At 72.6% G+C, this 57,671-nt stretch carries 43 protein-coding genes, 3 tRNA genes and 1 pseudogene; 29 read left to right on the top strand and 18 right to left on the bottom strand.

Going from position 1 to position 57,671, the window contains the following annotated elements:
* The first annotated feature begins 15 nt into the window (after positions 1 to 15).
* The 4 genes from ECOMGDLI_RS28660 to ECOMGDLI_RS28645 all read left to right on the top strand — a co-directional run bounded on the left by ECOMGDLI_RS28660 (position 16) and on the right by ECOMGDLI_RS28645 (position 3,877).
* Positions 16 to 996 (top strand): ABC transporter substrate-binding protein, encoded by a 981-nt coding sequence (locus ECOMGDLI_RS28660; RefSeq protein ID WP_088320250.1) that lies wholly within the window; start codon positions 16 to 18, stop codon positions 994 to 996.
* Positions 997 to 1,125: 129 nt separating this feature from the next.
* Complete coding sequence (locus ECOMGDLI_RS28655) at positions 1,126 to 2,160, top strand: iron ABC transporter permease (RefSeq protein ID WP_088320249.1); 1,035 nt, start codon at positions 1,126 to 1,128, stop codon at positions 2,158 to 2,160.
* Complete coding sequence (locus ECOMGDLI_RS28650) at positions 2,160 to 3,080, top strand: ABC transporter ATP-binding protein (RefSeq protein WP_088320248.1); 921 nt, start codon at positions 2,160 to 2,162, stop codon at positions 3,078 to 3,080. The genes ECOMGDLI_RS28655 and ECOMGDLI_RS28650 overlap by 1 nt, the downstream gene beginning before the upstream one ends.
* Positions 3,081 to 3,142: 62 nt before the next feature.
* Positions 3,143 to 3,877: an adenosylcobinamide amidohydrolase gene (locus ECOMGDLI_RS28645; RefSeq protein WP_369812804.1), complete on the top strand. Its 735-nt coding sequence runs from the start codon at positions 3,143 to 3,145 to the stop codon at positions 3,875 to 3,877.
* A 48-nt stretch (positions 3,878 to 3,925) separates the two neighbouring features.
* Here ECOMGDLI_RS28645 and ECOMGDLI_RS28640 read toward each other — a convergent pair whose 3' ends face one another.
* The 6 genes and pseudogenes from ECOMGDLI_RS28640 to ECOMGDLI_RS28615 all read right to left on the bottom strand — a co-directional run bounded on the left by ECOMGDLI_RS28640 (position 3,926) and on the right by ECOMGDLI_RS28615 (position 8,657).
* Positions 3,926 to 4,996: a DUF695 domain-containing protein gene (locus ECOMGDLI_RS28640; protein WP_088320247.1), complete on the bottom strand. Its 1,071-nt coding sequence runs from the start codon at positions 4,994 to 4,996 to the stop codon at positions 3,926 to 3,928.
* Between the two features lie 64 nt (positions 4,997 to 5,060).
* A pseudogene (locus tag ECOMGDLI_RS37060) lies at positions 5,061 to 5,604 on the bottom strand (AAA family ATPase).
* A 212-nt stretch (positions 5,605 to 5,816) separates the two neighbouring features.
* Positions 5,817 to 5,890, bottom strand: a tRNA-Leu gene (locus ECOMGDLI_RS28630).
* Position 5,891: 1 nt separating this feature from the next.
* Positions 5,892 to 5,965 (bottom strand) — tRNA-Leu (locus tag ECOMGDLI_RS28625).
* A gap of 425 nt (positions 5,966 to 6,390) precedes the next feature.
* Positions 6,391 to 7,344, bottom strand: a complete 954-nt coding sequence (locus ECOMGDLI_RS28620; RefSeq protein ID WP_143448007.1) for an RNase A-like domain-containing protein — start codon at positions 7,342 to 7,344, stop codon at positions 6,391 to 6,393.
* On the bottom strand, positions 7,341 to 8,657 hold the full coding sequence (locus tag ECOMGDLI_RS28615) for an RNase A-like domain-containing protein (protein WP_088320245.1): 1,317 nt from the start codon (positions 8,655 to 8,657) through the stop codon (positions 7,341 to 7,343). Before ECOMGDLI_RS28615 ends, ECOMGDLI_RS28620 begins: the two co-directional genes overlap by 4 nt.
* 131 nt (positions 8,658 to 8,788) lie before the next feature.
* Between ECOMGDLI_RS28615 and ECOMGDLI_RS34130 the strand changes: the two genes are divergently transcribed.
* The 4 genes from ECOMGDLI_RS34130 to ECOMGDLI_RS28600 all read left to right on the top strand — a co-directional run bounded on the left by ECOMGDLI_RS34130 (position 8,789) and on the right by ECOMGDLI_RS28600 (position 12,309).
* The gene (locus ECOMGDLI_RS34130) at positions 8,789 to 9,427 is read left to right on the top strand and encodes a DUF6318 family protein (protein ID WP_369812803.1); all 639 of its coding nucleotides are present in this window, start codon (positions 8,789 to 8,791) and stop codon (positions 9,425 to 9,427) included.
* 167 nt (positions 9,428 to 9,594) lie between these two features.
* Positions 9,595 to 10,260: a hypothetical protein gene (locus ECOMGDLI_RS28610; protein ID WP_088320244.1), complete on the top strand. Its 666-nt coding sequence runs from the start codon at positions 9,595 to 9,597 to the stop codon at positions 10,258 to 10,260.
* 36 nt (positions 10,261 to 10,296) lie between these two features.
* Positions 10,297 to 10,806 (top strand): methylated-DNA--[protein]-cysteine S-methyltransferase, encoded by a 510-nt coding sequence (locus tag ECOMGDLI_RS28605; protein ID WP_088320243.1) that lies wholly within the window; start codon positions 10,297 to 10,299, stop codon positions 10,804 to 10,806.
* Between the two features lie 174 nt (positions 10,807 to 10,980).
* Positions 10,981 to 12,309: an FAD-dependent oxidoreductase gene (locus tag ECOMGDLI_RS28600; RefSeq protein ID WP_158221194.1), complete on the top strand. Its 1,329-nt coding sequence runs from the start codon at positions 10,981 to 10,983 to the stop codon at positions 12,307 to 12,309.
* On the opposite strand, the gene ECOMGDLI_RS28595 is transcribed toward ECOMGDLI_RS28600, so the two are convergent.
* Together ECOMGDLI_RS28595 and ECOMGDLI_RS28590 are read right to left on the bottom strand one after the other, a co-directional pair.
* Entirely contained in the window at positions 12,293 to 14,836 is a 2,544-nt protein-coding gene (locus tag ECOMGDLI_RS28595) for a hypothetical protein (RefSeq protein ID WP_088320241.1), read from the bottom strand. The genes ECOMGDLI_RS28600 and ECOMGDLI_RS28595 overlap by 17 nt on opposite strands.
* Positions 14,837 to 15,144: 308 nt before the next feature.
* Entirely contained in the window at positions 15,145 to 16,935 is a 1,791-nt protein-coding gene (locus ECOMGDLI_RS28590) for a wax ester/triacylglycerol synthase family O-acyltransferase (RefSeq protein ID WP_088320240.1), read from the bottom strand.
* Positions 16,936 to 17,064: 129 nt separating this feature from the next.
* Between ECOMGDLI_RS28590 and ECOMGDLI_RS28585 the strand changes: the two genes are divergently transcribed.
* Positions 17,065 to 18,027: an alpha/beta fold hydrolase gene (locus ECOMGDLI_RS28585; protein WP_143448005.1), complete on the top strand. Its 963-nt coding sequence runs from the start codon at positions 17,065 to 17,067 to the stop codon at positions 18,025 to 18,027.
* A gap of 10 nt (positions 18,028 to 18,037) precedes the next feature.
* Positions 18,038 to 18,547, top strand: coding sequence for a hypothetical protein (locus ECOMGDLI_RS28580; RefSeq protein ID WP_088320238.1), 510 nt, complete (start codon positions 18,038 to 18,040; stop codon positions 18,545 to 18,547).
* Positions 18,548 to 18,568: 21 nt separating this feature from the next.
* Here ECOMGDLI_RS28580 and ECOMGDLI_RS28575 read toward each other — a convergent pair whose 3' ends face one another.
* The 3 genes from ECOMGDLI_RS28575 to ECOMGDLI_RS28565 all read right to left on the bottom strand — a co-directional run bounded on the left by ECOMGDLI_RS28575 (position 18,569) and on the right by ECOMGDLI_RS28565 (position 23,377).
* Positions 18,569 to 19,996 carry an NAD(P)/FAD-dependent oxidoreductase gene (locus tag ECOMGDLI_RS28575; RefSeq protein WP_088320262.1) on the bottom strand — a complete coding sequence of 476 codons (1,428 nt, stop codon included), beginning with the start codon at positions 19,994 to 19,996 and terminating at the stop codon, positions 18,569 to 18,571.
* Complete coding sequence (locus ECOMGDLI_RS28570) at positions 19,993 to 21,810, bottom strand: DUF3556 domain-containing protein (protein WP_088320237.1); 1,818 nt, start codon at positions 21,808 to 21,810, stop codon at positions 19,993 to 19,995. Before ECOMGDLI_RS28570 ends, ECOMGDLI_RS28575 begins: the two co-directional genes overlap by 4 nt.
* A 94-nt stretch (positions 21,811 to 21,904) precedes the next feature.
* A complete protein-coding gene (locus ECOMGDLI_RS28565) occupies positions 21,905 to 23,377 on the bottom strand; it encodes a class I adenylate-forming enzyme family protein (RefSeq protein WP_088320236.1) in 1,473 nt (490 codons plus the stop codon).
* Positions 23,378 to 23,538: 161 nt separating this feature from the next.
* Here ECOMGDLI_RS28565 and ECOMGDLI_RS28560 point away from each other — a divergent pair, with 161 nt between their 5' ends.
* A complete protein-coding gene (locus ECOMGDLI_RS28560; RefSeq protein WP_088320235.1) occupies positions 23,539 to 24,789 on the top strand; it encodes a CdaR family transcriptional regulator in 1,251 nt (416 codons plus the stop codon).
* A 68-nt stretch (positions 24,790 to 24,857) separates the two neighbouring features.
* On the opposite strand, the gene ECOMGDLI_RS28555 is transcribed toward ECOMGDLI_RS28560, so the two are convergent.
* Both ECOMGDLI_RS28555 and ECOMGDLI_RS28550 read right to left on the bottom strand, forming a co-directional pair.
* Entirely contained in the window at positions 24,858 to 27,611 is a 2,754-nt protein-coding gene (locus ECOMGDLI_RS28555; protein ID WP_088320234.1) for a polynucleotide kinase-phosphatase, read from the bottom strand.
* Positions 27,608 to 29,074 carry a 3' terminal RNA ribose 2'-O-methyltransferase Hen1 gene (locus ECOMGDLI_RS28550; RefSeq protein WP_088320261.1) on the bottom strand — a complete coding sequence of 489 codons (1,467 nt, stop codon included), beginning with the start codon at positions 29,072 to 29,074 and terminating at the stop codon, positions 27,608 to 27,610. Before ECOMGDLI_RS28550 ends, ECOMGDLI_RS28555 begins: the two co-directional genes overlap by 4 nt.
* 266 nt (positions 29,075 to 29,340) lie before the next feature.
* Here ECOMGDLI_RS28550 and cysK point away from each other — a divergent pair, with 266 nt between their 5' ends.
* The 7 genes from cysK to ECOMGDLI_RS28515 all read left to right on the top strand — a co-directional run bounded on the left by cysK (position 29,341) and on the right by ECOMGDLI_RS28515 (position 35,786).
* On the top strand, positions 29,341 to 30,270 hold the full coding sequence (cysK, locus tag ECOMGDLI_RS28545; protein ID WP_088285479.1) for a cysteine synthase A: 930 nt from the start codon (positions 29,341 to 29,343) through the stop codon (positions 30,268 to 30,270).
* Between the two features lie 8 nt (positions 30,271 to 30,278).
* Positions 30,279 to 31,361, top strand: coding sequence for an endonuclease/exonuclease/phosphatase family protein (locus ECOMGDLI_RS28540; RefSeq protein ID WP_143448004.1), 1,083 nt, complete (start codon positions 30,279 to 30,281; stop codon positions 31,359 to 31,361).
* Positions 31,362 to 31,447: 86 nt separating this feature from the next.
* Positions 31,448 to 31,915, top strand: coding sequence for a DUF6328 family protein (locus ECOMGDLI_RS28535; RefSeq protein ID WP_143448003.1), 468 nt, complete (start codon positions 31,448 to 31,450; stop codon positions 31,913 to 31,915).
* 81 nt (positions 31,916 to 31,996) lie between these two features.
* On the top strand, positions 31,997 to 32,194 hold the full coding sequence (locus tag ECOMGDLI_RS28530; RefSeq protein ID WP_369812802.1) for a DUF1918 domain-containing protein: 198 nt from the start codon (positions 31,997 to 31,999) through the stop codon (positions 32,192 to 32,194).
* A 50-nt stretch (positions 32,195 to 32,244) separates the two neighbouring features.
* Positions 32,245 to 34,740, top strand: a complete 2,496-nt coding sequence (locus tag ECOMGDLI_RS35590) for a methyl-accepting chemotaxis protein (protein ID WP_198955270.1) — start codon at positions 32,245 to 32,247, stop codon at positions 34,738 to 34,740.
* 102 nt (positions 34,741 to 34,842) lie between these two features.
* The gene (locus tag ECOMGDLI_RS28520; RefSeq protein WP_088320231.1) at positions 34,843 to 35,610 is read left to right on the top strand and encodes a hypothetical protein; all 768 of its coding nucleotides are present in this window, start codon (positions 34,843 to 34,845) and stop codon (positions 35,608 to 35,610) included.
* Positions 35,611 to 35,693: 83 nt separating this feature from the next.
* Positions 35,694 to 35,786 (top strand) — tRNA-Ser (locus tag ECOMGDLI_RS28515).
* A 188-nt stretch (positions 35,787 to 35,974) separates the two neighbouring features.
* Here ECOMGDLI_RS28515 and ECOMGDLI_RS34125 read toward each other — a convergent pair.
* The 5 genes from ECOMGDLI_RS34125 to ECOMGDLI_RS28490 form a co-directional block, all read right to left on the bottom strand.
* Positions 35,975 to 36,553 carry a hypothetical protein gene (locus ECOMGDLI_RS34125; RefSeq protein WP_143448002.1) on the bottom strand — a complete coding sequence of 193 codons (579 nt, stop codon included), beginning with the start codon at positions 36,551 to 36,553 and terminating at the stop codon, positions 35,975 to 35,977.
* Positions 36,554 to 36,588: 35 nt separating this feature from the next.
* Positions 36,589 to 37,530: a DUF6731 family protein gene (locus tag ECOMGDLI_RS28505; protein ID WP_143448001.1), complete on the bottom strand. Its 942-nt coding sequence runs from the start codon at positions 37,528 to 37,530 to the stop codon at positions 36,589 to 36,591.
* Between the two features lie 188 nt (positions 37,531 to 37,718).
* On the bottom strand, positions 37,719 to 40,808 hold the full coding sequence (locus tag ECOMGDLI_RS28500; protein ID WP_198955269.1) for a type I restriction endonuclease subunit R: 3,090 nt from the start codon (positions 40,806 to 40,808) through the stop codon (positions 37,719 to 37,721).
* Positions 40,809 to 40,819: 11 nt separating this feature from the next.
* Entirely contained in the window at positions 40,820 to 41,911 is a 1,092-nt protein-coding gene (locus ECOMGDLI_RS28495; RefSeq protein ID WP_158221193.1) for a restriction endonuclease subunit S, read from the bottom strand.
* 158 nt (positions 41,912 to 42,069) lie between these two features.
* Positions 42,070 to 43,827, bottom strand: coding sequence for a class I SAM-dependent DNA methyltransferase (locus tag ECOMGDLI_RS28490; protein WP_088320257.1), 1,758 nt, complete (start codon positions 43,825 to 43,827; stop codon positions 42,070 to 42,072).
* A gap of 250 nt (positions 43,828 to 44,077) precedes the next feature.
* On the opposite strand from ECOMGDLI_RS28490, the gene ECOMGDLI_RS28485 reads away from it, so the two are divergent.
* The 11 genes from ECOMGDLI_RS28485 to mobF all read left to right on the top strand — a co-directional run.
* The gene (locus ECOMGDLI_RS28485) at positions 44,078 to 44,953 is read left to right on the top strand and encodes a helix-turn-helix transcriptional regulator (RefSeq protein ID WP_088320227.1); all 876 of its coding nucleotides are present in this window, start codon (positions 44,078 to 44,080) and stop codon (positions 44,951 to 44,953) included.
* Entirely contained in the window at positions 44,950 to 45,153 is a 204-nt protein-coding gene (locus tag ECOMGDLI_RS28480; RefSeq protein WP_088320226.1) for a DUF397 domain-containing protein, read from the top strand. The genes ECOMGDLI_RS28485 and ECOMGDLI_RS28480 overlap by 4 nt, the downstream gene beginning before the upstream one ends.
* 3 nt (positions 45,154 to 45,156) lie before the next feature.
* A complete protein-coding gene (locus ECOMGDLI_RS28475; RefSeq protein ID WP_369812801.1) occupies positions 45,157 to 46,455 on the top strand; it encodes an MFS transporter in 1,299 nt (432 codons plus the stop codon).
* Positions 46,456 to 46,859: 404 nt separating this feature from the next.
* On the top strand, positions 46,860 to 47,228 hold the full coding sequence (locus tag ECOMGDLI_RS28470; RefSeq protein ID WP_088320224.1) for a hypothetical protein: 369 nt from the start codon (positions 46,860 to 46,862) through the stop codon (positions 47,226 to 47,228).
* Between the two features lie 243 nt (positions 47,229 to 47,471).
* The gene (locus ECOMGDLI_RS28465) at positions 47,472 to 49,436 is read left to right on the top strand and encodes a type IV secretory system conjugative DNA transfer family protein (protein WP_088320223.1); all 1,965 of its coding nucleotides are present in this window, start codon (positions 47,472 to 47,474) and stop codon (positions 49,434 to 49,436) included.
* Positions 49,433 to 50,155: a hypothetical protein gene (locus ECOMGDLI_RS28460; RefSeq protein WP_088320222.1), complete on the top strand. Its 723-nt coding sequence runs from the start codon at positions 49,433 to 49,435 to the stop codon at positions 50,153 to 50,155. Before ECOMGDLI_RS28465 ends, ECOMGDLI_RS28460 begins: the two co-directional genes overlap by 4 nt.
* Positions 50,156 to 51,641: 1,486 nt before the next feature.
* Positions 51,642 to 52,094 carry a hypothetical protein gene (locus ECOMGDLI_RS28450; protein WP_088320221.1) on the top strand — a complete coding sequence of 151 codons (453 nt, stop codon included), beginning with the start codon at positions 51,642 to 51,644 and terminating at the stop codon, positions 52,092 to 52,094.
* Between the two features lie 93 nt (positions 52,095 to 52,187).
* Complete coding sequence (locus ECOMGDLI_RS28445; protein ID WP_143448000.1) at positions 52,188 to 53,180, top strand: hypothetical protein; 993 nt, start codon at positions 52,188 to 52,190, stop codon at positions 53,178 to 53,180.
* Positions 53,181 to 53,185: 5 nt separating this feature from the next.
* Complete coding sequence (locus ECOMGDLI_RS28440) at positions 53,186 to 53,605, top strand: hypothetical protein (RefSeq protein WP_143447999.1); 420 nt, start codon at positions 53,186 to 53,188, stop codon at positions 53,603 to 53,605.
* 25 nt (positions 53,606 to 53,630) lie between these two features.
* Entirely contained in the window at positions 53,631 to 55,379 is a 1,749-nt protein-coding gene (locus ECOMGDLI_RS28435) for a hypothetical protein (RefSeq protein WP_088320218.1), read from the top strand.
* Positions 55,380 to 55,949: 570 nt separating this feature from the next.
* Positions 55,950 to 57,671: MobF family relaxase (gene mobF, locus ECOMGDLI_RS28430; protein WP_158221192.1), on the top strand; the 1,722-nt coding region annotated here is incomplete at its 3' end.

Raw genomic sequence — 57,671 nt, 5'->3', positions numbered from 1 at the left:
ATCACCGGAGCACTCATGCATCGCCTCACCACCGCTCGCGGGTCGTCCCGCCGTGCGGTCCTCGCCGCAGCCCTCGGGGCCGGCCTGCTCACCCTCGCCGCGTGCGGCGGGTCCTCCTCGGCGGTCACCGCGGCCTCGTCCGCGGGCACGCCGTCCGCCGCGGCGTCGTCCGCACCCGCGGCCTTCCCGGTCACCGTCACCGGCCAGAACGGTCCGGTGACCCTCGACGAGCAGCCGTCGAAGATCGTGTCGCTGTCCCCGACGGCGACCGAGGTCCTCTTCGCCATCGGCGCGGGCGCCCAGGTCACCGCCGTCGACGACCAGTCGAGCTACCCGACCGACGCCCCGAAGACGAAGCTCTCGGGCTTCCAGCCGAACGCCGAGGCGGTCGCGGGCTACGCGCCCGACCTCGTCATCGCCTCGAACGACGCGAACGGCCTCGTCGCCGCGCTGACCAAGCTCGACGTGCCCGTCCTCGTCCTGCCCGCGGCGGCGACCCTCGACGAGGCCTACGCGCAGTGGGCGACGATCGGGCAGGCCACCGGCCACGGCGACGACGCGGCCAAGGTCGTCAAGGACACCCAGGACCGGATCGCCGCGGCCGTCGCCTCGGTGCCGGCGTCCGTGAAGGGCCAGAAGGTCTACCACGAGCTCGACAACACGTTCTACAGCGCGACGAGCGCGACGTTCATCGGGAGCATCTACACGCTGTTCGGCCTGACGAACATCGCGGACGGCGCCAAGGACGCCTCGGGCGGGTACCCGCAGCTGAGCGCCGAGTACGTCGTGAAGCAGGCCCCGGACCTCATCGTCCTGGCCGACACCAAGTGCTGCCAGCAGTCGGCCGCGTCGCTCGCGAAGCGGCCCGGGTTCGACGGCATCCCCGCGGTGAAGAACGGCCGCGTCGTCGAGGGGGACGACGACATCGCCTCCCGCTGGGGTCCGCGTGTCGCGGACTTCACGACGGCCGTCGCGAGCGAGCTGGCGGGGCAGTGACGAGCGCAGGATGACCGCACGGCAGTGAGCCTTCGGTCGGTCGGCCGTCCAGCAGGGTGGCCGACCGGCCGAGGTACGGAGACGGGGCGGACCGCAGGAGCCGGTCCGCCGGAAGAGCAGGAGCGGGACATGGACGTCGTGCGACGCCAGCGCGCCGCGGCCCTCGTGGTCGCCGGCGCCCTGCTGCTCGTCGCCGTCCTCGTCGCGACGAGCCGCGGCGTGACGCCGCTGCCGACGTCCGGGATCCTGTCCACCCTGCTCGACCGGATCGGGGTCGAGATCGGCACCCCGCTGGGCGAGATCGACGCCCGGGTGCTCCTCGACATCCGGCTGCCCCGGGTGCTCCTCGTGGCGCTCGTCGGCGGCGTCCTCGCACTGGCCGGCGCCTCGTACCAGGGCGTCTTCCGCAACCCGCTCGCCGACCCGTACCTGCTCGGTGCCGCGGCCGGCGCGGGGCTCGGCGCCACCCTCGTCATCGCGTTCGTGCCGCAGGGCTTCGGCCCGCTCGGCACGCTGCCGATCGCCGCGTTCGTCGGTGCGCTCACCGGTGTCGCGCTCGCGTACGGCCTCGGGACGGCGGCCGGTCGCGGCCAGTCGGGCAGCGCCACCCTGCTGCTCGCCGGGGTCGCCGTCAGCTCCTTCCTCACCGCCCTGCAGACGCTCGTGCAGCAGGCCCACACCGACAACCTCCGCCAGGTCTACGGCTGGATCCTCGGCCAGCTCGGGACCGCGGACTGGCCTCAGCTCGTCATGGTCCTGCCGTACATGGCGGTCTCGACGGTCGTCATGCTCGCCTCGGCCCGCGCCCTCGACGTCCTCGCGGTCGGCGACGACGAGGCGACGACGCTCGGAGTCCGGCCGCGCCGGGTGCGGTTCGCGGTGCTCGTCGCGGCCTCGCTCGGGACGGCCGCCGCGGTCGCCGTGAGCGGCCTCATCGGCTTCGTCGGGCTCGTCGTCCCGCACATCGTCCGCCGGCTCGCGGGCGGCTCGTACCGGACGGTGCTGCCCGTCTCGCTGCTCGGCGGTGCGGCGTTCCTCGTGCTCGCGGACCTGTTGGCGCGCACCGTCATCGCACCGGGGGAGCTGCCGATCGGCGTCGTCACGGCGTTCGTCGGAGCACCGTTCTTCGCGGCGCTGCTGCGGGTCGGCGGGGGGTCGTCCTGATGCGGCTGCGGCTGCGCGAGCGGCCCGCGCCGCAGGCGCCGCCGACGGCCTGGGGCGGGGCGCTGCTCGAGGTGCAGGGCGTCGGCGTGACCCTCGGGCGGGCCCGGGTGCTTGACGGCGTCGACCTCACGGTCGAGCCGCGGCGGTGGACCGCGATCGTCGGCCCGAACGGCGCCGGGAAGTCGACCCTGCTGCGCGTCGTCGCCGGGCTGCAGAAGCACGACGGCAGGGTGCTCGTCGACGGTGCCGACGTCGGCCTGCTCGCCCCGCGCGAGCGCGCCGCCCGGATCGGCTACGCGCCGCAGGTGCCCGTGCTGCCCGACGGGGTCGCCGTCCGGGAGTACGTCCTGCTCGGCCGGACGCCGTACCACCCGCTGCTGTCCTCCGCCCGGGACGCCGACCGCGAGATCGCGCAGGACGCGCTCGACCGGCTCGACCTCGGGCCCCTCGCCGACCGCCCGCTGCGCACGCTCTCGGGGGGCGAGCGGCAGCGGGCGGTCCTCGCCCGGGCCCTCGCGCAGCAGCCTCGGCTCCTCCTGCTCGACGAGCCGACCGCGGCCCTCGACCTCGGGCACGCCCAGCAGCTCCTCGAGCTCGTCGACGAGCTGCGCCGGGAGGACGGGCTCACGGTCCTCAGCACGCTGCACGACCTCGCCCTCGCCGGGCAGTACGCCGAGCGGCTCGTCCTTCTCGACGGGGGCCGGGTCGTCACCGCCGGCGCTCCCGGTGAGGTGCTCACGTCGTCCGCGCTGGCCCGGCACTACGGGGCGACGGCCGAGGTCGTCGAGGGGCCCGACGGGCTGCGGGTGCACCCGGTGCGGCCGGCGCGCCCGGCCCGGACGGCTCGGGCCGAGGAGCCGGCTCCGTCGGTGCCGACAGCGGCGCCCGCGGCCGACGACCCGGGGGTGGCGCAGCCGTGACCGTGCCCGACGTCCGCAGCGGTCCCGCTCCCGGCCCTGCTCCCGGCGCCGTCGGTGGCCCGGTGGCCGGTGACCCTGCGGGTGCGGCCGGCGTCCGGCTCGTGGAGCGCGCGGAGGGCGGCCGGCGCTGGCCCGTGCTGCTCTGGGCGCCCGGGCCCGGTTGGCGGATGGTGTCGACCGCCGTCGTCGGTGGCGGCATCGGCCCTCGGGCCTGGTGGCTCAACGCCAAGGTGGCCATGGACTACCACCACCCCGACCCGGCCGCGCACGTCCTGGAGATCGCCGCCGCGGTCGGCGCGGCCGACGGCGCCGCGGGCGTCGGTGAGGCCCCCGGGGTGGGCATGCTCACGGCCGCGGACGTCACGCGCTGGACCTGCGCGCAGGACGAGGGCGTCACGGCGGTCGCGACCGTCGGCCTCGGCCTGCCGGTGTGGGCGGCCGCCGACGACGCGACGGTCCGCCGCGAGACGGGGACGATCAACGTCCTCGTGCGGCTGCCGGTGGCGCTGTCCGACGCCGCGCTCGTCAACGCGGTCGTCACGGCGACCGAGGCGAAGACGCAGGCGCTCGTCGAGGCCGGCGTGCCCGGCAGCGGGACGTCGTCCGACGCGGTCTGCGTCGCCTGCCCGGAACCCGGGCGGACGCCGGGCGCGCGGGTCGAGGAGTACGGCGGGCCGCGCTCGCAGTGGGGCCTGCGCGTCGCCCGCGCCGTGCACCGCGCGGTCGCCCTCGGCACCGCGGACTGGACGTCGCGGCACCCGGACGGCGACCCGCACCGGCGGTGGCCGCGCACCTGACGTGCGTCGTCCTGCCTCCTGCCGCGCCCGCACCGCAGGGGCCTGCGGTCAGACCCGCAGGTGCTGCACGCCCGACCACGCGGGGTCGAGTTCGGCCTGGACCCGCACCCGACCCTGCGACCAGCCGACGACCGCCGCCTCGAGCTGCTCGACGGCGGGCGTCGTCCCGTCGACGTAGAAGTGCAGGAGCCGGGTGCCGCCGCTCGTCTCGTGGGCGACGAGCCGTCCGCTGCCCTCGAGCCGCCCGGCGAGGTGGTCCTCGAACCTGCGCAGCTCCGCGAGGCCGTCCGGCCCGGGCAGCCCCTCGGCGGTCTGGTCGGTGTACGGGACGACGACGCCGACGTGGGTGTCGAAGTGCGGTGCGGTGACGGCCTTGAGCGGCACCTGGGTGCTCGCCACGAGCGGTGTCCCGTCGTGCCGGACGCCGTGGAGGAGCACCCAGGTCGGCCCGCCGTCGGCGTCGGTGTACTGCTCGCGCAGCTGCCGGACGACGCTGCGCAGCCCGGCGAGCGGGACCGGGTCGAGCGGCGGGACGGTCGTCGTCCCGAGCTCCCGGACCCACAGCTCGACCTCGGTCTCGCCGATCGTCGCGTCGAGCATGAGGAACGCCGCCAGCCGGCGGACGTCCTCGTCCAGGTCGGCGAAGTCGGGGTGGAACACGGTCACGTCGACGACCGGTCCCTCCACCCGGGCCGCGACCGTCGCCCGCGCGACGTCGATCCGGGCACCGCCGACGCCGAGGGTGAGCCAGCCGTCCGGCGCCGTGGCCCGCCGGGAGTCGCCGTACTCCCACGTCGCGTCCGGCTCCGGGGCGGCGAGCAGCCAGCGCCGCGCGACCGCCCGCAGCGCCGGGTCGCCCTCGGGGGTCACGACGAGGACGTGCCGACTGCCCCCGTCGGCGGCGTCCGCCCCGGCGGCGAGCTCCCAGCTGAGGGCCGCGTCGATCGCGTGGACGCGCTTGCCCACGGCGTCGGTGATCCGCTCGGGCGCCCCGTCGTCGATCGCCTGGGCGGTCTCGCGGGCGCCGGTCGTGCGCCACCACTGCCAGAAGTCGTCGATCGCGAGGGCCTGCGCCCGGGCGACCGACTCCGGGGACTTGCGCCGCGAGAACAGGCCCATGATCCGGAGACTAACCCTTCGCCCGGAACGGCACGCCGGTGTCCGTCAGGAGACCTGCTGTCCGTCAGGAGACCGCCGGCGGCCAGCGACGCCGGCGCCACGCATCCCACGTCGCGAAACCGGTCGGCGGGTCGTCGACGGGTTCGCTGCAGTCGAGCTCTCCCGGCGTGGGGACGGCGAAAGCTGCGGGCCCACCGAGCGAGCTCCTCGTCGGACATGGGCCAGGTCGTGTGCGGCTCGGTCCGTTGACGACGGTCGAGTCTCGTCCGTTGCTCGGCGGGGGTGAGCGCGAAGTACCGCATGTCCACGACCGCGCCGAGCTCTGCTGCGGCCTGCCGCAGGGCGGACCGCTCGTCCCGGCTCCACAGGCCGAAGTCGATCACGACGTCGTTGCCGAGCCCGAGGACGCGCAGGCCGATCTCGATGAGCCGCCCCTCGATCACGTCAGACGCCGACGGCGGGTTGTCGTGCCCGTAGAGAGCCTTGACCCATTCGTCCTTCGTCAGACGTAGGGCCCTCTGCTCCGTCTCGATACGCCGGGCGGCTGTGGTCTTCCCGGTGCCCGGGAGTCCCACGGTGAGGAAGAGCGTCGGTCGCCGCATCGTCATCCTGTCCGAGCCGTCGTTCCTCGAGGGTGTCAGTGAGCACGTCGTCCGAGGACGAGAAAGCTCCTGCCCGGCACGCCCCAGGGTCGATGCGGGCAGTGGCGCCTGCGTTCGCAGCAGAGATCGATGCAGAGATCGATGCGCAGCTTCCGGGGTGATGACCCCGACGACCACACATCGATCCCTGCATCGATCGAAGCGACGGCAGCGTGCAGTGCCGCGGGCGGGAGTCGAACCCGCACCGGCCAGGCCCTCGACCTGGTGCCTCTACCTGTTGGGCCACCGCGGCGTACCCCCGGATGGAGTCGAACCATCACCGTCCCGGGTCTGAGCCGGGTGCCTCTACCAGTTGGGCCACGGGGGCGTGCAGGACCCGGTCCGTGTGCTGCGGCAGGCTGCCGAGCGCGGTCGTGGCGCTCGACGGTGGGTCCGTGGCCCGTCCGTGAGGATCAGGCGCGAGCCGTCGAGCGCCGGCGAAGCAGCGCGGCGAGCAGTCGACGGGTGCTGGACATGGCACGACCGTACGGAGCGCTGCCCGGCGCCCGCAACGGGTTTGCGGTCGTCACGTTCCTCGCTGCACGCCTTCCCCGCTGCACGCCTTCCCCGCTGCACGCCTTCGCCGCTGCGCGCCTTCGGTGCGGCACGCCTTCGCCGCGGCACGCCTTCCTCTGCGGCACGCCTCTGTTGCGGCACACCTTCCCCTGGCGACCTCGCTCGCCGGTCTCCCTCCTCGCCGGGGACCCGTCCTGCGCGTTCCCGTGGTCTGCACCTCACCGCTCCGGCCGGTCGCTACCTCGGCGCCGACCAGTCGAGCCGCGTCATCCTCCGGTGCAGGCCGGTGACCCACCGCCGCAGCGCGTCGGGCATGACGTACGACCCGAGCGCCTCGACGTCCGCCCTGAGCGTCGCGTCGTCCGACGCGAGCAGCCGGACCAGCTGGTCCGCGGCGCGCTCCCGCACCGCCGCCGGCGTTGAGGTGTTGTAGTTGCGCTCGGCGACCCAGCGGTTGCCGTCCAGCGCGCCGTAGTCCTGCCCCAGGTAGCCGCCGAGGAGCAGCGGCAGGTCGGGGTAGCGCTCGCGAGCGCCCGCCGGCAGGCGCTTCTCCGGGTACGCCGTCGCGACGTAGGGCCTGCGGGTCTCGCGGTCGCGGCGCATGACGACGACGCAGCCGGTGGCCGCGTGCCGCTCGGGTTGCGGGGCCGACCCAGGATCGGCCTGCCGGTACGCCTGGACCTCGTCGCCGGAGAGGTAGTGGCCGACGGGTCGTCCGAGGTCGGCGTAGAGGTGCAGCCGCCACGGACCGGCCGGGTCGTCGGACCACGCCCGCAGCAAGGACTCGTTGGCGCGCAGCACCTCGGTCGCCGCGGCGTTGCCCGTCTCCTCGTCGGTGAAGCGGGACGCCCGCGGCGGCAGGCAGCCGTCACCGTTGATCGTCTGTGGCTTGCGGTGCGGGAAGAACTCCGTCAGATGATCCCCGAGGTAGCGGAGCCACCCGACGGCGGTCCCCCCGGCGGGAAGCGCGACGTGCAGCCCGAGCATGCGGAGCGCTGCCTCTTCGTCACCGGCGGACATCACGTCGACGGCGCGGGTCACTTCGCCCTGCAATGTGTCGAGGGCCTCGTCCGGCCACCAGAACACGACTGACTCGGGGCTGGCGTCAGGGTCGAGGCTGCTCAGCTCGCAGTCGGGCGCGTACCCGCACCCGATGCGGTGGAGCAAGGGGTAGTGATCGGAACTGATCATGATGCTTCTCCCACGACGAAGGCCGTCTCGATATAGGGCCCCTGCGGACCGTTGATGACGCTCAGGGCCAACCTGCGCCCTGCATCCACTTCGAACCCGCCGTCCTGGCGGCGCATGATCTCCCCGATGTCCGAATGGGATGTGTAGGTGATCTGGAGTCGCGAGCCGACAGGCTGGTGCGCCAGGCCGCGGAGGTCGGTTTCGTGGAGGAGCAGCGCCTCGGTGACGACTCGCTCTGCGGTCGCCCTGTCCCTGAAGCGGGACACCCCCTGCGGCTTGCCGCCGCGGCCCTCATCGCCGTCGAGCAATGTTCCGTGGGTCAGCCGGTCCATGAGGTAGTCGTCGTCGACATCGACGTGTCGCCGCAGAGCGTGGCCGTACTCGTAGTGCTCGTGCCGGGCGAGGTCCACACCAGCGAGCATCTCGTCGACGGTCTGCAACTGCGGCTTCGGTGCCTTCGGGTCGGCGATGTTCTTCGCGAACCGCAGCCGGCCGACGTCCTCCCCGAGCCCGAGCCATCGCGGCCCGGGGAGGAACATCGCCGCGAGACCGCCTGCGGCCTCGCCGTAGTGGCCGCTCTCCCAGGCGTCGACGTCGGCGACGTCGGCCAGGGCGCCGAGCGGATCGTCGGCGACGGCGCCCAGGGTGTCGGCCGTCGCCCCGGGGAGCCCGGAGACGTTGTCCCACCAGCGGTCCCGGTCGACGAACGCGAGTCCGGTGAGTGCCCAGGTGGCGGCCGCCGGACCAGCCACGTAGCCGTCCCAGACGGCCTGCAGCGCGCCCTCGACCTGGTCTTGGCCGTCGAGCGGGCGGTCGACGACGACGTCCCGCAGCGCGACCAGCCGCCGGGCCGCGACCTCGACCGCCTGCCAGTAGGTGTCACGGGCGACGTGCCACTGCCGGTAGGTCTCGTCGACCTCCGCCTGCAGCGCCGCGTCGAGGACCGGGTCGTAGGCGAGGGCGGCGGCCGCGTCGACCCGGCGCTGCAGGTCTGTCATCCGCGCGGCGACGCTGCGCATCGCCACCAGGGCCGGCCCGGCCTCCCGGAGCCAGCCGAGGACGACCGTCGCCCCCGCGGACGCGAGCTCGGCGATCTCGTTGCTGCGCCGGGCCATGCGCTCTCGCACGCGCCGGTACCCGTCGGCCGCGTCCCCCGACCAGCAGACCGCCGACGCGGGTGTCCCGGAGAGGGCATCGACCGCCGCCAGGGCCGACCGCGCGACCGACGTCAGCCCGGACGCCGCGTCCCACGCGGCCTCCGGATCGGCCGCGGGCACCACGAGCCCGTCCGCATCGGTCGGCATCTTGATCATGGCGCCGAACCGTAGCCGCACCTGGCGACAGGACGTCGAACGTTGTCCACAGGCCCTGCGTCAGGGCGCTTGTCCACAGGCGGTCGCGACGGTGCTGACTGAAGGGGGGTTGATGCGTCTAGGGTTGCGCCGTGATTGGGAAGATCGTTAGTGACGGTCGTCGAACGCGGGTCGTCGTCGCATCGGGCTGCCTTGCCTTGCTTGTCGCCACCGCGGCTGCTGTCACGGTGTCCTGCGGTGGACCAGGCAGTGAGGCAGTCACGCGCCCAACCACTCCAGGCACTACCCCTGCGCCGGTCGAAACATCACGAGCACCGAGCCCTCAACCAACCCTTGTTACGCCGTCCCCGACGCTGCCGCCCGGCGCCGCGAAAAGGAGCGACGAGGGTGCGTTGGCCTTCCTTGCGTACTTCTTTGACGTCTACAACTACTCGTTCGAAGCGCTGGATGAGGATGCTGTCGTTCAACTCGGCGCCACCGAATGTGCTTTCTGCAAGAGCGCTCGATCAACGGTGATGGAGATCCGAAGCAAGGGCGCACATGTGGAGGGCGGACGGGTTTCGATTGAGAACGCCATCGTTCAGCCTGGCGGCGATCCGGAGCGCGGCATCGTCGTCAACAGCTTGCTAGCGCAAGAGGCCGGCCGCACGGTTGGTGCGGACGGTATCCCGACGTCCACCTCCACCGCTTCCAGTCGGCGTCTCGATGCCCTACTTCGTTGGAAGGAGGGGCGATGGGTGCTGGTTGGCGTCGATACCGCAACTCGCTAGCTGTACTCATTGCCTGCTTGACGCTCTTACCGGCCGCGCCCGCATGGGCTGGAGACTCGTCGGATATCGGCGCAGTCGCGGACGGGAATACCATCGACGTCTCGGGTGAGTTGACCTCCGGAGGTACTGACGACGTCGCTAGTGGCGGATCAGGACAGCCGGTCCGGGTGTACCTCTACGTCCCCGCCTGCGCCGGAAACGACCCGAACGCGAACGCGTCGTCGAACGGTCTGTGCCAGGCAGCCCTCCTCTGGTGCACCGAGACCGCTGACTCGACCGACATCCTCTACTGGCGCTACACCGCCGTCCGGTCGCCCGACGGCTCGCAGACGCCGTGGGTCCAGTCCGGGGCGGTGTGCCTGCGGCCGGGGGACGTGCCGGGTACGGCCGTCCCGGCGTTCACGCTCGCGGACTTCCGGCGGCTGCCGCTGCCCAAGGCCGGGGTGAACGTCCAGCCGGCGACCGGGCGGACCCTTGTCTCGGTGCCGACGAACCTCTACGCGACGAGCAGACCGGCGACGTTCCGGGTCACGCTGCTGGGCACCCCGGTCCTCGTCCGTGCCCGGCCCACCGCATGGACGTGGACCTACGGTGACGGCTCGAGCCGGACGTTCTCCACCCCCGGGGCGCCGTACCCCGACCTCGGCACGGCGCACACCTGGACCGCTCCCGGGCGCCGCACCGTCACGCTGACGACGACCTGGTCCGGCACCTACAGCGTCGCGGGCGGCCCCGCGCTGCCGGTCGACGGGACGGCGTCCGTCGTGTCGCCGTCCGTCGAGATCGTGGTCGTCGAGACCCGCGCCGAGCTCGTCGCCGACCCCCGGGAGTGACTGCCGCCGCGGGGGACGCGGTGCGAGGATGGCCCTATGGCGGCGCGGGCGGTGTGGACCACGATCGCCTCGCCCGTGGGTGAGCTCCTCCTCACCGGCGACGGCAACCACCTCACCGGTGTCTTCTTCGAGAGCCATAAGGACGGCGTCGACGACCGGCCCGGTGCCGCCCGCCTCGGCCAGGAGACCCCGGACGACAAGGTCCTCGCCGAGACCGCCCGGCAGCTCAGCGAGTACTTCGCCCTGGAGCGCACCGTCTTCGACCTGCCGCTCCACCCCGCCGGCACGGAGTTCCAGCGCCGCGTGTGGACCGCCCTGGTCGACGTCCCGTACGGCCGCACCGTCTCCTACGGGTTCATCGCGCAGCGGATCGGCCTGCTGCCCAGCGCGTCCCGCGCCGTCGGGCTCGCCAACGGCGCCAACCCGATCTCGATCGTGGTCCCCTGCCACCGGATCATCGGCGCCGACGGGTCGCTCACGGGGTACGGCGGGGGGCTCGACCGCAAGCGGTTCCTCCTCGACCTCGAGCAGGGCGTCCTGTTCTGACCGGAGGTCTCGCGGCGGCTGCTGGTGACCGGCCGCCGGGTCCGGGACGGGCCGTCACCCTCACTTCTGAGGGCAGAGCAAAGCCTCCGAACGAGTGATCCTTCCCGCGAAGCAACTGCCCCGTCACCCGCACCGCCGCTCGAGGCCGACGCCCCACGCGCCGATCACCTCCACGTGACTGATCGCGCGCAGGCGGACGTCGTCGTCATCGGAGGCGGTCCCACCGGGGTGGCCGCCGCCGCCTCGGCCCGCGCGGCGTCGGGCGGTTCCGCCCGGGTCGTGCTCGTCGACGGCGGTGCCCACGGGCCGCGACCGGTCGCCGGTCGGCCCGTCGCGGCGCTCCTGCGCGAGGCGGCCGCGGCCGGGCTCGGTTGGGACGCCGCGCGCACCGCCGCACGGGCCGCCCTCGCGGACGCCGGGACACCGGGCGCCGCCGTGCTCGACGGCATCCGCGTCGTCCTCGGCCGGGCGAGCCTCGCCGGGCGCGGCACCGTGGAGGTGGAGCGTGCCGGCGCGGATGCCGCGGGCGGTCCGTTGCGGATCGCGACCAAGCGGGTCGTCCTCGCCACCGGCTCCGCGCCGGCCCTCCCCGACGTCACCGGGCTCGTAGACACCCGGTACGTCACCCCGGACACCCTGCTCGACGTCACCGACCTGCCGCCGACCGTCGCCGTCGTCGGCGCCGGACGCCGCGGGGTCGCCCTCGCCCAGGCGCTCGCCCGGTTCGGCGTGACGGTCACGCTCGTCGACGCCGAGGAGCGGGTGCTGCCCCTGCTCGACGCAGACGTCTCGGCGACGATCGAGGCGGCGCTGCGCAAGGACGGCGTCCGCCTGCTCCTCGGGTCGCCGGTCGTCAAGGTCGCGCCGACGCTCGACGACGGCGCGTGGGTCGGGACCGAGGCCGGCAGCGACGTCGCGGCCGAGCTGCTCGTCGTCGCGACCGGACGGCGCCCCGACCTCGCCGGGCTCGACCTGCCGTCGGCCGGGGTCACCGTCGGCAAGGCCGGTGCCGTGACCGTCGACGACCGGCTGCGGACGTCCGAACCGACCGTCCTCGCCGCCGGTCCGGTCGCCGGACGGCGGCCCGACCTCGGGATGGCCCGGCTCGCCGGCGCCAACGCGGTGGCCCGGCTCCGGGCGGCCCGGTGGACCCCCGAGCCGCTCGTCCTGAGCGTCCAGACGCACCCGGCGGTCGCCGTCGTCGGGATCGGCGAGAGCGCGGCGGGCCGCACCGAGGGTGCCCTCGTCCATGAGCTCGTCGGCTCGTCGGGGCTCGTCCGGGTCGTCGTCTCCGGAGGTCGCGAACCGAGGGTGCTCGGGGCGACCGTCGTGACGACCGGCGCCGCCGACGCAGCGGCTGTCGCCGCCCTCCTCATCGCCGGCGGGCTGCCGGCGCAACGCCTCACCGACCTCGCCGAGCCCGGGACCGCGCTCGCCACCCTCGCCGCGGCACTCGCCCGGCCCGGCCGCCGACCGGGGACCGCCGTCAGATCGGCGGGCTGAGCCGCAGGTCCGGGTCGACAGGCGGGGCGCCGAGCTCGGCGTCCCAGTCGAGGACGCCGCCCGCGGACAGCGCGCGCAGGTGGGTGATCGTCGCCGCCGCCTCGGGCCAGGACGGGTCCCGGCTGCCGGCCTCGAACCCCTCCGGGAACCAGCCCGCGAGCGCCTCGGGCACCCGGTAGCCGGCCGCGAGGTCGCTGTAGAGCGGCAGCCGGGCACCGATCGACAGACTCATGCCGCGGTACTCGCGCAGCGCCGTCCGCAGCCGGATCCAGCGGTACCGGTCGGTCTGGCTCTGCCCGGAGACGCCGTCGTCCGAGCCGGTGAAGCGCAGCCGCATCGCCTCGCCGGCGGCGAAACCGCGCAGCGCGAGCGACAGCAGCGTGCGCTGCCGGACGAACGGCACCGGGTCCGGCCCGTCGGCGCGGTCGCCCGCGGAGACCTGTGCGACCCGGCCCCGGAAGCCCGGCAGGTCCGTCACGGAGGCGTCGCCCCACGAGCGCGCGGTGCCGAGCAGCATGCGGGCGAAGGCGCCGAGCGTCGGGACGTCCTGCCAGTGCACGGCGCGCCGAACCGCGTCCTGCTCCGGCAGCACCCAGCCCGGGCCGGCCGTCGGTGCCTCGTGCGCCGTCCGCGCGGAGGCGGCGTCCGGCCGCACGTGGAAGCCGAACGTCGGCCAGCGCGGCAGGAGCGTGTCGAAGGCGCCGACCGGCATCCCGGCGGACAGGTCGCCGTCCGCGAACCAGTGAAGGTGCACGCTGCCCTCGCCCGGGCGGTCCCGGTCGGCCTCGACGGTCGCGAGCGGCACCGCGGCGAGCAGCCCGGGCACCGCCATGCTCATCCGGACGGCGAGCGCGACGGGGACGTCCCACGGGTCCGGCAGCTCGTGGAGCTGGGAGCCCTCGTGCCGCGGGCACGTGTGGTCCGGTTCGAGCGCGGGCGACGCCTGCACCAGGTGCGCGACGACCCGCACCGGGAGGACGGCCTCCAGGCACATCCGGCAGAACAGCAGGGGAGTGAGCCCGCGCCGCTCCAGCTCACCGGCGACCGGCAGCGGGAACCGGTACGGCCGGTGCTGGGAGACGTTCGTCGTCGTGAGGAGCAGGTCGACGACACGGTGCTCAGGGTCGGCGGCGGCGCGGCGCAGCGTCTCCTCGTCGCCCGGCCGGCGCGGCCCGACGCGGCCGAGCCACAGGTCGCCGAAGGTCAGGGACGGGCGGCCCGCGTCGGCGTCCCCGCCGATGCCGCCGTCGTGCCGCAGGCCCGCGGAGTCGAAGAGGTCCTTCGTCTCCAACCGCTGGTCAGGGATGCCGGCGAGGTCGTCGAGCCGGTCCGCGAGCCAGGTCGACAGCGCGGGGACGCCCTCGGCCGCCGGGACGCCCGCGAGGTCGTCGAGCCGCTGGGCGATCCGGCGCCGGCGGCGGCGCCGCGACGTCCACTCGACGGCGGTGCCCGGCACGAGGCCGAAGCCCAGGGACGGTGCCCGCCGGGTCACGAGGTCGCGCAGGGTGAGCACGGCGACGAGCGCCGACAGCCCGGCGGCCGCGAGCGCCGCGGTCACGGCGAACACGAAGGAGGCGACGAGCGCGAGCGGCAGGGCGAGATCGGAGCGGACGAGCGCCGCGGTGACGAGCGCCCAGCCGACGAGCGAGCCGAGCCAGGCGGTCGCGGTGGCGACCCGCGAGCTGCCGGTGAACCCGGCGAGCACCGCGAGCGCGACGCGGCGGCGCAGCGGCCGGCGCTCGCCCGGGGCGGCGGCCCGCAGCCGCTGGACGGCGGCGAAGAGCCGGTAGAGCGTGCGGGTCTTCCCGGCCGGGCGGAGCAGCCGCGCGAGCCGCCACTGCTCGGGCCCCTCGTCGAGCGGGGTCAGACCGGCGGCGAGACTCATCGCGTCCTGGTGGGCGACGTCCTGCCCGGCCAGCCAGCCGACCGTCTCCGCGAGGCCGGCGAACCCCGGGGCGACGGACAGCGGGTCGCGCTCGCCGGTCGGGTCGGGCGCGGCACGACCGATCTCGGCCGCGGCCGCCGCGGCCGCGGAGACGGCGGCGACCGACGAGCCGCCGACCCGGCGGATCACGTAGTGCTCGGCGAGGGCGCAGACCCCGAGCGGGTAGACGACGCTCGCGGCGAGCCCGCCGCTCATCGTCAGGTCGCAGGAGTGCCGCAGGTACTGGCGGACGTGCTCCGGGTCCGGGAAGTTCGACGCCGTCCGGGTCATCTCCGCGGGCGGGCGCAGGAGGTGGTGCGCGTCCCGGGGGACCCCCGCGGTCGGGCTGGGACGGCGCGGCTTCTCCTTGCCGACCCGGCGCGGCGTGAGGATCGTCAGGTAGCGGCGGCGCTCCGCCTGCCGGCGCAGGGTGCGCCACGGCTGGGCGGGATCGGTCGGCTCGGCGGTGGTCGTCTCGGCCTGCTCTGGCTCGGCCGGCGGCCGCGGGACGCCGCGGGCGCCCGACTTGCCGGTCTTGGCGCCGTTCGTGCCCTCGGATTCGGGAACGACGGGGGCGATCCCGGTGTCGACCGCCTCGCTCACCCCGTGTCCCCTTCCGTGCGGTCCCCGCCGAGCTCAGCCCGCGGGACCTTCCGCGACGTTCGGGACCTACTCACCCTGCGTCAAAGCTAAGGGGGCACCGTGCGCCCCGACGCGCCGCACGGTGCACCCTCGGTAATTGTTGCGTGCCCGGGCGCCCGTGCCAATAACTGCTGGTCGGAAAGGTGCCGGACTTCCCTCGTCGGTGCCACCGAACTCACGCAACGTGACGAACCGTGTACGGACATCAGGCGCGCAGGCCGCTCCGGCCGCTCAGGCCGCCCTGCACGACCTGCTCGTCAGGCCGCGGCTCAGCGCGGCGTCCGCCTGACGGCGGCCCGTGGCGGCCGCTTCCTCGGGGGCGGCGCGGCGTCCGGCTCCGGTGCGGTGGGCGGTGGTGCGGCCGGCTGGGGTTCAGACGGTGCTGCGGCGGTCACCGAGGACTTCTTCGAGACGCGGACGGCGGTCCGCTTGCGGGGCGCGCCGTCCGCGCCGCCCGTGCTCGTCGCCCGCGCACGCGCCGGCCGGCGGGTCGCACCGCGCGTCCCCTCCGCCTCGCCCACGGAGCGCGCAACCGCACCGGTCACCCCGGTCGCCCGGGCGAGCTCCTCGAGCTCCTCGGCGAGGTACCCGGCGAGCACGTCGAGGTCGGGCACGAGCTCGCGGTCCGCGGTGAGCCCGAAGTGCAGGTCGCCGAGGTAGGACAGCACCGTGATGTTGAGGCCCTGGCCGTCGGCGATCGCGGAGACCGGGTAGCTCGCGAGCAGCCGGTGCCCGCCGAGGTAGAGCGGCACCGACGGGCCGGGCACGTTGGAGACGAACAGGTTGAACAGGCTGGCCCGCTCGAGCACGCGCAGCCGGGCGTTGGCCCGCATCGTCAGGCCCATGAGGGCGGGCATCGTGAACTGGTAGGCGTCGGCGAGCAGGTTCGCCGACAGCGCGTCGTGCTGGTACTTCGCGACCGACGTCGCCTCGTGCGCGACGCGCATCCGCGTCAGCGGGTCGGGCTCGTCGGTCGGCAGCACGGCGAGCATGAGCGAGACCCGGTTGCCGAAGGTGCCGTCGCCGCTCTTGGCGCCCTGCGCCGCCGACGTGCGCACCGACACCGGCACCGCGGCGACGAGCGGGTCGTCGGGCAGCGCGTCGTGGGTCGACAGCCAGCGCCGCAGCGCACCGGCGCACATCGCGAGGACGACGTCGTTGACGGTCATCCCGGCCGCGGACTTCACGGCCTTGACGACGTCGAGCGGCACCGAGCGCAGCGCGATCCGGCGGTGCGCGGACACGTTGCGGTTGAACGGGGTCGCGGGCGCGCGGCCGGGGACGTGCTCGAGCAGGCCGCCGTCCCCGATCCCGAGGCCGCCCGGCAGGACCGCACCGAGACCGGAGCCGGACGCCTCCTCGGCGATCCGGTGCGCGACCGACGACACGAGGTCCACCCCGGGCAGTCGCGGCAGCGCGATGGACAGCAGGGCGGGGGCCGAGCGCGCGACGTCCGCCGCGAACCGGCCGGCCGTCGTGGGGACGGCGGCCAGGGACGCCGCGGCCTTCGCGAGCAGCATCAGCGACCCGGGTGCCGGGTCCGGGTCCCACGGCGGGGCCGGCGGGATCTCGCGGCCCTGCGGGCTCAGGTCGAGCAGCGCGGCAGCGATCTCCTGCCCGCCGACGCCGTCGATCATCGCGTGGTGGACCTTGGAGTAGATCGCCGCGCGGTCGCCCTCGAGTCCGTGGATGAGGTAGATCTCCCACAGCGGCCGGGACCGGTCGAGGGTCCGGGAGTGGATCCGGGCGACCTGCTCCGTGAGCTGGTGCATGCTGCCCGGCGTCGGCAGCGCGAGCTCGCGGACGTGGAACTCGAGGTCGAAGTCGGCGTCCTCGATCCAGAACGGCTGCCCGAGGCCGAGCGGCACCTCGACGATCTTGCGCCGCATCGGCGGCACGAGGTGCAGCCGGTCGCCGACGACGGCGGTGAGCCGGTCGAGGGTCAACCGCTCGCCCGCCGCGTCGAGGGCCTCGACGACCTGGATGCTGCCGACGTGTCCCGTCGTCCGCGGGGTGTCGAGGGCGAGGAACGCGGCGTCCAGTCCCGTGAGCTGTTCCATGGCCGCGACCGTACGCCCGATGTGAGGTACGTGGCACCCGTCGTCCCGTCGTGCGGACGCCGCCGCCGGGACGCGCGCGTCGGCCCGCTCTCGATTGACACCCACCAGGCCCGGACGCACGCTGACGGGATGAGCGTGGAGCTGCCGGCGTCCCAGTGGGTCGACCTCGACGGACCGGTGCACTGGATCGACTTCGGCGGCCCGGACGACGGCCCGCTCCTCGTCTGCGTGCACGGCCTCGGCGGTTCGCACGTGAACTGGGCGGCGGTCGCGCCCGACCTCGCGAGGACCTGCCGGGTCGTCGCGCTCGACCTCGCCGGGTTCGGGCACACCCCCGGCGCCGGCCGGTCGACGTCCGTGCAGGCGAACGCCCGCCTCGTCGTCCGGTTCCTCGAGGAGGTCGCCGGCGCCCCCGCGGTGCTCGTCGGCAACTCGATGGGCGGCCTCATCAGCAACCTCGTCGCGGCGCAGCGCCCGGACCTCGTCGCCGGTCTCGTGCTCGTCGACCCGGCGCTGCCCGTGTCGCTGCGCGCCAAGCCGGACCCGTTGACGACCGGCATGTTCGCGGCCTACTTCACCCCGGGCCTGGGCAAGGCCGTCATCGCGGGCCGCAAGCGGGTCCGCACCGCTGAGCAGCTCGCGATGGACACCCTGCGGCTGTGCTGCGTCGACCCCTCCCGGGTGCCGAAGGCGGTGCTGCGCGAGCACATCCACCTCGCCAAGACCCGCAAGCAGTACGCCGAGATGGAGGCCGAGTTCGTCACCGCGACCCGCTCGCTCGTCTGGCTGCTCGCCCGCCGCCGCGCCCACACGGCGATGCTGCGCCGGTACACCGGCCCGGTGCTGCTCATCCACGGCGACCGGGACCGGCTCGTGTCCATCGCCTCCGCCCGGGAGGCCGCGAAGGCCAACCCCGCGTGGCGGTTCGAGGTCGCGCACGACATCGGTCACGTCCCCCAGCTCGAGGCGCCGGACTGGACCCGTGACGTCGTCCTCGACTGGCTGGCGACGGACGGCGTGAGCGCTGCGGACGCCGCGCGCGGCGCCGCGCAAAGCCCTCAACTGCGCTCCGGGCGGGGTGCCGTCCAGTAGCGTCGCCCTCGTGAGCACCCGGACGCCGACGAGCACCGTCTCGAGCGCGACGGTCCGCACCCCCGCGGACCTCGCCGGCGTCTTCGCCGGCTGCGTCCGGGCCCGTGGCCTGACGACGGACCGGTTCACCGCCTGGACGGCCTGGGAGACCTTCGCGGACTTCGCCGCCGTGCGGATGCGTGCCGCCGACGGGCTCGAGGCCGACGCCCTGCTCTACCAGTGGGGCACCTACCACCGCGGCGGCCGCTCGCAGTTCTGCCTCGTGCTGAGCCGCCAGGTCGTCGCGGCACCGGGCGAGATCTCGCTCGTCGGGCACGACGAGTACCTCCAGCTCGACGTCCGGCTGACCTACGACGTCGACCCGACCCTCACCGCGCTCGGCCGCTTCGAGTCGTCGTGGGTGCAGGACGGCGAGCGCGCGGCGAGCGGCTGGGTGGCCCAGGTGAGCGGCCGGCCGGAGTGGCCGGTGCTGTCCCCGCTGCGGCCCGTCTCCGTCGAGGTCACGAGCGAACGGGTCTGACCCGTTCCGCCGCAGGGCTTCTCACCGCGACCGCAGATGCTGCAGCGCGCGCTGCGCCGCGTGCGCCCCGCACATCCCGTGCGCGCCCGGGCCGGGCGGCGTCGCCGCCGAGCACAGGAACATCCCCGGCACTCCGACGTCGTACGGCGTGAGCGCGGCGAGGCCGCCGCGGGCGCCGAGCAGGAGCTGCCGGACGTCCTTGCGCCCGGTGAGGATGTCGCCCCCGGCGAAGTTCGGGTTCCAGGCGGCGAAGTCGGCGGGCCGGGTCACCCGCATGCCGACGACCCGCTCCCGCAGACCGGGGGCGAAGCGCTCTAGCTGGGCGAGGACGGCGTCCGTCGCGTCGCCGTCGTAGCCGTGCGGCACGTGGGCGTAGGCCCAGACCGGGTGGACGTCGCCGGCCGACCGCTGCGGGTCGGCGAGGTACTGCTGCCCGACGAGCACGAACGGGCGCTGCGGCATCCGGCCCCGGACGACGTCCCGCTCGGCGGTGGCAACCTCGGCGACGGTGCCGCCGGCGTGCACGGTGCCCGACCGGCGGGCTGCGTCCGCCGTCCACGGCACGCCGCCCTCGACGGCGAGGTCGACCTTGAACGCGCCCGGTCCGCGACGGAACCGGCGGTAGGCGCGCGAGACCCTGGCCGGCAGCCGGTCGCCGAGGATCGCCGCGACCTGGGGCGGGTCGAGGTCGAAGAGCGTCACGTCGGCCGGCGGCAGGTCGGCCGTGGAGCGGACCCGGACGCCGGTCTGCACCCGGCCGCCGTGCGCGGCGAGGGACGCCGTGAGCGCGCGCGCGATGGCCTGCGAGCCGCCGGCGGCGACGGGCCAGCCGTGCCGGTGCCCTGCGGTGAGGATGCCCAGCCCGATCGCCGAGCTGAGCGGCCGGTCGAGCCGGGTGAAGGCGTGCGCTGCGGCGCCGGCCCACAGGGCGCGGGCCTCGTCGGTGCGGAACAGCCGGGCGAGCACGGTCGCGGGCAGCAGTGTCGGGGCGCCGAACCGGCTGAGCAGCAACGGGTGCCGGGGGACGCCGAGCAGCGGCCCGAGGATGTCCTCGGCGAGTGCGTCGTACCGGGCGGCCGGCCCGGCGAACAGCCGGCGCCACGTGCCGCCGTCCGGCCCTAGGCCCGCGGCGGTCTCGTCGACGTCCCGGTGCAGGACACCGGCCCGGCCGCCGTCGAGGACGTGCACGCAGTCGAGCGGCGCGTACCGCCACCGCAGCCCGTGGGCGGCCAGGCCGAGGCGCTCGAAGACCGGTGAGCCGACGGCCATCGGGTGGATCGCCGAGCAGTGGTCGTGGAGCATCCCGGGGACGAGGCCCTCCCACGACCGGGTGCCGCCGCCGACCTCGTCGGCGGCCTCGAGGAGGGTCACGTCGACGCCCTCGCTCGCGAGCAGCGCCGCGGCGGCGAGCCCGTTGGGCCCGCCGCCGACGACCAGAGCTGTGCTCACGCAGGCGTCCTCGTCTGCGTCCGGGCGGGGCCGGAGACCCACGGCAGGGCGCCGTCCTTCTCCCGCGTCCACGTCGAGGTCAGCGTGACGGGCCCGTCGGGGAGCCACGGCTGGGTGCGGACGCACTCCTCGACGTCCCAGGTACCGCGCTCGACGACGCCGGTCGCGACGTCCACGAGCTTCCACTCCTGGGTCCGCCGGTGGATCGGCTGCGACTCCACCCAGACGACGAGGAACTCGCCGGGCTCGAAACCGATCCGCTTCTGCAGTGCCTTGAGCAGGTCCTCGTCGTGCAGGTGGCCGTCACCGAAGTTGAAGCCCAGCAACGAGTTGCAGGCGAACTCGGCCTCGCGGACGGTCCGGCTCTCGATGTCGGGCACGCGCGACAGCAGCACCGAGAACAGGCCCCGGCCCTGGCTGTGCATCGTGCGCCAGCCGAGCGTCTGCTGCATGGTCACCTCGGCGACGGGGAGCGGGTAGCCCATCGCCTGGAGCTGGTCGACCTGGTTCTTCGTCGGCCGGTGCGCGAGGGTGTTGAGCTTCTCCTCGGCCCCCGGGGCGAACGCCCACGTCGCCGAGGCCCAGTTGCCCGCGTACTGCCGCATCGAGGGCAAGAACGACACGAGGTCGGGGCGCAGGTTGCCGAGCACCGGGAAGAAGAGCAGACCGGCGACGAGCGCGGCGAGCAGGAGCGGCGAGGACATGTCCCCGACACCGTAGCCCTCGCCCGCGGGGAAGCCCGCGAAGAGCACGACCGTCGTGAACGCGAACTGGAGGTTCCACTCCTGCGGCACCGCGAGAGCGAACGCGCCGATGATGAAGAAGTGGAAGACCACCATGCCGACCACGGCGAGCAGGGTGATCGTCCGGTTCGTCGAGAAGAGCAGCACGAGCGGCAGCACGAGCTCGACGACGGTGCCGCCGACGTGCGCGAAGCCGGAGGCGACCCACGAAGGGCGCAGGTCCTGCGGGAAGTTCCGGTACAGGCTCCGCTTGAACCCGAGGAACGGCAGGCACGGGCTGTTGGAGAGCATCGGCGGGACGACGTTCGTGAAGTGGTGGCCGAGCTTGGAGACCCCGGCGCCCATCCACACGACGACGATGAGCAGCTTCGCGGCGACGATCATGTCGACGAACCCGAGCGTGCCGAAGAACAGCAGGGCCGGGCCGTACTGCTCGGCCCGCGCGGTGAGGAACGCGGTCTTGTCCCGCAGCCCGAGGACGACGAGCAGCCCGAGCGCGACGAGAGAGACCGTCGGGCTCACGAGCCCGGAGTCGTTGCCCGGCAGGGCCTTCGCGAGCGAGTCGGTGACCCGGCCCGGCATGACGACGAGCGCCAGGAGCGCGGTGAGGAAGCCCAGGTACACCGCGACGTCGAAGACCGTCCGGGTGTCGCCGTTCGTCCCGGGCACCGCCTTCCACGGGCGCAGCCGGATCGTGCCGGGGCGGGCGTAGAAGAGCGCGCCGCCCGTCATGGGCTTGAACTTCCCGGCGAGCGGCCCCCAGGAACCGGCGATGCCGAGCGCCTCGAGGAACATCGTCCAGGCGACCATCTTCTGCCAGACGACGGGCTCGGCCCACCAGCCGGAGACGTCCCACGCCGGGCCGACGCCACTGGTCCACGTCGCGAGCGAGAAGCCGGCGACGAGCCAGAGCACGACGATCTTCACCAGGTACGTCACGTGGATCATCTTCGGTGTCCCGAAGCCATACTCGACCCAGTGCAGGGCAAGGGTCTTCGTCCGCTCCATGAGCGGCTTGTCGAGGAACGTCTCGAGGTCGACGGGTGGGAAGTCGCCGGTCTTGAAGCCCATGGCGTGTCCTTCGTGGTGGGGGAGGGAGGCGTGCTCGTGCGGGCGTGCTGGAGCTCCTCGCGGCCGGGTGGTCGCGAGGTGTCGGTGGGTGCGGTCAGCCCGCCGGGGTGAGCCCCCGGCGCAGCGTCGGTTTGTCGATCTTGCCGACGGGGTTCTTCGGGAGGGCGTCCATGAGGTCGACCCGGGTCGGGAGCTTCATCCGGGCCAGGCGGCTCGCGCAGTGCGCGAGCAGGTCGTCGCCGGTCGTCCCGGAGCCCGGCCGGACGGCGACGAAGGCGACGGGTACCTCGCCGAGGACGGCGTCCGGGGCGCCGACGACGGCGGCCTCGACGACGTCCGGGTGGGTGTGGAGGGCGTTCTCGATCTCCTTGGGGTAGATGTTCTCCCCGCCCCGGATGATCATGTCCTTGATCCGGTCCACGAGGACGAGGTAGCCGTCCTCGTCGAAGCGGCCGACGTCACCGGTGCGCAGCCAGCCGTCGACGACCGTCGCCGCGGTGTCCTCCGGGCGGCCGAGGTAGCCGCGCATGACGGTCGGGCCGGAGATGACGACCTCACCGGTGCCCTCGCGGTCGATCGTGCCGTCCTCGTGGCGGAGCAGGACCTGCTGGCCGGGCAGCGGCAGCCCGACCGTCCCGGGCTTGCGGACGCCGTCCGGCGGGTTGAGCGTCGACGCGCAGGTGCCTTCGGACAGGCCGTAGCCCTCGACGAGCGGCACCCCGAACCGGTCCTGGAACGCGTGGATCGCGGCTGCGGGCATCGGAGCGGCGCCGCAGATGACGCGTCGCAACGACGACGTGTCCGGCGTGACGTCCGCCGGGAGGTTCGTCAGCAGCACGTAGATCGCCGGCACGGCGGAGAAGTACGTGGGGCGCACCCGCTCGACCTCGGCGAAGAAGGTGTCCGGGCGGAACCGGCCGGCGATCGTCGCACGGCCGCCCGCGAGCAGCGGCGAGAGCACGCTCACCGTGATCCCGTTGACGTGGAACAGCGGCAGCACGAGCAGCGAGTGGTCGCCGGCGTCGAGGCCGATGCCGGCGACGATGCCCCGGCACATCGCCTCGACGTTCGCGTGGTCGAGCATGACGCCCTTGGGACGGCCCGTCGTCCCGCTCGTGTAGATGACGAGCGCGAGGTCGTCGCTGCGTGCCTGCGGCTCCGCGGGCACGGTGCCCGGGTCGGCGGGGGCCGCGAGGAGCTCGGCCACGTCGAGGGTGGCCGCGGGCGTCACGTCGGGGTCGGCGACCACGACCTTCGCGCCGCTGTCGTCGAGCTGGTACCCGGCCTCGACCGGCGTCAGGGCCGGGTTGACCGGCGTGACGCACGCGCCGAGGTGCCAGGCGGCGAAGAGCGTGACGACGAGCTCGACCCGGTTCGGCAGGACGACCGCGACCATGTCACCGGGCCCGACGCCGGCGGCGGCCAGGTTCGCGGCGGCGGTCCGGACGGCGGCCGCGAAAGCCGCGTTGTCCAGGGTCCGCGTGTCGTCGGCGAGGCAGGCGCCCGTCGGGTCACGGCGCGCCCGCCCGACGGGCAGTGCCGGGACGGCGGGCAGTGGCGTGTGCATCGCAAGCTCCGTCGCTCGTGGTGGCGCGGTCGATCACCGCTGCCGTCCTGCGAGGATCACCGGCGCGGTGTGACCCACGCCATGGACTGCGGTCACGAAGTCCGCCCGGGTGACTGTGCCCGCGCACCAGGGTCGAAGGTCCCGGAGCGCGGATAGAGTCGATGATCGTGCTCACCGAGGAGCTCGTCGCCGACGCCGCCCGCCTCATCGAGGCCCGGCTGGAGTCCCTCGTGCCCGAGATGACCGACTACTTCGTCGAGGTCATCCCGGAGTTCCAGCACGACGACGCGGTCCGGCGGCTCATGGTCGCGAGCACCACCGCGAACGTCGAGGCGATCATCGCCCTCCTCGTGCACAAGATCGCCGAGGACGACATCACCGTGCCGCCGGCCGCCGCGGAGTACGCCCGCCGGTTCGCCCAGCACGGCCTCTCGCTCGAAGGTCTGCTGCGGGCGTACCGGATCGGGCACAACCGCTTCACCCGCTGGGGTCTCGCCGCGCTGGCCGAGGTGACGACGTCCGCCCCGCAGCTCGCCGAGGCCGGCAACCACCTCGTGCTGCGCACGGACGTCTACATCGACAAGGTGGCCGAGTCCCTCGTCGAGATCTACGAGTCCGAGCGGAGGCGCTGGGACAGCCGCACCGACGCCGCCCGGATCGCCCAGCTGCGGATCGTCCTCGACAACGAGTCGCTGAGCACCCGCTCCGCCCAGGACCTCATCGACGTCGCCCTCGACGGCTGGCACGTCGGAGCCGTCGCCTGGGTCGACGACACGACCGGCGGCCCGGTCGCGAGCCTGCAGGCCGCCCGGCGCGTGCTCGCCGAGTCCCTGGGGCGCACCGTCGAGACGGTCGTCGTCGACGACGTGACGTTGTGGGCGTGGGTGACGTCACCGGGCCGGGCGGCCGTCGACGTCGAGGCCGTGGCGCGCAGGCTCGCCGCCGTCGCACCGATCCGGCTCGCGCTCGGCTCGCCCGCCTGCGGGCTCGCCGGGTTCCGGCAGACGCATCGCGAGGCGCTGCGGGCGCGGGCCGTCGTCCAGGCGGCGCCCGGCGCGCACGGCCAGGTCGTCCGGTTCGACGACGTCGCCGTCGCAGCCCTGCTCACCGACCACCCGACGGTTCTCCGGGCCTGGGTGCGACGGGTGCTCGGTGACCTCGCCGAGGACGACGAGGGCACCGCGCGGCTGCGGCAGACGGTCCGTGCGCTGCTCACGTGCGGCGGCAGCTACACCGCCGCCGCGGCCCTGCTGCACGTGCACAAGAACACCGTGCACTACCGCGTGCAGCGCGCCGAGGAGCTGCGCGGCCTGCCGATCGCCGAGGGCCGGCTCGACGTCGAGGTCGCCCTCCTCGTCTGCGAGCTGCTCGGCCCGCGGGTGCTCTCGGCGGGTCCGCGCCGCCCGGACTGACCGGGCCGAACAGCCCGGCCGAACAGCCCGGCCGAACAGCCGGGCCGAACCGCCCGGGCGGCGCCACGTCACAGCCGCGGGTCGACCGGCTCCGACTCGCACGCGAGCACGGCGAAGACGCACTCGTGGACCCGCCACAGCGGCTCGCCGCGCGCCGTCCGCTCCAGGGCCTCCAGGCCGAGCGCGTACTCGCGCAGCGCCAGCGACCGCTTGTGCCCCAGGCTCCGCCGCCGCAGCCGCTCGAGGTTCGCCGGCTCGGTGTACTCCGGCCCGTAGATGATCCGCAGGTACTCCCGGCCGCGGACCTTGACCCCCGGCTGGACGAGCCCCTTCGGGCCGCGGACGAGGTTCGCGACCGGCTTGACGACCATCCCCTCGCCCCCGGCGCCGGTGAGGTCCTCCCACCACGCGACGCCGGTCGTGACCGAGGCGTCGTCGTCCGTGCGGACGACGAGCCGCCGCGTCGGGGTGACGAGACCCGGGTCGGCGGCGACGAGCGTGTCGGCGATCCCGAGGTGCCACAGGTGGTCCCGGGTGTGGAACGCCCGCGCCGGCGGTGCCGCCGTCTCGTCGGCGAGCCCGGCGGCGAGCACCTGGAACGGTGCGACCCGCAGGCCCGACAGCCCCTCCGTCGGCCAGCAGTACCGCCGGTAGGCCGCCGTGAACGCGTCGACGTCCGTGCTGCGCGCCTGCGTCCGCGCGACCAGCTCGCCGACGTCGATCCCTCGTGCCGCAACGGATCCGAGCACGTCGAGGGTCGCCGGCAGGGCTGCTCGCCCGGCCGCGCCGACCGCCGCGTACTGCCGGCGCAGCAGCTCGACGGCCTTCGCCGACCACGGCATGACCTCGCAGTCGAGCAGCACCCAGTCCGCGTCGGCGTCGCCCCCGGCGACCGCCGTCCAGAGGCCGGCCGCGTCGGCGGCGGCACGCAGCCGGTCGACGAGAGCGGCCGTGAGGTCGTCGTCGAGGAACGCCCGGCCGGTCCGGGTCCAGACCGCACCGGGTGCTGCGCCGTCCGGCCCGCCGTCCGGCACCTCGCCCAGCCCGAACCGCCGCCGCGCGACGTCCGGCGTCCGGGCGAGCAGGACGACGGCCCTCGACCCCATGTGCTTCTCCTCGCACACGACGTCGAGGACGCCCTCGTCGGCGTAGGCGGCGAACGCCTCCGCCGGGTGCTCGAGCACGTCCGGCAGCGTCGAGGTCGCGCACGGGGCCATCGTCGGCGGCAGGTAGAGCAGCGGCCGCGGGTCGATCGCGAACCGGCTCATGACCTCGAGCGCCGCGGCGGCGTTCTCCGCCCGCACGGACACCCGCCCGTGGTGCGCCGTCTCGAGCACCCGCACCGGGCCGTCGGGCAGGACGTCGGTCAGCTCGAGCCCTTCCCGGTGCGGCGACGACCCGCCCCGGCCGGGCGCTGCTGCGCGCACGCTCTGCTCTGCCATCAGGAGCGAGCCAGGCCGGCCCGACCCGGCGTCGCCACCGTGGCTCGCTGGTGATGGCAGAGCAAAGCCTCCTGCGGTCCCTTCCCGGTCCGCGTCGAGCGGGCGGACCGGTGCGTACCACTCGCGTTCGGCGGGGACCGAGACGATCTCCCGCTCGGGGTAGCGCAGCGCCGTGAGAGCGCCGCCGAAGACGCACCCGGTGTCGAGACACAGGGTGTTGTTGACCCACTCCGGCGTCGCCGTCGGGGTGTGGCCGTAGAGCACCACGGCCCGGCCGCGGTACTCCTGCGCCCACGGGTAGCGCACCGGCAGGCCGTACTCGTCGGTCTCGCCGGTGGTGTCGCCGTAGAGCGCGAACGAGCGGACCCGTCCGGACGCACGCCCGTGGTACGCCTCCTTGAGCCCCGCGTGCGAGACGACGAGGCGGCCCTCGTCGAGCACGAGGTGCGACACGAGCCCGTCCATGAACGCCTCGGCCTCGGCCCGGAACTCCGGCGACTCGCGCCCGAGCTGGTCGAGCGACTCGGCGAGGCCGTGCGAGACCTTGACGTTGCGCCCGCGCAGCGCGCGGATGAGCTTGTTCTCGTGGTTGCCCGGCACGCACAGTGCCTCGCCCGCCGCGACCATGCCCATGACGAGCCGCAGGACGCCCGGGGTGTCCGGGCCGCGGTCGACCAGGTCGCCCACGAACACCGCGGTCCGCCCCGGCGGCGGGGTCGCGCCGACCGCCCGGCCCTCGTCGTCCCGGCGCAGCGCGTACCCCAGCGTCGTCAGCAGCGTCTCGAGCTCGCCGCGGCAGCCGTGGACGTCACCGACGACGTCGAACGGGCCGGCGAGCTCGCGGTGGTCGTTGAGCATCCGGGTGAACCGCACCCGAGCGGCTGCCACCTCGTCGGCCCCGCGGAGCACGTGGACGATCCGGAACCCCTCGCGCTGCAGCCGCGGAAGGCTGCGGCGCAGCGCTGCCGCGTGCCGCTTGACGACGTGCGCGCCGAAGTCGCGGTCGGGCCGGGACTCGTTGCGGCGCACGCACTCCGAGACCGGCACGTCGAGGACGACGGCGACCGGCAGCACGTCGTGCTCGCGCGCCAGCTTCACGAGGCTCGCGCGCGCGTGCTCCTGCACGTTCGTCGCGTCGACGACCGTGAGCAGCCCGCGCCGCAGCCGGATCCCGACGACGTGGTGCAGCGCCTCGAACGCGTCGTTCGACGCGGTCTGGTCGTTCTCGTCGTCCGCGACGACGCCGCGGTAGTGGTCGCTCGAGAGCACCTGCGTCGGGGCGAAGCAGCGCGCCGCGAACGTCGACTTGCCGGAACCGGACGCCCCGACGAGGACGACGAGCGCCACCCGCGGGGTCTCGAGCACCTTCTCGACGCTCATCGTGCGAACACCCCCAGCTGCGTCGGCCGCCCGAGCTCCTCGTCGTCCTGCCCGACCCCCGCGACCGTCACGGCGTACCCGTGCCGCTGCGCCACGCCGTCCGCCCACTCCCGGAACTGCGCGCGGGTCCACTCGAACCGGTGGTCCCGGTGCCGCAGGTGCCCCGGCTCGAGCCCGTAGCGGACGTTCCACTCGACGTTCGGCGTCGTGACGACGACGGTCCGCGGCCGCGCCGCACCGAACACCGCCGCCTCCAGCGCGGGCAGCCGCGGCGGGTCGACGTGCTCGACGACCTCCATGAGGACGGCGGCGTCGAACCCGGCGAGCCGGGCGTCCCGGTAGGTGAGCGCGGTCTGCACGAGCTCGAGCCGGTCCCGGGTGCGCTCGGGCATCCGGTCGAGACGGAGCCGGCGCGCCGCGACCTGCAGCGCGCGGAACGAGACGTCGGCGCCGACGACCCGGGTGAACGACCGCTCGGCGAGCAGCGCGGCCAGCAGCGCGCCCTCGCCGCAGCCGAGGTCGAGCACGGACGTCGCCCCCGCCGTCCGCAGCGCGTCGACCACCGCCGCGATCCGCTGCTTGGCCAGTGGCGGCGCCGCCGGTTCGGCCTCGGGCACCTCGTCGGCGGGCGCCACCTCCTCGACCGGGACGGCGTTGTCGAGGTCGTCGACGTCGGTGTCGTCGGCCTCGGCGAGCCGTTCGATCGCGAGCTGCTGCAGCGCCGTCCGGACGAACGCGTGCCGGCGGCGCAGGTACCGGCGGGTGACGAGGCCGCGCTCGGGGTGCGTCGCGAGCCAGCCTGCCCCGGCCCGCACGAGTTTGTCGACCTCGTCGGCCGCGATCCAGTAGTGCTTCGCGTCGTCGAGCACCGGAAGGAGCACGTAGAGGTGGTTGAGCGCCTCCGCGAGCCGCACATTGCCGGTGAGCCGCAGCGTGACGTACCGCGAGTCGCCCCACTCGGGGAACTCCTCGTCGAGCGGCAGCGGCCGGGCTTCGACGGTCCAGCCGAGCGGGCCGAAGAGCCGCTCCGCGAGGTCCGCCCCGCCGCGGCACGGCACGACCGGCACGGTGATCTCGAGCGCGAGCGGCGATGCGGCCGCGTCCGGGCGCAGGTCGCAGCGCCCGGCGAGCGCCGTCCGGAAGACCTGCCCCAGCGCGACCGCGAGGAGCGAGCCGGCCGCGTAGGGCCGGTCGTTGACGTACTGGGCGAGGGTGCCGTCGCCGCCCGGGGCGGACCGTCGCCGGCCCGAGCCGGGCCGGCCCCGGACGAGGGCGACCGGGTCCACCTCGAGCACGAGGGCCGCCGTGCAGCGCGCCGCGACGGCCTCCGGGTACACGACGTGCGCCGTCCCCGAGGCGACCCCGAACGACTGCGCCCGGCCCGGGTGCTTGTGCAGCAGGTGGCCGAGGTCCGTCGCGTCCGGGAGCGCCTCGTTCGCGGAGGCGGTGATCGTCAGGAGCACGGCCCGATCGTGGCAGCGCAGGGGGCGGTGCGTCGTCCGCTTATCGCCGTCGGCCCGCCGCATGCACGCGGCGTGTCCGCCGAACGGGTGCATCCTGACCACGTCGGTCCACATTGTGGACGATGTACGCGTGAACTGCGGGAACAAGGCGCACCCGGAGTAGGTTCACAGGGCGGACCCCTGCCCACCGGGGTGCCCGCCCTGGCCCCGTCCTCACTCGTCCGGGCTGGACCGCCCGGCCGTCGACCACAAGCGGAGAAGCATCGATGCCGATCTACGACGACGTCACCCAGCTCATCGGGCGGACCCCGCTCGTCAGGCTCAACCGGATCACGGACGGCGCCGAGGCGACCGTCGTGGGCAAGCTCGAGTTCTACAACCCGTCGAGCAGCGTCAAGGACCGCATCGGCGCCTCGATGATCGACGCGGCCGAGGCGTCCGGCGAGCTCAAGCCCGGCGGCACGATCGTCGAGGCGACGTCCGGCAACACCGGCATCGCGCTCGCCATGGTCGGGGCCGCCCGTGGCTACAAGGTCGTCCTCACGATGCCCGAGTCGATGAGCAAGGAGCGCCGCGCGCTGCTGCGCGCCTACGGCGCCGAGCTCGTCCTCACGCCGGCCCCCGAGGGCATGAAGGGCGCCGTCGCGAAGGCCGAGGAGATCGGCCGCGAGCAGGGCGCCGTCCTCGTGCGCCAGTTCGCGAACGCCGCGAACCCGGAGATCCACCGCACGACGACCGCCGAGGAGATCTGGGCCGACACCGACGGCAAGGTCGACATCTTCGTCGCGGGCATCGGCACCGGCGGCACCCTGACCGGCGTCGGCCAGGTGCTCAAGGCGCGCAAGCCGGGCGTCCAGGTCGTCGCCGTCGAGCCCCTCGCGTCGCCGATCCTCAACGGCGGCCAGCCCGCCGGCCACCCGATCCAGGGCATCGGCGCCAACTTCGTGCCCGAGATCCTCGACCGCACCGTCTACGACGAGGTCCTCGACGCCCCCACCGAGGAGGCCGTCGCGTACGCCCGCCGTGCCGCCAAGGAGGAGGGCCTGCTCGTCGGCATCTCGTCCGGTGCCGCGCTCTGGGGCGCCACGCAGCTCGCCAAGCGGCCCGAGAACGCCGGCAAGCTCATCGTCGTGATCATCCCGTCGTTCGGCGAGCGCTACCTGTCGACGATCCTCTACTCCGACCTCATGGACTGACCGAGCCCGTGTCCGACCCCCGCCCGCGCAGGCCCCTGGATCGACCGGGCCGCGCGGGCGGGGTCGTTCCTGCTCGGCGCACCGCGACGGTGCTCGCCGCCCTGGCGTGGCTGGCGTGCGTCCCCGTCACCGTCGAACGGCTCCGCGGCGGCACGGGCGGGCCGTACCGGGCGCTGCTCGCCGCGCTCGTGCCGTGGACGCTCCCCGTGCTCGCGGTCGCGGTGCTGCTCGCGGCCGTGGCCCTGCGGCTCGGCCGGGCGTCCGGACGGCGGCGCGCGGCGGCCCTCGTCGCGGGCCTCGCGGTCGTGACGCTCGGGGTGCACACCGCCTGGGTCGCGCCGTCCGTCGTCCCGGACCGCGGTGCCCCGGTGGCCGGCGCCTCCGGCCCCGGCGGGGTGACCCTCGTGCCGGAGACGGTCCGGGTGCTCGCCCTCAACCTCGAGTTCGGCGAGGCGGACCCGGCCGTCGTCGTCGACGTCGTCCGCCGGGAGCGGGTCGACGTGCTCCTCGCCGTCGAGCTCACCCCCGGCGCGGTGTCGGGGCTGCGCGCGGCCGGGCTGGAGACCGTGCTGCCGGCCTCGAGCCTCGCGGCCGAGGGCGGGGCGAGCGGGTCGGGCCTGTGGACCCGGTTGCCCGCCGAACCGCTCGACCCGGTCGCCGGGACGACGTTCCGCGCGCCGCGCGCCCGGGTCACGGTCGCGCCGGGGCGCACCGTCGTCGTCACCGCGGCGCACCCGTCCCCGCCGCTTCAGCCGGCCCGGTGGGAACGGGACCTCAGCCTGTTCGCGGACGCCGTGCGGGCCGGCGGTGCCGGGCCGCAGATCCTCGGCGGCGACTACAACGCGACGATCGACCACGCGCCGTTCCGCGCGCTCCTCGGCACCGGCCTCACGGACGCCGCCGACGCGGCCGGGGTGACGGGCGGGGCCTGGCCCGGGCTCACCTGGCCGGCCGACCGGTCGTTCCCGCCGGTCATGCGGCTCGACCACGTGCTCGTGACGACGAGAACCCTTGCGGCGTCGGACGTCTCGACGGTCACCGTGCCCGGTACGGACCACCGGGGCGTGCTCGCGACGGTCACCCTGCGGTAGCCGCCGTCCGGTCGTCGTCCGGACCGTTCGCCCACGCGTAACGGGTGCAGGTGTGCGTCGACGCGTCCCGGGGCAGCATCTGCCGCATGACGAGCGGGCGCCCCGGCGAGACCGACGACGAGCGGGCCGACCGCAACTTCGGCGAGATCCTCCAGGAGCTGCGGGTCAGCCAGACCGGGGTCGCGGTCCTCTTCGGCTTCCTCCTGACGATGCCCATGCAGCAACGCTTCTCCCGGTTCGACGACGTCCAGCGGTATCTGCTCGTCGCGGACGTCCTGCTCCTCGCGACGGCGAGCGCGCTCATGGTCGCGCCGGTCGCCTGGCACCGCGTGCTCTTCCGGCAGCAGATGAAGGACGAGGTCGTGCTCGCCGCGAACCGGCTGGCGCAGCTGGGACTGCTCTTCCTCGCGGCCGGGGTCGTCACGTCGATCCTGCTCGTCATCGACCTCGCGATCAGCCGGGCGTCGGCGGTCGTCTGGGCCGCCGTGATCGGCACGCTCATCCTCGTGCTGTGGGCCGCGCTCCCGTTGCGACGGCGTCTGCGGGGTTCCTGACCGGCCGTCACCCGGGACGTCCGGTCGGTTGCGCCGCCCCCGGGGCGGGAGTCGAATGGCAGCCTGACGCTCCACGCGGAGGTGATCGCGGTGAAGGCAGCAGTCGGCGACCGCTTGGTCGTGAGGTCGACCCACGTGGACGGCCCGGTGCGCGACGGCGAGGTGATCGAGGTCCGCGGCCCCGACGGTGAGCCGCCGTTCGTCGTCCGCTGGGAGGACGGCCACGAGGGCCTCTACTTCCCCGGCTCGGACACGGTGGTGCACCACCCGGCAGGCTGACGCCGGCGTCCGACGCTCAACCCGGGCGCCCGGGTGCCGATCAACTGAGGATGACGACGACCGGCACGCCGAGCGGGCCCCCGGCCCCTCCCACGGTGCTGCGCCCCGGCCTGCGGGTCGTGGGCTCGCTGCGCACGAGCATGCGCCTCAGTGCGCTGGTCGCGCTGCTCCTGCTCCCGACCCTGGTCGCGACGTGGGCGTTCGCAGGGGCCGTCAACGGCCAGATCGGCTTCAGCGCGGCCGAGCGGGTGGGCGTCGTCGTCATCGAGCCCGCGCTCCGGCAGATGGCGGCCGTCGCGGCCGGCGACCGCCCCGACCTCGCGGGGTTGACCTCCGCTGTCGACGCGCGCCCGGAGCTCGCCGCCGGCGAGCAGCTCGCTGCGGTCGCCGCAGCCGTCTCCGCCGCGACGGGCTGGACGGCCACGGACCGGCTCGCCGTCGTCAAGGCCCTCGGTGACCTCGTGACCCAGGTCGGCAACACCTCGAACCTCATCCTCGACCCGGACCTCGACTCGTTCTACGTCATGGACGCCATGGTCGTGCAGCTGCCGAAGGCGCTCGTCGCCGTCGTCCAGTCGCAGACCACGGCCACCGGTGCCGCCGCCGTCCCCGCTCAGGCCGTGCTCGCCGGGCAGGTCTCCGCGGCCGGCCAGGCGCTGGCCGGCGACGTCGGCACGGCCGTCGAGAACAGCGCGCGCACCACGCTCGCGGGGGACCTGGAGCCCGTGACCGCGTCCGCCGCGGCACTGACGACGCTCTCGGACACCCTGAGCGCCTCCGTGAGCACCCCCGGGCCGGTCGCGGACGACCGGGCGGAGCCGGTCGCCACCGCGCTCGCCGCCGCCGTCCCCGCCCTCACCGGTGCGCTCGACGCGCTGCTCGTCGTCCGGCTGGACGGGTTCGTGTTCCAGCGCAACCTCATGCTCGCGCTCGTCCTCGCCGGGGTCGCCCTCGCGGCGTACACGGCGGTGGCCGTCTGGTGGCGCACCCGAACGGACGTCGCGATGACCGTCGCGGGGATCGCCGCCATCGCGCGCGGCGACCTCGCAGAGACGGCGCTACCGACCGGCGCGGACGAGTTCGGCGACATCGCGACGAACCTCACCGCGGTGCGGCAGGGGATCTCGTCGCTCGTCGCCTCGATCGACCGGATCACCGCGGACCAGGAGTTGACCCTGCGCACGCACGTGGACGTCGACGCCTTCGAGGGTGACTACCGCACCCTGGCCAGCGGCCTCAACGAGATGGTCGCCTCGCACGTCGCGGTCCGCGCGGCGATGGGGACCGTCAGCGAGTTCGCGCACGGCGACTTCGACGCGCCCCTGCCGCTGCTCCCCGGACTCAAGCCGTACGTCGTCGACACCATCGAGCAGCTGCGGATGAACCTGCGTGCTCTCGCCGAGGATGCGCTCATCCTGTCGACCGCGGCACGCGAGGGGCGGCTCGAGGTCCGGGTCGACGCGTCCCGGCACCACGGCGGGTTCCGGCGCGTCGTCGAGGGCGTCAACGACACCCTCGACACCGTGATCGGCCCGTTGACCGAGGTGTCGCGCGTGCTCACGGCGATGGCGGACGGCGACCTCACCCAGCGCATCACGGACACGTACGCCGGCCGCCTCGAGGACCTGCGCCTGGCCGCCAACGACTCGCTCGCCAAGCTCGCCGGCACCGTCGCCGAGGTCATGGAGGCGACCGACCACCTCGCCAACGCGTCGGCCCAGATCGCCGGTGCGTCGCAGTCGCTGTCGCAGGCAGCGACCGAGCAGGCGGCGAGCGTCGAGGAGACGAGCGCCAGCGTCGAGGAGCTGGGCTCGTTCGTCGCGCAGAACAGCGAGAACGCCAAGGCCACCGACGCGATCGCCGCGAAGGCCGCCGCCGAGGCGACCGAGGGCGGGACTGCGGTCGACGAGACGGTGCAGGCGATGAAGGAGATCGCTGCCAAGATCGCGATCGTCGACGACATCGCGTTCCAGACGAACATGCTCGCGCTCAACGCGACGATCGAGGCCGCCAGGGCCGGTGAGCACGGCAAGGGGTTCGCGGTCGTCGCGACCGAGGTCGGCAAGCTCGCGGAGCGCTCGCAGGTGGCCGCGGCGCAGATCGGTGAGCTCGCGACCCGCAGCGTCCGGACGGCGGAACGCGCCGGCTCGCTGCTCGCCGAGATCGTGCCCGCGATCAGGCAGACGTCGGGCCTGGTCCAGGAGATCGCCGGGGCGTCCCACGAGCAGAGCAACGGCGTCGGCCAGATCAACCGGGCGATGGCCCAGATGACGGCCGTGACCGAGCAGAACGCGTCGTCGAGCGAGGAGCTCGCCGCGACGTCCGACCAGATGACCGGCCAGACCGCGAAGCTGCGCGAGATGATGCACTTCTTTCGGACCGGGGCCGACCGGGCGGCGCGCGCCGCACGGCCCGCCGGGCCGTCGTCCGGCCCCGTCGTCGCATCGGGTGCCCGGCCGGTGCCGACCGGCCGCGGTCTGCCGCCCGTTCCGGCGCAGCGGCCGGCGGCGCCGGCGTTCGACGAGGCGCAGTTCGACCGGTTCTGAGCCTCACCTGGCCCGCGACGCCGAACCTGCCGGGTGGCTGAACGGGAACGCCGCCGCGGCCGTGTTGGCTGGTGGTGATGTTCCGTCGACCGGGGAGCTGCGATGGGCCGGGGTGTCGTGACGCTCGTCGTCGCCCTCGTGCTGGCAGGGTGCTCCGGCGGGAGCGGCGGTGCACCGCCTGCGGCGACGCCTGCCGCGGTCGGGAGCGGCGCCGGGACCGGCGTCGCGTCGTCCGGTGAGACCGTCCGGACCTACCGCGCCCCGGACGGCACCGAGGTGCAGTACGTCCTCGTCGTCCCCGCCGACCGCCGCCCCGGCGTCCCCGGCAAGGTGCTCCTGGCCTTCCCGCCCGGCGGCCAGGACCTCGACCTCACGCAGCGCATCGTCGACGACCGCTGGCGCACCGAGGCGCTGGCCCGCGACTGGGTCGTCGTCTCCCCGGCGGCCGGCCCGGCGGGCCTGTTCTACGAGCCGGACGCCGCAGCCCTCGTGCCGGGCCTGCTCGACGAGATCGCCCGCACGTACCCGCCCGACGGCGGCCGCTTCGACCTCGCCGGTGTGAGCAACGGCGGCCTCTCCGCGTTCCGCGTCGCCGAGGACCACCCCGACCGCTTCCGCTCCATCGTCGTCTTCCCCGGCATGCCCCCGGACGACTCCGCCACCGCCCTGACCCGCCTCGAGGGCCTCGGCACCGCGTTCTTCGTCGGCGCCGACGACTCCGGCTGGCTCGAGGGCAGCCGCCGCACCGCCGCCGCCCTGAAGGCGCTCGGCAACGAGGTCGAGCTCACCGAGGTCCCCGGCCAGGGCCACATCATCGAGACCCTCACCGGCGCCGACCTCTTCGACGCGATGGAGCGCGTCCGGAGCTGACCTGTTCGTCCGCTCGCACCGCCCCGACCGCCCCGCCGCCGCAGGTCGCCGACCGGGATCAGGCACAATGGCCGAGCACCACTGGAGGGCTGGCCGAGTGGCTGATGGCGACGGTCTTGAAAACCGTTAGGGCGGTACCCAACCCGTCCTCAGGGGTTCGAATCCCTTGCCCTCCGCGAGCAGGCATGACACCGCAAAACCGCAGGTCAGGTTGTTATGGACGTCGGGTGTGGCGCGGCGTTCGGTTGTCCAGCCGTCACCGACGAGCGATGCCCAGTGACGGTCCTTCGCGGCTGTCTGTGGATGAGCAGTGGATGAGTTGGCTGGGCACATTCCAGCCTGGGCTGAGGCACAAGTGTTGAGATCAGTCCCGATGGCCTGCGAACAACGAGCTCGTCGACACTCTTCGAGACTCACGTTCGTCGTGATCATCGTCGGCAGCGACAAGGCCAGCCAGGGCGCCAAGCAACCATGCCAGGCGTGCACAGGAGTGAGCCAGGAGGACCAGGGTCGCCTCAAGCAGCCAGGTTGCCGACGACATGTGATTGAGGCCCAGAAGGATGGCCCCGACGACCGCGCTGAAGCCAGCGATGATCGGAGTGATCATTACTGAGCCCCAGTTGGCACGTAGGGAACGCCCGCCAGCCCATCGGAACCGCCGGAAGCGGTGCGAGGGGCTCTGCAGTCCGAAGACGATCACCACACCAGCGAAACCTGACGCCAGCCCTGCCAGGCCCGCCACGCCAAGGAGTAGCTCGTTGGCGCTCGCTGCGTAGTCCGAGCGTGCCAGCGGGGCGAGAACGTTGGCGGATGGCCACTTGATCGAAGCCGCGCCGTGGATCCCGGTCGCGACCAGTAGCAGTGCGTTGCACCACCACGGATGATCCCTAACGACTCCCCGCAAGGACGATCTTGCCGGGGCATTCACGTCCGAGGTCGTCATCAGGCCCCCCACTCCTCAGCACGTCGATCCGCCCATCAAAGCACCTCGTCGCGCAACCGGTCGATGGCCCGGAGCATCCCTCGCAGCGCCGACTCCTCGGGTACGGCCTGATCTTGATCAACATCGAACTGTGCGGCGAAGCTGATCCGCTGGCGGATGAAGTCGACGGGCTCCGACTGCTCAACCCCCTCTGCATCCTCTATCAGGAGGTTCGCCGACACCTTCGACACGGGCTCCTTGCCTCCCACGATGGTCCGCAGAGCCCTCAAGATGCGCGCGGCCGTTGGCTGACTCGGGACGCCTCGGCTCCGCCCCATCGTCCATGTGATCTCCACGTCCATCTCGCCCAGCGTCGCAGCCGTCGCCTGCGCGAGTGCACTTCCAACCTCACCCTCGACGGCTAGGTCCGCCCGGGTCACGCCTCGCGGCACCCGGACATTGACCTTCGTCACGCTGCTTGCGCGTTCCAGCTTGTTCAGAGTCTTCTCGTCAAGCACTGGAAGGAGCTGCAGGGCGTTCTCCTGGCGGATGTTGCCCGCAACCTGGGTAATCCATGATTCAAGTGCTGAGAGATTCACGGCCCGACCTGAAGCGAGCACGGCGACGTAGTTCGTGCCCGGCACGTGGATCAAGTAGGCGGATTCGGCCAACCCAAGATCGCTTCCGTCGTCGTTGCCACCGACGGAGATCAGGGTTCCAAAGGAGACGGTCTGAGCGTCGAACGTGTCCGGCCAGTCAGATCGATTCCTGATCTTGCCAAACTTGACGTACTCCTGGGCCGGAGCCTTTGCGACCCTGTGTTCGCCTGCATACCGGGACCCGAGGTGGCTAAGGAGCCGATCCGCGGGCGGTAGGTGCGCGAGTGTCTTCCAAAGCTCTACCCAGAAGGTGGGTTCGATGTCGACGACGGCTTCGTGACGGTCGAGCAGCACCACCTCGTAGAAGCGGACTTGCTTCCGCACGCGCGTCAACGTCACCGAGTTCACCTAACCAATGCGAAACGACTGGGCTGTAACGCAGCGTATCGGGCGTTTACCTAGTCCGCGCACAGTTGGCCGTTGTGCAGCCATCTGTACTTCGTCTGCATGCAGCGGCTGGGACTGACCCGACCTAGGCTCCAGATCCATTCGGCGGCTGCACCAGAGCTGAGTGGTCGTCGCACGGTTCATGCCTCGGCTGCGACGTTCTCGTGCACCAGTTCACCAAGCAGTTTGACCAACTGAACCTTGACTCGTTCGTCTCCGAAGAAGACGTCAACCATCTTGTTGTGGCTCGACTGGTTGCCGATGACAGCGTCGGTGACGGCCTCCGACAGGTCGGGCGACTCCACGAACTGCTCCTTCGTGTTGGCGCCGGCCTGCCGCCGGACGATCTCATCGTCCATGAGCACCGTGATCAGGCCCTCGACCCAGGACTGCTGCTCGGCCGGCGTGAAGTCATCGCCGGCGAAAAGGTCGTTGACCTTTGCCAGGACCTCGGCCAGCCGCACCAGCCGGGGATCATGGGTTGACCCGGTGCCACTGCCCGAGACCGGCTTGAGGGGGTGTGCCTCGCCGCCACCGAGGTCCAACTCGTGCTCGCCGCTGCGCCACTGCTTGATCCGGGTCAACTCGACGGCGGACAGATCCAGGTCCACGGCGACGACGCGGCCGGTGAGCCGGCGCTGGAGCAGCCGCAGGTAGAGAGAACGCTTCTCCAGGTCGGTGTCCTGGTAGTTGACGATCTGGGAGAGGAAGTCGTACAGCCGGACGAAGGAGCCGACGTCCTTGCGGAACAGGTCGAGCTCGTCGACGGTCGCGTTGTCCTTCCCGGCCAGGGCGGCGGCGTAGCGGGCGTTGAACCGGTCCCCGGCCGCCTTGAGCGGTGCCGACACCGCGCCGTGCTTGCCTTCGAGGTATGCGGTGATGAACGCCTCGACCTCGGCGGCGGTGTAGATGCTGGCGGCGTCGAGCTTGGCCTGCAGGTCGTGGACGAGGTCGGGGTCGGTGGTCGCCTCGATCGAGGCCTGCCGGTAGTACGGCTTGAACGCGGCCAGCACGTCGTCAGGGTTGTTGACGAAATCGAGCACGTAGGTGGTGTCCTTGCCCGCGGCCGGGTAGGTGCGGTTGAGGCGGGACAGGGTCTGCACGGCGGTGACGCCGTCGAGGCGCTTGTCGACGTACATCGCGCAGAGCAGCGGCTGGTCGAACCCGGTCTGGTACTTGTTCGCCACGATCAGCACCTGGTAGTCGTCCGAGCCGAACGCCACCGGCAGTGACCGGCCCCGCAGCCCGGCGTTCAGGCTGGGCTCTGTGTAGGGCGGCTCGACCCCGGCGAACGTGACACCGTCCACGGTGATCGACCCGGAAAACGCGACCAACGTCGCGAGAGGGTAGCCGCGGGACTTGATGTAGGAGTCGATCGCGTCCTTGTATCGGACGGCGTGCTCCCGCGACGACGTCACGACCATCGCCTTGGCGTGCCCGTCGAGCAGGTGCCGCACGTTGGCGCGGTAGTGCTCGACGACGATCTGGACCTTCTGGGCGATGTTCGTCGGGTGCAGCGACACCCACCGCATCAGGCCCTTGGTGGCCTCGCTCTCGTCGACGAGCTTGACCTCTTCGAGGCGCCTCTTGGACCGCTCGGCGATCTGGAACGCCGTCGCGTACGTCGTGTAGTTCCTCAGGACGTCGAGGATGTACCCCTCTTCGATCGCCTGCTGCATCGTGTACGTATGGAACGGCTGCGGCAGGCCGTCGCCGTCCTTACGGCCGAACAGCTCCAGGGTTTTGTTCTTTGGGGTCGCGGTGAACGCGAAGAACGACAGGTTCGGCGACTCCGCGCGAGCCTCCATCTCCGCGGCGAGGATGGCCTCGGTGTCGATCTGGCCGCCATCCTCGAGGTCGATCAGCTCTTGCGTAGTCAGGACCGCCCGCAGCTTCTGGCTCGTCCGGCCGGTCTGGGAGGAGTGCGCCTCGTCCGCGATGATCGCGAACCGCTTCCCAGCCAAGCCCTTGTTCTCACGGATCGCGGTCAACGCGAACGGGAACGTCTGCATCGTCACGACCACGATTAGCCGACCGGCGAGGAGCTCCTTGGCCAGTAGCGCGGACTTGGACCCGATGTCATCGCCGGCGTTGCGGACCTGGTCAGCGTTGATCGTGGCGACAGTGCCGTCCACGCCCTCGATCTGCTTCACAGCGGCCTGGAGCTGGTCGTCCAGGACGGTCCGGTCAGTGACGACGATGACGCTGTCGAACACCCGCTCGTTGTTCGGGCTGTGGAGCTTGCCTAAACCGTGCGCGGTCCACGCGATCGAGTTCGTCTTGCCTGACCCGGCCGAGTGCATCACGAGGTACCGGTGCCCGGGGCCCTCAGCCCGGACCGTTGACATCAACTCGGTTACGAGCTCCCACTGGTGGAACCGCGGGAACAACAGCGAGGTCTTCTTCGTCGCCGCGCCCGTGATCGGGTCAATGTTGGTGCGGGTCTCCAGGTGCAGAAGCCGGCCGATGATGTTCAGCCACGAGTCGCGCTGCAAGACTCGCTCCCACAGGTACGACGACGCGGCCTTGCCCTCGACGACGGGGTTGCCGGCTCCCCCGTTGGAACCCGTGTCGAACGGCAGGAATGCCGTCTCCGTCCCCGCCAAGCGCGTTGTCATCGCGACCCGGTCGTTCGAGACAGCGAAGTGGACCAGGCACCGGTTTGCGAAGCCCAGCAGCGGCTCGCCCTTGGGATGTCGCGCAACCCGATACTGGTCTTTGGCGTCCTCGATGCTCTGCGTGTTCTCCGTCTTCAACTCGATCGTCGCCAGTGGTAGCCCGTTCACGAAAAGGACCAGGTCGATGCTGCCGTTGTGCTTGGTCGAGTAGTGCACCTGCCGCACGACCCGCACCCGCACCGCCGTGTAGCGGGCAGAAGCCGCGGCGTTAAGTGACGTCGCTGGCGCGAACTCACACATCGCGAAACGCGCCGGGGTCTTCTTGAACCCCTTCCGCAGCACGTTCAATGTCCCACCGCCCGCGTCAAGCGGGGCGTCCAGCGCCTTCACCAGCCGGTCGAGCAGCTGCTCCTTCGCTCGCGACTGGTCCGCCGGTGACATGGATAGCTTGACGACCTTCTCCCACTCGGCCGGCTGGGTCTCATCTAGCCAGTCGTACACGTCCTGCGGGAACAGGGCGCGGCCCTTGTCGTAACCGACCGCGCCAGGCGAGTAGAGCCAACCGCTCGCGGCCAGGTGAGCGCAGATCTCCTCCTCGAACGTGCGCTCCAACTCCGGCCCCATCACGACACCCGCTCACGGACATCGATCTGTCCCGTGACAGCCGAGGTGATCAGCGCGGCGCGGCGCTCTTTGGACAGTTCGATGAGGCGCAGCGATCTGTCGATAAGGCGCTCAGTCTGTGTTGTCGCGACTTGCAGCTGACGCGAAATCTCGCGTTGCGTATCTAGCGTCGGCATAACGAGACGGAACCGCTTCAAATCTTCGCAAGTGAGTCCGCCCTTCGTGCTGCCGTTCTCGTCACTGATCGACCGCAACTCGTCGTAGGCGGCGGTAAGAGCCCAGAGCAGATACTCGGGGTCCCAATACTTCTTGTCAGGCGTCACGAAAGCCAAATGCTGGCTAATAGTCGCGCTCACATCGAGAATCGTAACCGACCCTCGCGTTTTTCCCTGTCCAGTGAGGCCGACAAGGAGTGACCCCGGCGACACAATGGGTAGGTGGCACTGCCTGAGCGCCTCCGACGTAACGAACTGATCCGAGTTGACGACTCGAGGTTGATTTACGAAAGAACTATTCAGCCACGGAAAATCCCCGTCCAACCAATAGGAAGACTCATCACGCCGGGGAGTCGAACCGTTCCCGATCCGCGATCGCCGGCCAAGTTTGTCCGTTCTCGGGTCGCCGGCTTGCGGCCTCTCAATCCAGTGACGCACCATCGCTTGCCTTCGTTCGCGAACGGTATCGATCAGTTGCTCCTGCTTCGCGATGAGCTTGTCGATCTGCGCGGTCTCGCGGTCAAGGAAGTCTGCGATCCCTTCTTGCTCGGAATGAGGAGGGAGCAATACAGGAAGGACTCGAAACATGTCATTGTCTATTTCCGCTTGTCCAATGCGGACCCCTCGCGAAATCAATGCGTATCCATCCGCATAGGCGGAGGACCGGAGCAACCAATTGAGATAGCGCGCGGATTCGCGATGACGTGGCGCGAAGCAGATGTAGTGACCCGATACAATTCCTCGTAGCGTTGAAATACCGACTGAGCCTTGCCAAGCCTTCATGCGATTAGTGACTAGCCACCCTGGATGAACGAGCTGGTAGATACTTCGATTCTCTGCCGTCTGGTTGCTATTGTCTCGGGAGTCCTTCGCCACGACACCGTGCTCCCGGAAGACGGAGAGCATGCGCTCGTCTGGGTGGTCCGTGTCCTTGACCCGATCAAATAGGGTCCACAAAGGCCTCGTCGTCCAATGCGCGGGGATGCGACCTAGCCATGGGATGCCTGACTCAACGACGCTCACACTCACCGCGCTCATTTCTCCACCTGGCGCAACAGGTCCATGATTTCCTCGACTAGTTTGTTGAGGTCAGCGTCGATCTCCTCAAGCGGCCGGGGTGGCGTGTAGACGTAGAAGTGGCGGGTGAACGGGACCTCGTAGCCGACCTTGGTCTTGGTGTAGTCAATCCACGCGTCAGGGACGTGTGGGCGTACCTCGGCCTCAAAGTAGGCGGCGATCACGTCGTCCCGCCCGTCGGCACCGAGGCTGTTTCCACCGTAGGCGAAAGGGATGTTCTCGGTGTCGCGGAGTTTGGCATCGGCCTTTGGGTTCCCCTTGCGGTCGATGACGGGGCTGCTCGCATCGTCAAGCAGGGGTCGTTCGACAGTGATGGCCCAGTAGCCGAACGAGTCGGTGGTGAAGATCCTGGCGTGGTCGGTCTCCGCGTAGTCGGCGTAGAGCTTGACGATTGCGTCGCGGTCGGCTGCGGACAGTTCGCGGCTCTTGTCGCCAAGGTTTTTTCGCATCTTCGTGTAGTAGCCACTGCCGTCGATGAGCTGGACCTTGCCGATCCGCTCAGCGGGTTTGGCATTGTCGAGGATCCACACGTAGGTGGAGATCCCGGTGTTGTAGAACATATTCATCGGGAGAGCCACGATCGCGTCGACGAGGTCGTTCTCCAGGAGCCAGCGACGGATCTCGCTAGGCCCGGAGCCTGCGCCGCCGGTGAACAAGGGCGATCCGTTGAGAACGATGCCGGCGCGGCCGCCGCCCTCGTGAACGGGGCGCATCTTGGTGGCGAGGTGCTGCAGGAACAGCATCTGGCCGTCGCTGATCGGCGGCAGGCCGCCTGGGAAGCGACTGCGATCCCCCGCGCGGGCGACCTCGGCCTTAACCGCCTTCTCGGAGGCCTTCCAGTCGACCCCGTACGGCGGGTTGGACAGGCAGTAATCGAACGTCGTTCCTGCGAACAGGTCCTCTGCAAGGGTGTCACCGAGCTTGATGTTCAGTGCGTCCTGCCCCTTGGCGATCATGTCTGACTTGCAGATTGCGTACGACTGGTCGTTGATCTCCTGTCCGTACAGCCTCAGTCGGGCGTCCGGGTTGCGCCCCGGTGCTTCGGAAGTACCGACTAGGTGCTCCTCGGCTACCGAAAGCATGCCACCCGTGCCGGCGGTCGGGTCGTAGACGGTGCGCACGATGCCCTTCTCCGACAGTGCCTTGTCATCGCCAGCGAACAGCAGATCGACCATGAGCCGGATCGCGTCCCGCGGGGTGAAGTGCTCCCCGGCGGTCTCATTCGAGGCCTCGGCGAACTTGCGGATCAATTCCTCGAAGAGGTCCCCCATAGCCGCATTGGAGACCCGCTCGGGGTGCAGATCTACCTCGGCAAACTTCTGCACCACGATCAACAGCCGGTTCTTCTCGGCCAGAGTGGCGATCTCGTTGTCAAATCGGAAGCGCTCGAAGACGTCGATGTTCTTGGAGAACCCGGCGAGGTGGTCGATGAGGTTGGCCGCCAGGCCGTCCGGGTCTCCCGCAAGCTTCTCGAACGTCCACGGGGACCCGCTGTAGAACGTGAGCCCGGTCTGCTTGCGGATCATTGCGTCGCGCAGCTCGTCGCGCAGGTCGCGCCCGACGATGTCCCGTACCTGCTCGCGGGTCGGGTCCAGCACACAGTCGAGCCGCCGCAGGATCGTCATGGGGAGGATCACGTTGCCGTACTGGTGCGGCTTGTAGACCCCCCGGAGTTGATCGGCGATCGACCACACGAAGTTCCCAAGCTGACTCACAAAATCACTCTCCAACGACCGCTGGGGCACGACTTGACACCCCCAGAGGCATCCTTTCAGGAGGAGTCCCTCGTCGGATGGAACCTGACACTTCCGGCCTGCGGCGCCCTGATGGTTGAACAATCGCGCTGGTCGGCCCGGCGTTCCGTTCAGCGGAGATGATCATCGTGGGGTGATGGCAAACGGCAAGCCGTATGTCCCAGCCCCGCTAGCATCATGCATACGCACAACCCGTATCTGAGGTGATCGTCTGTCCGGCGAGCAGCAGCGCGTCGCGGCTCGCCGCCAGCTTGGCGCCGAGCTCCGAAGCCTGCGCGAGCAGCGGGGGTTGACCGGCGTTCAGATGGCGGAGCGGCTCGGCTGGTCGCAGTCGAAGGTCAGCCGCATCGAGGCCGCGCGGACCCGCTCCGAACTCGAGGACGTTGCCGCCCTGCTCGAGGCGCTCGAGGTGCCGGTCGCCCTGCGCGCTGACCTGCTCACGCTAGCTGAGGAGGCCGCCGGCCCGGCCGAGGCCTGGCGGAACTCATCACGCGTCGGGCTGACTCGACGGCAGCAGGACTTCATCAACTCGGAGGCCTCCGCCTCCCGGCTGCGGCACTACCAGCCGGTTCTCCTTCCGGGGTACCTCCAAACCCCGGAGTACGCCCGGCGGGTCATCGAGTTGGCCGGCTCGAAAGACGTCGAGCGCGCCCTGTCGATGCGACTCGCACGAGGCGCCGTCGTCCGTCGGTCAGATGCTCCGCGGTACGAGGTCGTCCTGCTCGAGACGGTGCTCCGCTGGCGACCTGTCGCCCCTGACCTCATGGCTGCGCAGCTGTTCGCGCTTGAGGAGGTGGCGCGGCGCCGGAACGTCGAGGTCAGGGTGGTCAGCCTGGACGACGAGCAGAGCGTTTTCGTGCAGCACCCATTCGTCCTGTACGACTTCCCCGCCGGCGCACCGTCCGAGGTTCTGGTCGAGACGACACGCACCGACCTGCGGCTGACGGACGAGGCCGACGTCACGGCGTACGCCGGCTGGTTCAACCGGCTGTGGAGAGCCGGCTTGCCCCGAAAGCAGTCGATGATGTTGATTCGTACCGTGGCCCAGCAGATGCACGACCAACACAAGTCCATGGAGGGACGATGAGCGAGCAGCTCGACTGGAGGGGCGCCGACTGGCAGAAGTCGGGGCACAGCGGTGACGGCAACTGTGTGGAGGTCGCCTTCCTGGGTGGCGCCGTCGGTGTGAGGGACAGCAAGGACCGTTCGGGGCCGATGCTGACCTTCACGCCGGCCGAGTGGACGGCGTTCGCCGCAGGCGTGCGCGACGGCCAGTTCGACCGATGACGAGTGGTGGGGCCGGGTGACCGCCGGCCCCACCGCCCGCCGTCCGGCGGGGGAGAGGCGGTCGTGACAACACCCGCTCAGGGCGAACCACAGACGGCAGCTCGGCTGCCTCGAGCCTTCCAAGCGCTCTGGGCGTCAATGGCCGTCTCCAGCGTCGGCGACGGCGCGCTAACCGCAGCGATGCCTCTGCTCGCCGCTTACCTCACCCGGGACCCGATCGGCGTGGCCGTGGTGAGCGTCGGAGCCTCGCTGCCCTGGTTCGTGGTGGGTGTGTTCGCTGGGGCTTGGGTCGACCGGCTGCCCCGCCGTTCCGTGATGATCGTGTCGGACGTCGCGAGGGGCGCCGCTCTCGCCGTCCTGGTCACTCTGATCCTTGCCGGCTCGGCGAGCATCCCGCTGCTCGCCGTCGTTGCGTTCGTGCTGACGACAGGGCAGGTCTTCTTCGACGCGGCCGCCCAGGCGGCACTTCCCCAGGTGCTGGGGCGCGACACATCCGTGCTCGGCAGGGCCAACGGTCGGCTGTTCGCCACGCAGACCGTCGGAGCCACTCTGGCCGGCCCACCGATCGGCGGTGCCTTGTTCGGCGTCGCGCCGTGGGCGCCCTTCGCCGTCGATGCTGCGTCGTTCGTCGCGTCGTCCGGCTTCGTGCTCGGAGTGCCGCGCGCTGACGCACCCGAGGGCGGCAACCGGCTGAGCATTCGTGCGAGCGTGCGCGAAGGGTTCGCCTACCTCTTCGCGAGTCGCATCCTGGTGACATTGGCCTGCGCTCTCACCGCCTACAACGTCTGCTTCAACCTGGCGTCGGCGACGCTCGTGCTCTTCGCCCAGGAGCAGCTCGGGGTGACTGACGGGACCTTCGGCCTACTGTTGGCGTCCATGTCGGCCGGCGCGATCGCCATCGGCATGGTTTCCGCGCGCGTCCTCGCGCGCATCGGCGTGGGCGGGGCCGTCGTCGCCTCGCTGGCAGCCCAGGGCATCGGGTGGGCAGGGGTGGCCCTGTCCGGGTCTGTCTGGCTGGCAGGAGTGTCCCTTGCAGCTACCGGCGCCGCTTCCACGATGGTGACCGTAGCCGTCGTCTCCGAACGGCAGTCGACTGTACCCGACGCGCTGCTCGGCCGGGTCACCTCGGCATTCCGATTGATCGGCAACGGGTTCGCACCGCTGGGTGGGGTGGCCGGCGGACTGCTTGCAGGTGCCGCCGGCCTGCGAGCCCCGCTCATCGCCGCGCCGGTGCTGCTCGCGCTGTGCGTCGTTGTTTTCGGGCTTCTCTTGACCCGACGCGCCCCCATCAACGAGGACTGACCGCACCGGATACCACGGCGGACGACGGAGTCGCGCGCCGTCGTACCGGGCCCCCATCGGCCCAGCGCGCAGTCATGCCTGGCTGCGCGGAGTCGCGTCCGCGCCTTGACATCGTGCATACGCACGATGCATGGTGACTATGCACGATAAAGGATGACGAGCCGCAGATAACTTCAGCCGACTCCAGTCAGGTTCAGTCCGAGGGGATCAACGATGAAGACGACGAACCGCCAACGCCGTGCCGTCCGAGCGCGGGGTGGACTACCGACGCGAACGCCGCGCCGGTCACTGCGCGACGCGATGCCGATTCCTGGTGTGGGCGCGCTGGCCCTGGGCGTTTCGGCGCTCGCGCTGGTGTCCGCGGTCGCTGAGGTTGTGCAGCGTCTGACCGGTTGGAGCGTGTGATGGTCCCCCGGCAGTCGCAGCGAATCACTGCAGCGACGCTCGACCTCAAGCCGGACGTCGGGGCCACCGCCGGCGCGCTCGAAGTCACCAGCTCGACGCAGACGGCCGCGGTCGCGCCTGCGCCGGTGGCGAACGCCGGCGCCGGGGCCGACCTTGACCCGACGGATGTCGGGTGGGGCGGGGTGATCCGGATCCGGCGCAGCCGCCGCGAGCTGCTGTGGCCGCTGGGCTGTGTCGCGGGCCCGGCGCTGCTGTCGCTCGCCGCATGGCTGCTCACCAGCGACCCGGTGTGGCTGGTCGGTACCGGCGCCGGCGTCCTGGTCGTGCTCGCCGCCGTCGACCACGTCATTGTCAACCGCGGCACCTGACCGCGGTACTCCTTCTCGGCCTGGCCTGCTCAGCGTGGGCTGGCCGTCCTGATCCCGGGTGGCGTCCGGTGGCCCCCTCGCCCCGGACGTCACCCGGCTCCACGACCCGCCCCACTCAGACCCCATCTGATCTGCGAGCGGACGACCCGCACCGCGCCGTCCGGCGATACCCCACGCCCATTGACGCGTCCGCGTCAACCCACCCGTCCTGTCCCCTTCTGTTGCTGTGTCTGGAGTTTCGTCATGGTGTTCAAGGTTCTTCGCGCAGTCCGGCACCTGCCCTGGCGCCCGCTCGTGGTCGCCGCCCTCATGCTCGCGGTGGCTCAGGCCACCGGCCGGGTCGAGGCGTGGGCGACGTTCACGACCCGCCTCACGGTCGCCGGCTGGGTCCTGACCATCGGGCTGCTCGCCTGGTGGTGGCTGCGCTGGCTCGCGCCGGCGTTGTCGACGGGGCGGTGGGTGGACCGCCGCGACGACGCGTCCCAGCACGCCGGTGGGGTCGCGACCTGGACCGACATCGGAGAGCTGTCGTCCGCGCACCGGCTCCGGGCCCGGATGCTCGACCTCCGGCCCTCCCTCGCCGGCCTGCCGAGGTGGCGGCGCCGCCGGGTCCCCCTCACCGAGGTCGGCGTCCAGTTGCTCCGCACCAGCCCGGTGCGCGGGGTGAACTCGGTGTGGTCCCCGTGCGACGAGGTCACCCTGCGCGTCGGTGGCCCCCGACAGGGCAAGTCCGCGTCCCTGACCTGCCACGCCCTGGACGCCCCCGGCGCACTGCTCGTCACGACGTCGCGGACCGACCTGCTCGAGGACACCGCCACCCACCGCGCCGGCCAGGGCCGGGTCCTGATCTTCAACCCGACCGGCCTCGGCACCAACCCCGAGGACGACGGGCACAAGGCGATGGCCGCGGTGCGAGCCGGCGAGCTGGTCAGGTGGTCGCCGCTCGCCGGGTGCACCGACTTCGGGACGGCCACCCGCCGCGCGAAAGACCTCGTCCCGGACTCCGGTGCCAGCGCCGAGGGCGAGCGGTGGGACGAGCAGGCCCGCGGCCTGCTCGCCACCCTCCTGCACGCCGCCGCTCGTTCGGGTGGATCGATGCGGACCGTGCTGGGCTGGATCAGCCCCGCTGACGTGATCGCCCGCGACGAGATCCTCGACGCCCTGGCCGACAGCCCGGACGCCCGGGCGATGTCCTCGGAGATCCGCGGCCTCTATGGCACGAACGACCGGACCCTGTCCTCGATCACCGCGACCCTGCGCCCCAAGCTGCGCTGGCTCCTCGACCCCACTCTCGCTGCGTCAGGGGACGCGCCGTTGACGGACCCGGGGTTCCTCGACGTCGCTGCGTTCGTCGCCACCGGCCGCGACAGCCTGTACCTGATCGGCCGTGACGGCGGCGCCCCGACCCTGATCGGCGCGCTCACCGCGGAGGTCGCGCACCAGGTGCGGCTGCACGCGGCGCGGATGCCCCGCGGGCGCCTCGACCCGCCGATGACCGCCGTCCTCGACGAGGCTCCGATCACCTGCGGTCCCATCCCGCTGCATGAGTGGACCGCCGACATGGGCGGGTTCAACCTCACCCTGCACATCGGCGCCCAGTCCCTGTCCCAGCTCGAGGACGTCTGGGGCTCCCGCCGGGCGGCGGCGATCTTGGGCAACGTCGGGTCCCTGATCGTGTTCGGCGGCATCAAGAATCAGGCCGACCCGATCCACATCTCCACCCTGACCGGCACCCGGCTGGTCCGGGTCGACGAGGACGACGCCCGGCCCCTGCCGGTGATGACCCCTGCCGAGATCACCGCCCTGCCCGTTGGGACGGCGCTGGTCATCCGCAACGGCATGCGCCCCATCGTCGGTGCCGCCCCCTGGCTCGGCGACCGCCGCCCCACCCGCACCCGCGCCGCCCTCAGCGCAGCGCGCGCCGCGACCACACGCACCGTGACCCGAACCGTGCAGGCACTGACCACCTCCGCCGCATCGACCGCACCCGTCCCCGCGCCAGCACCCACGACCTCGGCGTCGGAGCCGGCGTCGGAGCCGGCGTCCAGCCCTGCCGCGGCTCGCGCCGAACGTGCCCGCCAGCTGCGCAACGAGATCGACGCGATCTTCGCCCGCCCCGGTCTCGACGACGCCCTCGATAACGACCCGACCCGCTCCGAGCCCGAGGACCGCCCGAACACCCAGGACGACCACGGAGGTGCCGCATGACCCGCCGCGCCGTGCCGAGCCCGGAGAACAGTGCGATTGCGCGGCTCGCGGACGACGTCCACCGCCTCACCCGGGACGTCGCCCGCCTGGCCGACCTGCCCGCCCTCGTCGCGACCCACGCCCGGCTGCTCTCCGAACTCAACGACACCGTGCACCAGCTGCGCCGCCTCACCCACCAAGTCCCGGCCCCCAGAAACCCGGACGGCACACGCGACACCACCACAGACGCCGACGATGCCGCGCCGAACGGCGCCGAACCCGACGCCGATGTCGACGAGGTTGTCGCGGCGCCGGCGTGGCTGACCGTCACCGACCCGCAGATCGCCGTCGGGTGGCTGGCCGAGCTGGCGGTCTGGGTGCCGCAGGTGTGGCAGCCGCACCTGCAGACCAAGACCCCCAACTGCTGGCCTTGGCACCCCGCGGTCGTCGCCGAGCTCCTCGTCGTGGCGCACCTGTGGGACGAGGCCGTCAGCACCGACGAGCCCGGCCCCGCCCCGCTCGCCGCGTGGCACGACCGGTGGCGGCCCGGCGCTGCGGCCCGGGTCACCCGGCTGATGGCCGGCTGCGAACGCGCCCACGGCCGACACAAGGCCCACGGCCACGAGTACCTCTACGACGTCGCCTACCTGGACGAGCTCGCTCACTGGTGGGCCACCACCCACGCCGCCGACCCCGCACAGCCCGCCCCCGGCTTGACCCTCGACCGGGACGGGCGATGAACGCCGCCGGCACAGGGGGCATGGGCCACGTCGTCGTCCTGGTCGTCACGCTCGACACCCGCGTTGCCCTACGGACCAGCACCGACAACAACGGCAGCGGGGGCGTGGCGCTGCGGGTGGTCCAGGGCGGGCGCAGCGGCTGCGGCGCCGTACGTGGCAGGCCGGGTTCCGTCCGGCCCGCGCGGGACAACCGGGTCGGCGGCCGGGTGACGCGCGAGGCCGATCACCACCTGCTCGCGGCTCACCTTCCGGTACCACGCCCGGTCTCCCCGTCCACCCCCGCTGCTCGAGATGGCCGGGGAAGGTGCTCCGCACCTGCGCAACGCACGGCCCGGGGTTCGTGGGGGTTGACGGCGAGCCTCTGCGGGCGCGGTCCCTCCCGCCTCGCGGCAAGGGGGACAAGCCCCCTCACCGCCAGCCCAACTCCGGGAGGACCACACCCCATGAACACCACCACCAGCCAGACCACCGAAACCCCGAACACCAAGGGCCAGAACGTCAAGAGCCAGAACGGCACCGGTACGCCGGGCGGGGCGTTGTCGTCGCCGCTGGTGGCGGCGCTCGAGCAGGTCTGGGCCGCAATCCAGCACCGCCACCCCGAGGTCCCCGATGTCGTCATCGTCGTGGCGTCCGGGTCCGTCGGCGCGCCCCGCGGCGCGCTCAAGCTCGGCCACTTCGCCGCGATGCGGTGGACCCACGCCACCACCAGCAGCAGCACCGCAGCAGGTGAGGCCGGGCGTGACGGCGGCCCGGCGCTTCCCGAGGTCTTCGTGGGAGGTGAGGGGCTCGCCTTGGGTGCGGTGGAGGTGCTGGGCACGTTGCTGCACGAGGCGACCCACGCCCTGGCGCATGTGCGAGGGGTGCAGGACACGTCGAGGCAGGGGCGCTACCACAACCGGAAGTTTCGTGACCTGGCACAGGAGATGGGTCTGGAGGTCCGCGACGTCCCGGTCATCGGCTGGTCCGACACCCACGTGCCTGCCGCCACCGTCACCGAGTACGCCCCCGCCCTCGAGCGCCTGTACCTGGCGATGACGATCCACCGCCGCGCCGAAGGCACCCCCACCCCCACGGCCGGCGACAACAACAACGCCGCCACCGCGGCGGACGGCGAGACCACCCCAGCAGGGGGGAGCGGCTCGAGCGGGTCGCGCAACGGCACCGCGGCCCGCTGCGCCTGCGGACGCCGGATCCGGGTCACCGCCTCGGTGCTCGCGCTCGGCCCGATCACCTGCGGACTGTGCGGCCAGCCCTTCACCACCCCCGAACCCGACCGCCAGAACGACGACCAGCAGGACGACGGCCAGCAGGACGACGGCCAGCAGGACGACGGCCAGCAGGNCCCAGACCGCCAGCTCGGCCAGCCACCCGACGGCGATCTGCGGGTCGGTGACGGCCAGCAGGACGACGGCCAGCAGGACGACGGCCAGGTCGACGACGACCAGGTCGACGAGCTGCTGGTCGATGAGGTCGGGGAGGTGGCCCAGTGAGCGCGTGGGCGCCGATCGGGGCGCCGGCGATCTGGCTCGCGGTCGTCGACCGGGACGGCGGCCGGTGCACGTGCACCGGTGCCTGCGGTACCCGGCATCACAACCCCGCAGAACCGGCCGGTCGGCCCGGCCGCGCGAGTGGGTCGGGCCGGCGGGGGCCGGGGGCGAACGCGATCCCCGGGCAGCTCGAGCGGTGCCCCGCGGGTACGGGGCCGACCCCGGCGGACCTGCTCGTCGTCCCGGTCGACCCCACGGTGCCGGACACGTCGGCGTGGAAGTTGGCGCCCACCGCCCTGACCACCCGCTGCCCCGCGTGCGCCCGCCGCACCCGCACCCGCGCGAACCGACCCACCCACACCACGCAGCCCACCGAGGCCGGCCAGGCCCACCGCCCCGACCACGCACGCACCGAGCCGCGGGACCTGCTCGAGCTGCTCGCCGCCGAATAGCCGGCCGCCACGCGGCTCGACCCGGCCTGACCGACCTGACCCGGAGCGCGGCCACCGCGGCCGCCGCACCCCACCGATCTCAAGGAGCACGTCATGAACGACACCACCCCGACCACCCCGGGCACGCCGACCAGCGTGACCAGCCCAGACCCAAGTGCCGCGACGCCGTCCACGGCCAGCCCGGTGGCCGCGGTCGTCGAGTACCGGAAGGCGTACGCGCAGCTGCACAGCCAGGCTGTGGACGTCCTGACGCGGGCCCTGACCTTGCCGGTCCCATCCGCTGACCCGTCCCGCGGTGCGGGGTCGCGGGTGCTGCTGGACTTCGCGGACTTCCTCGCCGGGGTGCTCGCGGCGGTCGCGGCGAACGCGGGCAGCATCGACCGGCTCACCGCGGGCCGGCCCGGGTCGTGGGAAGCCGGGCTGCTCGACCAGCTGGTGTCCGGGACCGTCGGCCACGACGCCGGCGACCTCGTGCACTACCGGACCGCGCCGGTCGTAGTCCCGCTGAACGTCCTCGAGCTCGCCGACACCGTCCCCGGGTTCCCGAACCTCGACGACACCCTCGACCAGGCCCTGCGCGGACTGATCGTCACCCCGGACGCCGCGGACCGGCTCATCGACACCGAGTGGGACGCGATCGCGGCCGCAGAGACCCAGGTCGAGGCCGACATCACCACCGCCCACACCACCGCGTACGCCGCCTACGCGGACGCGTTCACCGCCGCCGTCCACGCCACCGCCGCCCGGATCCCCGGCCTCGACGTCCCGGTCACCGTCGAGACCGTCCACGACGTGTCCACGTCGACCGCGCTCACCGGGGACAGTGGCCGCCGCATCACCAACCCAGACCCGTTCGCCCCGAACGACGACGCCCTGGCCAGCCGCCTGTGGGAGCACGCGTTCGCCGCCGTCCCCACCCCGATCGTCCCGGCCGTCACCGTCCCCGCAGTGCCCGGCACCCGCCAGGCCGCCACCGTCCAGCTCGCCGCCGCCGCCACCACCGACGACGACGCCGCCACCACCGACGACGCTGCCGACGTCGTCGCGCCGGCCGACGGCGCGAGCGGTCACCGGGACGAGGGGTGAGCGTCATGACCGCGCCGGACCCGCGCACGGCCTGCCCGCCGGGGCGCGGGCCGGTGCCGATGGTGGGGGCGTCGGTGGCGGACTGGACGGCCGGCTACGAGGCCGGGTGGGCCGCTGGCCATCACGCGGCCCGGACCGCGCTCGACGACGCTGCGGCCGATCTCGCCGGGCTGGGGCCGTCCCGGGCCGTCGACACCGTCCACGCCCGCCGCACCCAGCAACAGGTCGGACGCCGTCCGGGTGAGCCCGACCACGACGACCCCGCCGCCCTGGCCGCCTACCGCGCCCAGATCTACGCGTCCTGGGGTCTGCCGCCACCCATGCCGCAGACCCCCATCACCCATCGCACAGGACACGACAGCCAGCGCCGCCACCTCGCGGGACGTGTCCTGGATCGCCACTACCGCAACGCGTTTGACGCGTAGGCGTCAAACAGCGAAGGAGCCGACCATGCCTGACCTCACCAGCACCACCAGTGCCGGCGCCACGACGATGACGACGATCACGGACGCGGCGGACGTCGGGTCGGTCCTCGACCACGTCACCAGCGCGCTCACCAGCGCCGTGGACACCATCGCCGCCGCGGGCGGCGTGCCGAGCTGGGCCATCCTCGCGACGGCCGCCGCGGTCGCGGTCGCCGGTGCCACCGGCTACCGCCTCACCCGCGCAACCCGCACCGCCCAAGCAGCCTCGACGACCCGAGCCGGCTCGACGACCTCGGCGACCGTGGCGGAGGAGTCCGCGCGCACCATCCGGGCCGACCGGTGGCTGCGCCGTGTCGAGACCACCGGCACGATCGTCGCCGCGCTGCTGGCCACCGCGGTGTCCGCCTCCGGCATGTGGCAGTTCTTCAGTGACGTCCTCGGCGTGACCGGCCCCGCCCGCGTCCTGATGTTCGCGTTCCTCGAGATCGCCCTCGGCGTCAGCGCGATCCGCGCCCGGCGGCGGATCCGCGAGGTCATCGACCTGATGCGCGCCCACCACGACGGCACCTGGACCGGGCCGATCCCGTCGGGGCGGTCGGTGCACCAGGTGCTGGTGTGGGCGGTGGTCGCGCTGTCCGGGGTGATGTCCGCCGCCGACACCCCGCAGTGGTCGGGCAAGCTGCTGCGCCTCGCCGCCCCCGCGGTCGCCGCCGTGCTGTGGGAGATCGGCGACCTCGCCGAGCTGCAGGCCGCCCGGCTGCGGTACGGGATCACCCCCGAACCTCTCGCGTGGCGGTACTCCCTGCGCCGCCTCCTCGTCCTCGCCCGGCTCGCCGACCCCACCACCGCCGGCGCTGGTCCGGGCGGGCTGAACGGCGTCCAGGTGCTCGCCGCCGCCGACCGGTCCCGCCGCCTCACCGCCCTGGTGCGGGCCAGGTACCGGCTCGAGGCCACCAGCGCCCGGGCCCCGCGGGCGCTGGGCGCCTGGCGGGCCTGGCGAGTCCGCCGACTCACCATCGCCGCCGTCGAGCGCGCCGGGCTCGGCACCACCGACCCGACCGCCGTCCAGCACGTCCAGCACGGCCTCGCCCTGCTCTACACCGTCCAGACCGGCACCGCGCCCGCCGCCGTCGCCCACCTCGACCCCTGGCACACCCACCACCCCGCCCACCACAGCGAGGCCGGGTTCCTCGTCGGCCGGCGGACGGCGGCCCGCCCCGACGTCGACCCCGCGGCTCGACAGCTCGTCGAGGTCCAGCTCGTCGAGGAGCCGGGTAGTTCATCGGGCGGGGGCCCGGTCCGCGTCCCGGTCGGTGCGGTCGGTGCAGTGGCTGATCCTGCGCGGGGTGTGCGGCCGGTGACGGTCCCGGTGGCCGGGACCGATCGGGGTCGGGGTGCGGCCCGTTCCGCGGAGCCGGTCCCGGTCACGCCTACGGACGACGCGCGGATCGTCGCCGAGCTGGTGGCGCGGGCGGTGGTCCCGACGGTCCGGCAGATCAAGGCCGAGTACCGGGTCGGCGGGTCCCGCGCGGTGCAGCTGCGCGCCACGGTGGCCGCCGAACTTGCGGCCCGCCCGGTGCCAGGCTCCCCAGCCGATCCGGTCGGGGCCGACGCCGACCCGGCGTCCGCCCCGCACACCTACGACCACACCCTCGACGAGGGCGACGACGAGGCCGAGCGTGCCGCGGAGCCCGTCGCCGAGGCCGTGACGACGGCCGTGGTCGTGCCCCGGCTCGAGGTCGTCGGCCCGCGCGCCCCGGGTCACCGTGCGTAGACCGTCACGGCCAGCCGCTGGGGTGCCGATCGGCCCGCACCGGCCGCCACCCAGCGGCTGCGCAGCCGCCACCGCCGTGAACTGCTCGCGGATGGCACCGCGAGGCGCGCCGGATACTGCGCCGCCGATCCGGTCCGAGCCGAAAAGCACGCCAGAACAGCAGAAGCCCTAATCCAGAATCCCGAGCCGAATCACCCAAGCCAGAGAAGTCAATAAGAAGCCAGAGATAAGTAGTCAGCAGCAAAGAGAACGAAGAAGTCAGTAGAGAGTCAGTCAGGAAGCCCCAGGAAAGATCAGAGCAAGTCACCACAGGAATCAAGCAGGAAACGACCGAAGGACCCACACCCATGCAACTCCGTTGTCATAGGTCAGACCAAGATCAACTACCCGGTTTCTGGTCGGGTTTCCCGACCCGGCCCGCCGGGCGCGCGGCCGCCGCGATGCCAGCGCGGAAACCGTCGTCCGGCCCGGGATTCCAGGCCCCGGTGCGCGCGGCCGGCGTCACGGGCGGCCGGCGGCCGGGGATTCGTCCAGGGGTGTTGTCGATTCAGGAAAGGGTTGTTGTTTCTCGTGATTTCGGTAGGTAAGGCGACGAGTGCGGAGTACTACACGACCGGCGGTGGAGTCGCGGGCGGGTTCGAGTCGTACTACCTGGACGCGGTCACTGAGGGTGAGCCGCCGGGGGTGTGGAGCGGGCGGATGGCCGCCGAACTGGGCCTGGAGGGAGAGGTGGACGCGCGGGTGATGGAGCAGGTGTTCGGCCGGTTCGAGCACCCGGTGACGGGGGAGCCGTTGGGGTCGAGGCAGCAGAAGTGGCGCAGTGTCGACGAGCGGCTCGAGGCCGCGTTGGCCGACGAACCGGGGGCGTTGCCGGAGCGGGTCGCGCAGCTGCGCGCGGACATCGAGCGACAGGTCCGCACGACGGTCCTGGGCTGGGACGCGACGTTCAACGTGCCGAAGTCGGTGACGGTCGCGCACACCGCCCTGTACCGGGCAGAGATCGCCGCGACGCGGTCCGGGAACACGGACCGCGCCGCGGAGTTGGGGGCGGTCCGCCGGGGGATCGAGTCCGCGGTCCTGGACGCGAACTCGACCGCGGTGGCGTTCCTGGAGTCGTTGGCGGTCTCGCGGACCGGCGGCGGGTCCGGGACCGCCGCGCAGTGGATCGCCGCGGACCAGGTCACGGTCGCGTCGTTCTTCCAGCACACGAACCGGTCGATCGACCCGCACCTGCACGTGCACAACGTCGTGGTGAACCGGGCGATCTGCGCCGACGGGAAGATTCGCTCCCTGGACGGCGAAGACCTGCTCGCGCAGAAGTTCGCGTTCTCCGCGGTCGCCGACCGGGCCCTGTTCGAGGCCCTGGCCCGGCTCGGCCTGGACTCGGCTCCCCGCGCCGACGGCCTCGGCCGCGAGCTCGCGTCGGTGCCGGCCGACGCGATCGACCACTTCTCCACCCGCCGGGCCCGGATCACCGAAGCCCTGGTTCCGTTGGTGGAGACAGCCGAGCAGGCCAAGGGCCGCCCGCTGACCGACTGGGAGACCTACCAGCTCAAGCAGGCCGTCACCCTGGCCACCCGGGCCGCGAAGGACCACACCGCGTGGACCCACGAGGAGCTGCTGGCCCGCTGGGACGCCGGCCTGATCGACGAGGCCGGGCGGACCCTGGACGGCCTCGCAGACGTCGTGATGGCCGACGCCACCCGAGGCCCGGTGACCGGGGCCGCGTTGGAGGACTGGTCCCCGACCGCGGTGATCACCGAGGCCGTCGCCGCGTGCGCGGAGCGGTCGGCGACATGGGGCCGGGCGAACCTGATCAGCGAGCTCGAGCTGCGGCTGCCGATCCTCGGGATCGACACCAACCAGGTCGTCGGCGTCCTCGAGCAGCTCGCCGACGCCGCCCTGGATTCCGAGCACGTCGTCGCGGTCACCGGGCAAACACCAGACCTGGACGCCGGCACCACCCGCCTCGCAGCGTCCTCACCGTCCGCCCGCCGCTACGCCGCCACCGGCACCCTGGCCGCCGAGATCGCCTTGCGCGAAGCCGCACTGACCCGCTCCGGCACCCGTCTCGATCCCGCCGCGGTCGCGGCCTGGCTCGACACGCACACACCCACGATCGGCGATGACCAGCGCGCCGCCGTCCTCGGCCTGGCCGGCACCGACGCCGCGATCAGCGTGCTCGTCGGGCCCGCTGGGACTGGCAAGTCCTACACCGCCGGCGCTCTCGCCGGCGCCTGGCGCGACCTCACCCACCAGCTCAGCCAGCCTGGTGAGCGGGGCGGGGCGGGG

Source organism: Kineosporia sp. R_H_3 (assembly GCF_002198675.1).
GTDB lineage: Bacteria > Actinomycetota > Actinomycetes > Actinomycetales > Kineosporiaceae > R-H-3.
The sequence above is the reverse complement of the archived record's forward strand: the minus strand, read 5'-3'. Positions and strand labels throughout refer to the sequence as shown.

What these genes read in the sequence shown, in the direction of transcription:
- ECOMGDLI_RS34125 (WP_143448002.1), bottom strand. Translation starts at nt 36,553, where the DNA reads ATGACGACCTCGGACGTGAATGCCCCGGCAAGATCGTCCTTGCGGGGA.
- ECOMGDLI_RS28590 (WP_088320240.1), bottom strand. Translation starts at nt 16,935, where the DNA reads ATGGAACAGCTCACGGGACTGGACGCCGCGTTCCTCGCCCTCGACACC.
- ECOMGDLI_RS28440 (WP_143447999.1), top strand. Translation starts at nt 53,186, where the DNA reads ATGACCGCGCCGGACCCGCGCACGGCCTGCCCGCCGGGGCGCGGGCCG.
- ECOMGDLI_RS28585 (WP_143448005.1), top strand. Translation starts at nt 17,065, where the DNA reads ATGAGCGTGGAGCTGCCGGCGTCCCAGTGGGTCGACCTCGACGGACCG.
- ECOMGDLI_RS28650 (WP_088320248.1), top strand. Translation starts at nt 2,160, where the DNA reads ATGCGGCTGCGGCTGCGCGAGCGGCCCGCGCCGCAGGCGCCGCCGACG.
- ECOMGDLI_RS28460 (WP_088320222.1), top strand. Translation starts at nt 49,433, where the DNA reads ATGACCCGCCGCGCCGTGCCGAGCCCGGAGAACAGTGCGATTGCGCGG.
- ECOMGDLI_RS28620 (WP_143448007.1), bottom strand. Translation starts at nt 7,344, where the DNA reads ATGATCAGTTCCGATCACTACCCCTTGCTCCACCGCATCGGGTGCGGG.
- ECOMGDLI_RS28480 (WP_088320226.1), top strand. Translation starts at nt 44,950, where the DNA reads ATGAGCGAGCAGCTCGACTGGAGGGGCGCCGACTGGCAGAAGTCGGGG.
- ECOMGDLI_RS28465 (WP_088320223.1), top strand. Translation starts at nt 47,472, where the DNA reads ATGGTGTTCAAGGTTCTTCGCGCAGTCCGGCACCTGCCCTGGCGCCCG.
- ECOMGDLI_RS28660 (WP_088320250.1), top strand. Translation starts at nt 16, where the DNA reads ATGCATCGCCTCACCACCGCTCGCGGGTCGTCCCGCCGTGCGGTCCTC.
- ECOMGDLI_RS28615 (WP_088320245.1), bottom strand. Translation starts at nt 8,657, where the DNA reads ATGATCAAGATGCCGACCGATGCGGACGGGCTCGTGGTGCCCGCGGCC.
- ECOMGDLI_RS28435 (WP_088320218.1), top strand. Translation starts at nt 53,631, where the DNA reads ATGCCTGACCTCACCAGCACCACCAGTGCCGGCGCCACGACGATGACG.
- ECOMGDLI_RS28565 (WP_088320236.1), bottom strand. Translation starts at nt 23,377, where the DNA reads ATGCACACGCCACTGCCCGCCGTCCCGGCACTGCCCGTCGGGCGGGCG.
- ECOMGDLI_RS28520 (WP_088320231.1), top strand. Translation starts at nt 34,843, where the DNA reads ATGGGCCGGGGTGTCGTGACGCTCGTCGTCGCCCTCGTGCTGGCAGGG.
- ECOMGDLI_RS28555 (WP_088320234.1), bottom strand. Translation starts at nt 27,611, where the DNA reads ATGAGCGTCGAGAAGGTGCTCGAGACCCCGCGGGTGGCGCTCGTCGTC.
- ECOMGDLI_RS28605 (WP_088320243.1), top strand. Translation starts at nt 10,297, where the DNA reads ATGGCGGCGCGGGCGGTGTGGACCACGATCGCCTCGCCCGTGGGTGAG.
- cysK (WP_088285479.1), top strand. Translation starts at nt 29,341, where the DNA reads ATGCCGATCTACGACGACGTCACCCAGCTCATCGGGCGGACCCCGCTC.
- ECOMGDLI_RS28535 (WP_143448003.1), top strand. Translation starts at nt 31,448, where the DNA reads ATGACGAGCGGGCGCCCCGGCGAGACCGACGACGAGCGGGCCGACCGC.
- ECOMGDLI_RS28445 (WP_143448000.1), top strand. Translation starts at nt 52,188, where the DNA reads ATGAACGACACCACCCCGACCACCCCGGGCACGCCGACCAGCGTGACC.
- ECOMGDLI_RS35590 (WP_198955270.1), top strand. Translation starts at nt 32,245, where the DNA reads ATGACGACGACCGGCACGCCGAGCGGGCCCCCGGCCCCTCCCACGGTG.
- ECOMGDLI_RS28655 (WP_088320249.1), top strand. Translation starts at nt 1,126, where the DNA reads ATGGACGTCGTGCGACGCCAGCGCGCCGCGGCCCTCGTGGTCGCCGGC.
- ECOMGDLI_RS28560 (WP_088320235.1), top strand. Translation starts at nt 23,539, where the DNA reads ATGATCGTGCTCACCGAGGAGCTCGTCGCCGACGCCGCCCGCCTCATC.
- ECOMGDLI_RS28570 (WP_088320237.1), bottom strand. Translation starts at nt 21,810, where the DNA reads ATGGGCTTCAAGACCGGCGACTTCCCACCCGTCGACCTCGAGACGTTC.
- ECOMGDLI_RS28470 (WP_088320224.1), top strand. Translation starts at nt 46,860, where the DNA reads ATGGTCCCCCGGCAGTCGCAGCGAATCACTGCAGCGACGCTCGACCTC.
- ECOMGDLI_RS28640 (WP_088320247.1), bottom strand. Translation starts at nt 4,996, where the DNA reads ATGGGCCTGTTCTCGCGGCGCAAGTCCCCGGAGTCGGTCGCCCGGGCG.